Annotated in this window: 54 protein-coding genes (2 of these 54 cut by a window edge); 26 read left to right on the top strand and 28 right to left on the bottom strand. The window is 59.3% G+C overall.

The genetic code is table 11. The annotated features are described in order from the left end of the window. The 3 genes in view from AQ621_RS12150 to AQ621_RS12140 are tightly spaced (at most 23 nt apart) and all read left to right on the top strand, a layout consistent with a single transcriptional unit that may run on beyond the window. Positions 1 to 396 carry the 3' end of an ABC transporter ATP-binding protein gene (locus AQ621_RS12150; RefSeq protein ID WP_058341666.1) on the top strand. 537 nt of this gene lie to the left of the window's left edge, so 396 of the gene's 933 nt are visible here — the last part of the coding sequence; its start codon lies off the left edge, out of view; the stop codon is at positions 394 to 396. Further along, positions 393 to 1,223, top strand: a complete 831-nt coding sequence (locus AQ621_RS12145) for an ABC transporter permease (RefSeq protein ID WP_022987872.1) — start codon at positions 393 to 395, stop codon at positions 1,221 to 1,223. Before AQ621_RS12150 ends, AQ621_RS12145 begins: the two co-directional genes overlap by 4 nt. Positions 1,224 to 1,246: 23 nt before the next feature. Continuing rightward, a complete protein-coding gene (locus tag AQ621_RS12140) occupies positions 1,247 to 1,879 on the top strand; it encodes a nitrous oxide reductase accessory protein NosL (protein WP_058341665.1) in 633 nt (210 codons plus the stop codon). A gap of 210 nt (positions 1,880 to 2,089) precedes the next feature. Here AQ621_RS12140 and moaA read toward each other — a convergent pair whose 3' ends face one another. Continuing rightward, positions 2,090 to 3,082: a GTP 3',8-cyclase MoaA gene (gene moaA / locus AQ621_RS12135; protein WP_058341664.1), complete on the bottom strand. Its 993-nt coding sequence runs from the start codon at positions 3,080 to 3,082 to the stop codon at positions 2,090 to 2,092. Positions 3,083 to 3,278: 196 nt separating this feature from the next. Between moaA and AQ621_RS12130 the strand changes: the two genes are divergently transcribed. Beyond that, entirely contained in the window at positions 3,279 to 3,671 is a 393-nt protein-coding gene (locus AQ621_RS12130; RefSeq protein ID WP_145840283.1) for a YbaN family protein, read from the top strand. 25 nt (positions 3,672 to 3,696) lie between these two features. After that, complete coding sequence (locus tag AQ621_RS12125) at positions 3,697 to 4,134, top strand: RrF2 family transcriptional regulator (protein ID WP_022987876.1); 438 nt, start codon at positions 3,697 to 3,699, stop codon at positions 4,132 to 4,134. Here the strand turns inward: AQ621_RS12125 and AQ621_RS12120 are convergent. Together AQ621_RS12120 and AQ621_RS12115 are read right to left on the bottom strand one after the other, a co-directional pair. After that, a complete protein-coding gene (locus tag AQ621_RS12120) occupies positions 4,122 to 5,219 on the bottom strand; it encodes a fatty acid desaturase family protein (protein ID WP_058341663.1) in 1,098 nt (365 codons plus the stop codon). The genes AQ621_RS12125 and AQ621_RS12120 overlap by 13 nt on opposite strands. A gap of 47 nt (positions 5,220 to 5,266) precedes the next feature. After that, the gene (locus AQ621_RS12115) at positions 5,267 to 6,373 is read right to left on the bottom strand and encodes a ferredoxin reductase (RefSeq protein ID WP_058341662.1); all 1,107 of its coding nucleotides are present in this window, start codon (positions 6,371 to 6,373) and stop codon (positions 5,267 to 5,269) included. Between the two features lie 198 nt (positions 6,374 to 6,571). Here AQ621_RS12115 and AQ621_RS12110 point away from each other — a divergent pair, with 198 nt between their 5' ends. Beyond that, positions 6,572 to 7,210 carry a TetR family transcriptional regulator gene (locus AQ621_RS12110; protein ID WP_058341661.1) on the top strand — a complete coding sequence of 213 codons (639 nt, stop codon included), beginning with the start codon at positions 6,572 to 6,574 and terminating at the stop codon, positions 7,208 to 7,210. An 18-nt stretch (positions 7,211 to 7,228) separates the two neighbouring features. Here the strand turns inward: AQ621_RS12110 and AQ621_RS12105 are convergent, their stop codons facing one another. Together AQ621_RS12105 and AQ621_RS12100 are read right to left on the bottom strand one after the other, a co-directional pair. Then, a complete protein-coding gene (locus AQ621_RS12105; RefSeq protein WP_058341660.1) occupies positions 7,229 to 8,674 on the bottom strand; it encodes a WS/DGAT/MGAT family O-acyltransferase in 1,446 nt (481 codons plus the stop codon). A 164-nt stretch (positions 8,675 to 8,838) separates the two neighbouring features. Beyond that, positions 8,839 to 9,303: a PepSY domain-containing protein gene (locus AQ621_RS12100; RefSeq protein ID WP_058341659.1), complete on the bottom strand. Its 465-nt coding sequence runs from the start codon at positions 9,301 to 9,303 to the stop codon at positions 8,839 to 8,841. 143 nt (positions 9,304 to 9,446) lie between these two features. Here AQ621_RS12100 and AQ621_RS12095 point away from each other — a divergent pair, with 143 nt between their 5' ends. From AQ621_RS12095 to AQ621_RS12085, 3 genes are read left to right on the top strand one after another with little or no spacing between them, the layout of a single operon-like run. Continuing rightward, the gene (locus tag AQ621_RS12095) at positions 9,447 to 9,842 is read left to right on the top strand and encodes a PepSY domain-containing protein (protein ID WP_227508323.1); all 396 of its coding nucleotides are present in this window, start codon (positions 9,447 to 9,449) and stop codon (positions 9,840 to 9,842) included. Further along, positions 9,839 to 10,510, top strand: a complete 672-nt coding sequence (locus AQ621_RS12090; protein ID WP_058341658.1) for a winged helix-turn-helix domain-containing protein — start codon at positions 9,839 to 9,841, stop codon at positions 10,508 to 10,510. Before AQ621_RS12095 ends, AQ621_RS12090 begins: the two co-directional genes overlap by 4 nt. Beyond that, on the top strand, positions 10,510 to 11,841 hold the full coding sequence (locus AQ621_RS12085; RefSeq protein WP_058341657.1) for a sensor histidine kinase: 1,332 nt from the start codon (positions 10,510 to 10,512) through the stop codon (positions 11,839 to 11,841). The genes AQ621_RS12090 and AQ621_RS12085 overlap by 1 nt, the downstream gene beginning before the upstream one ends. Here AQ621_RS12085 and AQ621_RS12080 read toward each other — a convergent pair. From AQ621_RS12080 to tmpT, 4 genes are all read right to left on the bottom strand, one after another. Further along, the gene (locus AQ621_RS12080; protein ID WP_058341656.1) at positions 11,838 to 13,400 is read right to left on the bottom strand and encodes a SpoVR family protein; all 1,563 of its coding nucleotides are present in this window, start codon (positions 13,398 to 13,400) and stop codon (positions 11,838 to 11,840) included. The two genes, AQ621_RS12085 and AQ621_RS12080, sit on opposite strands and share 4 nt — an antisense overlap. After that, on the bottom strand, positions 13,397 to 14,686 hold the full coding sequence (locus AQ621_RS12075) for a YeaH/YhbH family protein (RefSeq protein ID WP_227508382.1): 1,290 nt from the start codon (positions 14,684 to 14,686) through the stop codon (positions 13,397 to 13,399). Before AQ621_RS12075 ends, AQ621_RS12080 begins: the two co-directional genes overlap by 4 nt. Before the next feature lie 26 nt (positions 14,687 to 14,712). After that, positions 14,713 to 16,635 (bottom strand): PrkA family serine protein kinase, encoded by a 1,923-nt coding sequence (locus tag AQ621_RS12070; RefSeq protein ID WP_058341654.1) that lies wholly within the window; start codon positions 16,633 to 16,635, stop codon positions 14,713 to 14,715. A 412-nt stretch (positions 16,636 to 17,047) separates the two neighbouring features. After that, positions 17,048 to 17,707, bottom strand: a complete 660-nt coding sequence (gene tmpT / locus AQ621_RS12065; protein ID WP_058341653.1) for a thiopurine S-methyltransferase — start codon at positions 17,705 to 17,707, stop codon at positions 17,048 to 17,050. A gap of 74 nt (positions 17,708 to 17,781) precedes the next feature. Between tmpT and AQ621_RS12060 the strand changes: the two genes are divergently transcribed. Beyond that, positions 17,782 to 18,720 (top strand): D-2-hydroxyacid dehydrogenase, encoded by a 939-nt coding sequence (locus AQ621_RS12060; RefSeq protein ID WP_058341652.1) that lies wholly within the window; start codon positions 17,782 to 17,784, stop codon positions 18,718 to 18,720. Here the strand turns inward: AQ621_RS12060 and AQ621_RS12055 are convergent. Next, on the bottom strand, positions 18,711 to 19,970 hold the full coding sequence (locus tag AQ621_RS12055) for an OmpP1/FadL family transporter (protein WP_058341651.1): 1,260 nt from the start codon (positions 19,968 to 19,970) through the stop codon (positions 18,711 to 18,713). The two genes, AQ621_RS12060 and AQ621_RS12055, sit on opposite strands and share 10 nt — an antisense overlap. A 212-nt stretch (positions 19,971 to 20,182) precedes the next feature. Between AQ621_RS12055 and AQ621_RS12050 the strand changes: the two genes are divergently transcribed. Next, complete coding sequence (locus AQ621_RS12050; protein ID WP_022987621.1) at positions 20,183 to 21,481, top strand: YihY/virulence factor BrkB family protein; 1,299 nt, start codon at positions 20,183 to 20,185, stop codon at positions 21,479 to 21,481. On the opposite strand, the gene AQ621_RS12045 is transcribed toward AQ621_RS12050, so the two are convergent. The 3 genes from AQ621_RS12045 to AQ621_RS12035 form a co-directional block, all read right to left on the bottom strand. After that, positions 21,474 to 22,703: a DUF445 domain-containing protein gene (locus AQ621_RS12045; protein WP_058342412.1), complete on the bottom strand. Its 1,230-nt coding sequence runs from the start codon at positions 22,701 to 22,703 to the stop codon at positions 21,474 to 21,476. The genes AQ621_RS12050 and AQ621_RS12045 overlap by 8 nt on opposite strands. 281 nt (positions 22,704 to 22,984) lie before the next feature. Continuing rightward, positions 22,985 to 23,719 (bottom strand): 16S rRNA (uracil(1498)-N(3))-methyltransferase, encoded by a 735-nt coding sequence (locus tag AQ621_RS12040; protein WP_022989724.1) that lies wholly within the window; start codon positions 23,717 to 23,719, stop codon positions 22,985 to 22,987. Between the two features lie 2 nt (positions 23,720 to 23,721). After that, on the bottom strand, positions 23,722 to 25,071 hold the full coding sequence (locus AQ621_RS12035) for an adenosylmethionine--8-amino-7-oxononanoate transaminase (RefSeq protein WP_058341650.1): 1,350 nt from the start codon (positions 25,069 to 25,071) through the stop codon (positions 23,722 to 23,724). Between the two features lie 194 nt (positions 25,072 to 25,265). Between AQ621_RS12035 and AQ621_RS12030 the strand changes: the two genes are divergently transcribed. Next, positions 25,266 to 25,754, top strand: coding sequence for a DUF2505 domain-containing protein (locus tag AQ621_RS12030; RefSeq protein ID WP_058341649.1), 489 nt, complete (start codon positions 25,266 to 25,268; stop codon positions 25,752 to 25,754). Between the two features lie 9 nt (positions 25,755 to 25,763). Here AQ621_RS12030 and AQ621_RS12025 read toward each other — a convergent pair whose 3' ends face one another. The 7 genes from AQ621_RS12025 to AQ621_RS11995 form a co-directional block, all read right to left on the bottom strand. Further along, positions 25,764 to 26,510, bottom strand: a complete 747-nt coding sequence (locus AQ621_RS12025; RefSeq protein ID WP_058341648.1) for an amino acid ABC transporter ATP-binding protein — start codon at positions 26,508 to 26,510, stop codon at positions 25,764 to 25,766. Positions 26,511 to 26,523: 13 nt separating this feature from the next. Continuing rightward, positions 26,524 to 27,237, bottom strand: coding sequence for an amino acid ABC transporter permease (locus AQ621_RS12020; protein WP_201785337.1), 714 nt, complete (start codon positions 27,235 to 27,237; stop codon positions 26,524 to 26,526). A gap of 29 nt (positions 27,238 to 27,266) precedes the next feature. Further along, on the bottom strand, positions 27,267 to 28,022 hold the full coding sequence (locus AQ621_RS12015; RefSeq protein ID WP_022989729.1) for a transporter substrate-binding domain-containing protein: 756 nt from the start codon (positions 28,020 to 28,022) through the stop codon (positions 27,267 to 27,269). A gap of 204 nt (positions 28,023 to 28,226) precedes the next feature. Continuing rightward, positions 28,227 to 29,096: a methylenetetrahydrofolate reductase [NAD(P)H] gene (metF, locus tag AQ621_RS12010; protein ID WP_022989730.1), complete on the bottom strand. Its 870-nt coding sequence runs from the start codon at positions 29,094 to 29,096 to the stop codon at positions 28,227 to 28,229. Positions 29,097 to 29,108: 12 nt separating this feature from the next. Beyond that, the gene (gene ahcY / locus AQ621_RS12005; RefSeq protein WP_058341646.1) at positions 29,109 to 30,491 is read right to left on the bottom strand and encodes an adenosylhomocysteinase; all 1,383 of its coding nucleotides are present in this window, start codon (positions 30,489 to 30,491) and stop codon (positions 29,109 to 29,111) included. Positions 30,492 to 30,718: 227 nt separating this feature from the next. Further along, entirely contained in the window at positions 30,719 to 31,909 is a 1,191-nt protein-coding gene (gene metK / locus AQ621_RS12000; protein WP_058341645.1) for a methionine adenosyltransferase, read from the bottom strand. Between the two features lie 96 nt (positions 31,910 to 32,005). Next, positions 32,006 to 33,007 (bottom strand): metalloregulator ArsR/SmtB family transcription factor, encoded by a 1,002-nt coding sequence (locus tag AQ621_RS11995; protein WP_058342411.1) that lies wholly within the window; start codon positions 33,005 to 33,007, stop codon positions 32,006 to 32,008. Between the two features lie 236 nt (positions 33,008 to 33,243). Between AQ621_RS11995 and tkt the strand changes: the two genes are divergently transcribed. The 4 genes from tkt to fba all read left to right on the top strand — a co-directional run bounded on the left by tkt (position 33,244) and on the right by fba (position 38,814). Then, a complete protein-coding gene (tkt, locus tag AQ621_RS11990) occupies positions 33,244 to 35,244 on the top strand; it encodes a transketolase (RefSeq protein WP_058341644.1) in 2,001 nt (666 codons plus the stop codon). Further along, positions 35,244 to 36,272 (top strand): type I glyceraldehyde-3-phosphate dehydrogenase, encoded by a 1,029-nt coding sequence (locus AQ621_RS11985; RefSeq protein ID WP_058341643.1) that lies wholly within the window; start codon positions 35,244 to 35,246, stop codon positions 36,270 to 36,272. The genes tkt and AQ621_RS11985 overlap by 1 nt, the downstream gene beginning before the upstream one ends. A gap of 93 nt (positions 36,273 to 36,365) precedes the next feature. Beyond that, on the top strand, positions 36,366 to 37,526 hold the full coding sequence (locus tag AQ621_RS11980; RefSeq protein WP_058341642.1) for a phosphoglycerate kinase: 1,161 nt from the start codon (positions 36,366 to 36,368) through the stop codon (positions 37,524 to 37,526). Positions 37,527 to 37,749: 223 nt separating this feature from the next. Further along, complete coding sequence (gene fba, locus AQ621_RS11975) at positions 37,750 to 38,814, top strand: class II fructose-bisphosphate aldolase (protein WP_058341641.1); 1,065 nt, start codon at positions 37,750 to 37,752, stop codon at positions 38,812 to 38,814. On the opposite strand, the gene AQ621_RS11970 is transcribed toward fba, so the two are convergent. The 7 genes from AQ621_RS11970 to AQ621_RS11940 all read right to left on the bottom strand — a co-directional run bounded on the left by AQ621_RS11970 (position 38,807) and on the right by AQ621_RS11940 (position 45,698). After that, complete coding sequence (locus AQ621_RS11970; RefSeq protein WP_082641065.1) at positions 38,807 to 39,742, bottom strand: alpha/beta fold hydrolase; 936 nt, start codon at positions 39,740 to 39,742, stop codon at positions 38,807 to 38,809. The genes fba and AQ621_RS11970 overlap by 8 nt on opposite strands. Before the next feature lie 113 nt (positions 39,743 to 39,855). Next, entirely contained in the window at positions 39,856 to 40,458 is a 603-nt protein-coding gene (locus AQ621_RS11965) for a DUF2894 domain-containing protein (RefSeq protein WP_058341640.1), read from the bottom strand. Then, positions 40,455 to 41,111, bottom strand: a complete 657-nt coding sequence (locus AQ621_RS11960; protein ID WP_058341639.1) for an OmpA family protein — start codon at positions 41,109 to 41,111, stop codon at positions 40,455 to 40,457. Before AQ621_RS11960 ends, AQ621_RS11965 begins: the two co-directional genes overlap by 4 nt. Beyond that, entirely contained in the window at positions 41,111 to 43,063 is a 1,953-nt protein-coding gene (locus tag AQ621_RS11955; protein WP_058341638.1) for a coiled-coil domain-containing protein, read from the bottom strand. The genes AQ621_RS11960 and AQ621_RS11955 overlap by 1 nt, the downstream gene beginning before the upstream one ends. Continuing rightward, positions 43,060 to 43,749, bottom strand: a complete 690-nt coding sequence (locus AQ621_RS11950; protein ID WP_058341637.1) for a DUF3348 family protein — start codon at positions 43,747 to 43,749, stop codon at positions 43,060 to 43,062. The genes AQ621_RS11955 and AQ621_RS11950 overlap by 4 nt, the downstream gene beginning before the upstream one ends. A gap of 92 nt (positions 43,750 to 43,841) precedes the next feature. Next, positions 43,842 to 44,867, bottom strand: coding sequence for a hypothetical protein (locus tag AQ621_RS11945; RefSeq protein ID WP_058341636.1), 1,026 nt, complete (start codon positions 44,865 to 44,867; stop codon positions 43,842 to 43,844). A gap of 57 nt (positions 44,868 to 44,924) precedes the next feature. Beyond that, complete coding sequence (locus tag AQ621_RS11940) at positions 44,925 to 45,698, bottom strand: SGNH/GDSL hydrolase family protein (protein WP_058341635.1); 774 nt, start codon at positions 45,696 to 45,698, stop codon at positions 44,925 to 44,927. A gap of 253 nt (positions 45,699 to 45,951) precedes the next feature. On the opposite strand from AQ621_RS11940, the gene AQ621_RS11935 reads away from it, so the two are divergent. From AQ621_RS11935 to AQ621_RS11890, 10 genes are all read left to right on the top strand, one after another. Further along, a complete protein-coding gene (locus AQ621_RS11935; protein ID WP_058342410.1) occupies positions 45,952 to 46,926 on the top strand; it encodes a DnaJ C-terminal domain-containing protein in 975 nt (324 codons plus the stop codon). Between the two features lie 12 nt (positions 46,927 to 46,938). Beyond that, complete coding sequence (locus AQ621_RS11930; RefSeq protein ID WP_058342409.1) at positions 46,939 to 47,283, top strand: chaperone modulator CbpM; 345 nt, start codon at positions 46,939 to 46,941, stop codon at positions 47,281 to 47,283. A 154-nt stretch (positions 47,284 to 47,437) separates the two neighbouring features. Next, positions 47,438 to 48,697, top strand: a complete 1,260-nt coding sequence (locus tag AQ621_RS11925; RefSeq protein ID WP_227508321.1) for a DUF5666 domain-containing protein — start codon at positions 47,438 to 47,440, stop codon at positions 48,695 to 48,697. 78 nt (positions 48,698 to 48,775) lie between these two features. Next, on the top strand, positions 48,776 to 49,633 hold the full coding sequence (locus AQ621_RS11920; protein WP_058341634.1) for a DUF6502 family protein: 858 nt from the start codon (positions 48,776 to 48,778) through the stop codon (positions 49,631 to 49,633). Continuing rightward, entirely contained in the window at positions 49,630 to 50,028 is a 399-nt protein-coding gene (locus AQ621_RS11915) for a hypothetical protein (RefSeq protein WP_058341633.1), read from the top strand. Before AQ621_RS11920 ends, AQ621_RS11915 begins: the two co-directional genes overlap by 4 nt. 38 nt (positions 50,029 to 50,066) lie before the next feature. Further along, positions 50,067 to 51,500 (top strand): DUF5666 domain-containing protein, encoded by a 1,434-nt coding sequence (locus tag AQ621_RS11910; protein ID WP_145840282.1) that lies wholly within the window; start codon positions 50,067 to 50,069, stop codon positions 51,498 to 51,500. 9 nt (positions 51,501 to 51,509) lie between these two features. Further along, entirely contained in the window at positions 51,510 to 52,091 is a 582-nt protein-coding gene (locus AQ621_RS11905; protein ID WP_058341631.1) for an acyl carrier protein phosphodiesterase, read from the top strand. A gap of 13 nt (positions 52,092 to 52,104) precedes the next feature. After that, a complete protein-coding gene (locus tag AQ621_RS11900; protein WP_058341630.1) occupies positions 52,105 to 52,836 on the top strand; it encodes a DsbA family protein in 732 nt (243 codons plus the stop codon). A 290-nt stretch (positions 52,837 to 53,126) separates the two neighbouring features. Further along, positions 53,127 to 54,146 (top strand): oxygen-dependent tRNA uridine(34) hydroxylase TrhO, encoded by a 1,020-nt coding sequence (locus AQ621_RS11895; protein ID WP_058341629.1) that lies wholly within the window; start codon positions 53,127 to 53,129, stop codon positions 54,144 to 54,146. Between the two features lie 25 nt (positions 54,147 to 54,171). Further along, positions 54,172 to 54,906 carry a DUF481 domain-containing protein gene (locus AQ621_RS11890; protein WP_058341628.1) on the top strand — a complete coding sequence of 245 codons (735 nt, stop codon included), beginning with the start codon at positions 54,172 to 54,174 and terminating at the stop codon, positions 54,904 to 54,906. Positions 54,907 to 54,975: 69 nt separating this feature from the next. Here the strand turns inward: AQ621_RS11890 and AQ621_RS11885 are convergent, their stop codons facing one another. Then, positions 54,976 to 55,704, bottom strand: the 3' portion of a protein-coding gene (locus AQ621_RS11885; protein WP_058341627.1) for a YbgA family protein. It continues 219 nt past the right edge of the window; the window shows 729 of its 948 coding nt (coding positions 220–948); its start codon lies off the right edge, out of view; the stop codon is at positions 54,976 to 54,978.

Raw genomic sequence — 55,704 nt, 5'->3', positions numbered from 1 at the left:
GGCATCGTACTGTGCTCCCACGTACTGCCGGGTGTTGAACCCTACATCGACCGCGCCGCCATTCTGACCGAAGGCGCCCTGAAAGCCGCCGGTGACCTGCCATCCCTGAGGCAGCAAGCCAACATGCCGGTTACCCTGAGCCTGTTGCCCAGCAACAGCCTGGCGGCGCTCGAAAAAGTGATCGAACAGGCAGGGGAGAGCACCGGCCTGATGATGAAAACCGATAACGGACGACTGCAGGTAGACGTGAGACCCCTGGAAAAAATGCCCCTGATCCAGACCCTGATGAACTCCGGCGAAGTAGCCGACCTGGGCATTCACCAGCCCAGCCTTGAAGACATCTACGTGCACTTCATCGGCTCCGGCGGCCTGGCACATCGTGGAGGCAGCCAATGAACGCAATCTGGACCATCGCCCGCAAAGAACTGAGCGATAGCCTGCGTAACCGCTGGCTGGTAGCAATCTCTGTGGTCTTCGCCACCCTGGCACTGGGTATTGCCTGGTTCGGCGCGGCCGCTTCCGGGCAGGTAGGCTACGCCTCCACCCCCGCCACCATCGCCAGCCTGGCCAGCCTGGGTATCTTCCTGATCCCCCTGATCGCCCTGCTGCTGGCCTACGATGCCATCGTCGGTGAAGAAGAAGGCGGCACCCTGTTGCTGCTGATGACCTACCCGCTGAGCAAAAGCCAGCTGCTGCTGGGCAAATTCATGGGCCATGGCCTGACCCTGGCCCTCGCCACCCTGATCGGCTTTGGCGTAGCGGGCATTGCCATTGCCGTCCTGGTAGAAGACGTCGGCATCGGCGCCCTGGCCGTGGCCATGGGGCGCTTCATCGGCTCCACTATCCTGCTGGGTTGGGGCTTTATCGCCCTGGCGTACCTGGTCAGCGTCCGGGTCAGCGAAAAGCCCGTCGCCGCCGGCATGGCCCTGGCGATCTGGTTCTTCTTTGTCCTGATCTTTGACCTGATGCTGCTGGGCGTCCTGGTGGCCAGCGAAGGCAAACTCAACCCCGAATTACTGCCCTGGCTGCTGATGCTCAACCCCACCGACATCTACCGGTTGCTCAACATCGTCGCCTTCGGCGACAGCAGCCAGCTGAGCGGCGTCCTAAGCCTGGGCTCCGACCTGCCCATCGGCGCCGGCGGCCTGTGGCTCGGCCTGCTGGTATGGTGTGCCGTTCCCCTGGGCGGCGCCCTGTTACTGTTCAAAAACCGAAGAATCTGACCCTCACCGGAGAGCACTGACCCATGACAACCCACTTCAGCAAATGGCTCCTCGCCGCCCTGGCTGCCGTCATCCTCGCCGGCTGCTCCGGCGGTGAACAGGAAGTCGTCGCCAAGCCCGACCCCGTCCACTTCGAATCCGGCGACGAATGCCACGTATGCGGCATGGTCATCACCAACTTCCCGGGCCCCAAAGGCCAGGCCTTCACCGAGCGCGAACAGCACACCCGCAAGTTCTGCTCCACCAAAGACATGTTCGCCTGGTTCCTGCAGCCGGAAAACGAAAACCGCGATCACACCCTGTACGTCCACAACATGGCCCAGACCGACTGGGAACACCCGGACGACACCCAACTGATCGACGCCCGTGAAGCCTTCTACGTCGTCGGCTCCGAACGCTCCGGCGCCATGGGCCCGACCCTGGCCTCCTTCGCCACCGAGACCGAAGCGGCTGACTTTGCCTCAGAACATGGCGGAGAAGTCTTCGCCTTTGCAGATATCACCATGGAGCACCTCAACGCCGGCATGACCATGCACGACATGGGTGGCATGGAAGGTATGCATGATGGACACGATATGGACATGGCTGAAGAAGCCGGAATGGCTGGCGACGACAACATGGAAGAAGACCACAGCGGTCACAATATGGACCACTGAAGCAGAAACAGGGAAAAACAGTTCAGGATAGAGCAGGGAGGCAGGATTAGTCTGTTCTGTGGACTATGCCACCAAAGCACGAAAGCGCGGGTGAGGGGGCGGCTTCCAAAAATGTGCGGAGCCATGGATGGCGGAGCAGAAGCGCCACATGGACGTGCCGCAAGGAGCGGTTTTTGGAAGCCGCCCCCTCACCTGCGCCCACTCCAAGGGTCAGCCGCCGGTCATATTCATAAACCGAAGAATCTGCACCTCCCCCTCCGAAGAAAAGTGATGCCGCTCCGGCTTCAAATCCATCGCCGAAATAATCGCCTGCCGAAGCTTCTCATCATCCCCGGGAAACTCCCGCAGAACCTCCCGCAAATCCATCGAATGCTCATTCCCCAGGCACAGCAAAAGCCGCCCCTCCACCGTAACCCGAACCCGGTTACAGGTGTCGCAGAAATTATGGGAATGGGGAGAAATAAAACCCACCCGAACCGGACTGTCCGGCATCCGGTAATAGCGCGCAGGCCCGCCGGAATCCTCGGTAGCGGGAATCAGCTCATGGCGCTGGCGGATAATATCCCGCACCTCGGCACTGGTACACAGGGCCAGCCCACGGTCGTGCTCGGAAATTTCCCCCAGCGGCATCTCCTCGATAAACGTGATATCCAGCTGCTTCTTCCGGGCGAACTCGATCAGTTCCGGCACTTCCACGTCGTTCCGGCCCTTCATCACCACCGTATTCAGCTTGATACCCCGAAAGCCCGCCTCCCGGGCGGCTTCAATGCCATCAAGCACCTGGCTCAATTTGCCGGTGCGGGTTATACGGTGAAACTTGTCAGCATCCAGTGAATCCAGGCTGATATTAAGGCGGTGCAGCCCACCCCGGCGCAGCTCATCCGCCATCTCCGGTAACTGGCTGCCGTTGGTGGTCATCGCGAAGTCCCGCAGGCCATAACTGCCGATTTCCCTGACCAGGTCCAGGACACCCTTGCGAACCAGGGGCTCACCCCCGGTCAGGCGGATCTTCTCGGTGCCAAGATCCACAAAGTTACGGGCCACCCGGGCAATCTCTTCCAGCGAGAGAATCTGGCTGCGGGGCAGAAACACCATCTCTTCAGCCATACAGTAAACACAACGGAAGTCACAGCGATCCGTCACCGACAGGCGAACATAGTTCACCGTGCGGCCGAAGCGGTCTGTCAGTTGGTTTGCGGGCATCTGGGGGATTCCTGTTGCAACACATGGTTATGAGTATAGATGCAGTATGGCAAAGCCTGAGACAGATTCCGAGACCTGGGTAAGGATAAACACCGCTACCACCGTACAACCATTAATGGGTATTTTTTATGCAGGTTATAGGCGCTAAACTGAAAGCAAGACCCTATTCCTTAATCACGGTAGAATGGATACAGGTATGAACGGTCACGAGGCCCGCATGATGGCCGCACAGCCAAACAAAACCGGTTTCCGGATTCTTGCGTATATCTCGGCATTGCTCGGGTTAGCTGGCGTAGTGTTGCCTCTGCTTCCGACCACGCCCTTTGTGTTGCTGGCCGCCTTTTTTGCCAGCAAAGGGTCGCCGGCGTTTGCCCTGTGGCTGGAGCAGCACCCGGCGTTTGGCCCTGCCATTGAACAGTGGCGGGAACGGCGAGCCATCCCCCTGAAAGCGAAACTGCTGGCCCTGGGAATGATGGCTCTGAGCTGGACTATGCTGCTGGCGCTCGGCTCGCCCCTGCTGGTACTGACAATTTCCGGCCTGTGTCTTTCGGCAATCGCCGCTTACTTGATAAGCCGGCCGTCCTGCTGAACCGCACGGCCCCTTGGAGTATTAAATGCATATCACCCGTTACACAGACTATTCACTCCGGGTTCTGATCTATCTGGCCGAACAGGGTGACCGGCTGGCAACTATCCAGGAAATCGCCGACAGCTACGAGATTTCCAAGAACCACCTGATGAAGGTGGTGCACCAGCTGAACAAGAAAGGCTACATAGAGACTGTACGCGGCAAGAAAGGCGGCATGCGCCTGCACATGTCCCCGGACGAAATCAATGTGGGAATCCTGGTGCGGGAAACCGAGCAGGATCTGAGTATTGTGGAATGCCTGTCCTCCAACAATGCCTGCAAGATTACCCCGGTGTGCGGCCTCAAGCACATGTTCAGTGAGGCCTTGAATGCGTTCCTGGATGTGCTCGATAAATACACTCTGGCCGATGTGATCCGCGATCAGCACCGGCCACAGTTGGTTCGCCTGCTTCAGATTGCCTGAAGCTGGCCACTTCCCCGCTGTTCCAGGCGGGTTCTGACCGCATCCGGCAGGGAGAATCGGGCTATCCGGCTCAGCACGGTGCCGTACTGTTTGGCAAAGCTGCCGGTGTTATAGGGAATGTCATACTTCTTGCACACTTCCTGTACCTTCGCGGAAATCTCCGGGTAACGGTGGGCCGGCAGGTCCGGGAATACGTGGTGTTCCACCTGGTAACTCAGATGACCGCTCAGCACATGCAGCCACTTGCCGCCGGTAAAGTTGGATGAGCCACTCAGCTGACGCAGGTACCAGTGGCCCTTGCTCTCGCCTTCGCACTCTTCCTCGGTAAAGGTTTCCGCATCCTGAGTGAAGTGCCCGCAGAAGATAACCGTGGATGCCCAGATGTTCCGGATCAGGTTGGCGCCCACGTTACCGGCCAGCACAATCGGGGCCACGGGCAGGGTCAGCAGCGGGAAGAAGACATAATCCTTGAAGGCCTGGCGGCCACCCTTGCGGGCGAAGTCCTTCAGGAACGGCAGCTTGTCGCGCCAGCGCAACTCACCCCGGCGAATTTTCTCGCTCTCCAGTTCATGCACGCCCACACCCCACTGGAACAGTACCGTCAGCAGGATGTAGTTCACGAACTGCAGCAGGTGCCCCGGGTGCCACTTCACATCATCGCCCAAGCGCAGCACGGCATAGCCGTAATCCCGGTCCTTGCCGATGATGTTGGTGTAGGTGTGGTGCTCGTAGTTGTGGGTCTGGCGCCAGGATTCGCTGGTGCACACGGTGTCCCATTCGTAGGTCTGGGAATTCAGGGCCGGATCGTTCATCCAGTCGTACTGGCCGTGCATCACGTTATGGCCGATTTCCATGTTTTCCAGGATCTTGGCGATACCCAGGCTGGCAGTGGCCGCTACAAAGACCGGCGGTATGAAGCCAAAAGGCATCATCACCCGGCCACCCACTTCCAGGGTGCGGTGCAGGCGGATGATCTTGCGGATGTAGGTGGCATCCCGCTCGCCCAGGTCAGCCAGCACTTCATCGCGGATGGCATCCAGGTCTTGCTGGAGGCCGTTCAGTTGTTCTTCGCTAAGCTTTTTCATAATGCTTTCTCCCTGCGGCGCTCCGGCCGCAACGCAAAAATTTGGGGTTATACGTCTATCTGAACCGGCCCGCGGGGCACGGAAACACAAAGCTGGACGCTTTCTTCGCCGGGGCCGGATACCTTGCCGGTCAAACGGTTAACCACGGTGCCGCTGGTCTTGCGGCAGCTGCACTGGTGGCAGATGCCCATGCGGCAGCCGTAACGGGGCTTGAGGCCTGCGGCTTCGGCAATTTCCAGCAGGTTGGCATCGCCTTCGGAGCCCACATTCACGCTGCTGCGGGTAAAGCTGACCTCACCACCCAGCTGGTCGTTATCCAGGGCGGCCGGGGCAGGGGGCGCAAAAAACGTGCTGTGCATCTGCGATTCGGCAAGGCCACGCTGCTGCAGCAATTCCGTCGCAAGGTCCATCAGGCCTTTCGGGCCGCACAGGTAGGCTTCGCGTTCCTTCAGCCCGTCAATCGCTTCCAGGTCTGCATCGCAGAGGAAGCGGGGTTCCTTGCCTTCATGGGTGGCAATGATGTTCAGGTTCAGCCCGGGATAACGGGCGGCGATGGCCTCCAGTTTTTCCCGGCCAATAATGTCGTTACCGGTGCGCACGAAATACAGCAGGGTAACCGGCGCCGGGTAGTGGCTGGCGGCCATGGTTTCCAGCTGGCTGAGAACCGGGGTAATGCCGCTGCCGCCGGCGATAAACAGCACGGGTTTGGCGGGCTGCGGAACCAGGAACTCCCCGAAGGCATCGGCCAGGCCGAGGATATCGCCTTCGCTCAGGGAGTCGTGCAGCCAGTTGGTAACCAGGCCGCCCGGCAGGCGTTTAATGGTCAGGGTAATCAGGCCCTGTTTGTGCCACAGCTCCGGTGAGCTGGACAGGCTGAAGGTGCGGGTGCGCCGAATACCGTCGATCTCGGTACAGATGTTCACATGCTGCCCGGCCTCGAAGCCGGTCCACCGGCTGGCGGGCTTGAGTACGAAGGTTTTGGTGTCGGCGGTTTCGGCCATAATGCGTTCTACCCGGGCTGGTGTGTACTCCTGTACCCACATCGGGTTGATGGCACCCGCGAGGGGGTCCAGCCACGCCGCGGGGTCGTCCCGGTTCAGTAATTGCCGGCCAAGCCAGTGCAATGCCTTGGTTTGTGTCAGTCGTGCCAGCATGTTCGTTCTCCGTGTTTGTCGGGTGCCTTGTACGGGTCTATGTGTACAAGTGTTCACTAATGTGTACGACTGTACACACAAGTTTGACTTTCAACAATTACCTGCCCGGAGTGTTGGCTCGAAATGACAAGCTGGAAGGGTTTTTCTACGGTCTAATGTGTACACTTGTGAACCTGATAAACGCGGTACGGGTAAAAGATGGCAGACAAACAACGGCGCAGGCCGGGAGAAACCCGGGAAAAACTGATGAGTGCAGCCCTGGAGCTGGTGGGTAAGGGGCGGCATTTTGCCAGTCTGGGTATCCGGGAGGTGACTCGTCAGGCGGGGGTGGTGCCTACATCATTTTATCGCCATTTCCGGAGCATGGACGACCTGGGCCTGCAGCTGGTGGACGAGCTGGGGCTGGTGTTACGCCGGATGATGCGTGAGGCCAGGGGGAATGTATTGCAGGCAGACAAGCTGATCGAGGAGTCCGTGGGTATATTTGTAGCCCATGCCCAGGCCAATCGCAGTTTTTTCATGTTTATGGCCCAGGGGCTGGCGGGTGAAAGCCGGGCGGTTCAGGAAGGGATTCGCAGTGAAATGCGGTTCTTTGCCAGTGAGCTTGCCAACGATCTACGCCGGCTTCGGCTGATGCAGCATCTGAGCGATGCCGACCTGGATATGACCTGTGACCTGGTGGTTCGTACCGTTGCCTTCAGCCTGACGGACCTGCTCAGTATCGCTGCGGATGATGATTACCAGGTTGGCCAGGTACGCAAGCGCACTTCCCGCTTCCTGCAGATGATCTTCGTGGGTGCCGGACACTGGCAGAGTGAATCCGGCACCGCACTTTAATCGGGCCTCAGGTTTTAATCAGGCCTCAGGCTTTTTCTTCTTTGCCGTTGACCGCGGCTTCTTCGGCCTGGGCGGCAGCACCAGGCTTTCCAGTTCATCCAGTGCCTCTCCGGTGTACACCGCCAGCTTCTGCATGCTCGGCAGGGTGTCCCGGCAACCGGTGTACCCGAAGTTCAGCGAGCCGGCATAGCTCAGGCAGGTGATGTTGAGGGCGCCGCCGTGGGCAATCAACGAGACCGGGAACATGGCTTCGAGCTTTGCACCCTCGTAGTACAGGGTTTTTTCCGGCCCCGGCACGTTCGAGATGGTTACGTTGAACACCGGCCGCATGCGGCCGCCCAGCCCCGACATCAGCTGCAGAATATAGGGTGACATCAGCAGCATGGTGTACTGGGTCAATGCGCTCTTGGGCAGCTTTTGCAAGTGTTCCTTGGCCCGGCGGGTAGAAGCCTTGATCTGCTGCAAGCGGTTCAGCGGGTCGGCCTCGTTGGTGGCCAGGGAGGCAATCATGAAGCTGATCTGGGTACCGGTACCTTCGTCATCCGCCGGGCGGATATTGACGGGAATGCCCGCGGTCAGGGGGATGGCGGGCACACTGTCCTGCTCCAGCAGGAACCGGCGCAGTGCGGTGCCGCACAGGTACAGCACAATATCGTTCAGGGAGCCGCCGGACGCCTGGGCCAGGGCTTTCAGGCGGTCCAGCTGGTAATGCTGGGTGGCAAAACGGCGCTGGCCGGTAACCCGGTGGTTCAGGATAGAGACCGGGCCGGTAAACGGGGCGGTCAGGCCATCTTCAGGGTGGCGAACCGAATGCACCAGGCGGTTGCCGGCCTGCCACAGGCGTGGCGCCATGTCGGCCTGCAGTTTCAGGGCATCCATGGCCTGAGAAACAGCTGCAGGCACGCTCGCCTCCGGGTCGGTTTTGCTGCCACGGCGCCGCTCCGGGCGCACGGTCCAGGGCGGCGGCATATTGACCCGGTCCGGATCGGTGGTCAGCACCCGTTGCATCAGCCGCACGCCGCTGATGCCATCAATCATGGAATGGTGCATCTTGGTGTACAGGGCAAAGCGGTTGTTCTCCAGCCCTTCAATTACGTGGCATTCCCACAGGGGGCGGGAGAAATCCAGCGGATTGGAATGCAGGCGCGACACCAGGATGCCCAGCTCCCGTTCGCCGCCCGGGCGGGGCAGGGCAGAGTGGCGTACGTGGTAGTCGAGGTCGATATCCTTGTCGACCTTCCAGGCCGGGGCAAGCAGTCGTCCGAGAAAACCAGACCAGGCCAGCTTGTAACCCCAGGGTGGTGCTACATCACCGGCATCTTTCATGCGGGCAACCATGTCCCGCAGGAAGGTTTCCGGTGCGCCTTCCGGCAATGAAAAAATCTGCAGGGTGCCCACGTGCATCGGGGTGTCTTCAGATTCCACAGCCAGCCAGGAGGCGTCCAGTGTTGCGAGCCGTTTCATTCCGTTTTGTTCTCCGCCAGTCGTTCAATTTATGGTTGTTGCCTGCAAGTATACTGGCTAAGCGGCCCGCAAACGATCAAAAACCGAGGTGGTAAGACGATTGTCCAGCCACCCTGCTATCTGGCCGGTGAGCAGGGTGGCTAGAGGCGCTTTCAAGGTTCGGTTTAGTCGTCCCGCTCGACTTTCACGGGTTCCAGGCTGCCGGTACGGAAGTCCACTTCCAGCTCCCGGCCGCTGTCATCGTTGCCTTCTACCTCGATGTCGCCGTTACGCTTGATTTTCAGCTCTTCGATGGTTTCCATGCCCTGCCCGCGGGCGGCATCCAGAAAGACCTGGACTTCCTGCGCGGTCAGGCCATACGACTCGCCTCTGGGCTTGCGGCGCTGTTCCCGCTCGATGTCACCGTTACCGTTCAGGTCCAGTTCCACAAACCAGTCCTGGCCCATCCAGCCTTCGATCTCGATGTCATCGGCCCGGTCGTCGTCAAACTCGATGCTTTGGAAGTGGGTGATGCCGTAGTCACTGCCAACCTGCAGCATGCGTTCGGCGTCTTCAAAGCTGCCCTTGGCAAAGGCTGCGGGGGCTGCGACAAGGCCGCTGATCAATGCGATGGTAAGGGTCTTTTTCATGGTGTTCTCCTTGTTTCTCTGTGTTTTGAAACCTGCCGGTTCTGCCCTGTTGGCTACCAGCCTGGGGCCAGATTAACGGGGCAGGGCTTTCAGCATCGTGATAGGCTCATTCATGATTCGTTCATCTGACTTTTGTCACCATAATGAGCATGGACAAAGACCGTTTTTCTCCGCCCTTATTGCCCGCAGACCGGTTTTCCCGCCGGGTGGTTCGAGCGCTACTGCTGGCGCTGCTTGTCGCGGGCACCGTGCCCTTTGCGCAGGTCGCCTGCGCCGACGATGACGATGACTGGCGTCGCCTGCACCATGAGGTGGAAGCCGGCCGCATCAAACCCCTGAGCGAGATTCTCGACAGCCTGGCCCGGGACTGGGTCGGGGATGTGATTGATGTGGATATCGAAAAAGACGACGGCCAGATTATTTATGAGATCGAACTGCTAGGCCCCCAGGGGCAGGTGGTGGAGTTTGAGGTGAACGCCCGGACTGGCGAGGTTCTGGAGATTGAGGGCCGGAATATCCGGGGCATGGAGCGACGATGAAGATTCTCCTGGTTGAAGACGATACCGCACTGGCACAAGGCCTGGCTGGTGCCCTGCGCGAAGCCGGGTTGCTGGTGGAAGTGGCCGTGGACGGCCGCAGCGCAGATTTCCTGGTGAGTACCGAGCGCTACGATGCGGTGGTACTCGATCTCGGCTTGCCCGATGGCAACGGTAGCCAGTGGCTGGCCGGCTGGCGGGGAAGGGGCATTGATTTGCCGGTGTTGATTCTGACCGCCCGGGAACGGTGGTCTGACAAAGCGGCCGGTTTTTCCGCCGGAGCCGATGACTATGTCACCAAACCGTTTGAAACCGCCGAAATCCTGTTCCGCCTGCGGGCCCTTGTGCGCCGGGCCCATGGCCATGCCCACCCGGTGATTACCGTGGGCGACATTGCGCTTGATACCCACGCAGGGCAGGTTACCCGTTCCGGCATGCCGGTGTCTTTGACAGCCCAGGAGTTCAGGCTGTTATCACACCTGATCCATGCGGCTCCCAGAATTGTTTCCCGCACCGAATTATCCGAGCACGTCTATGACGGCGACCAGGAGCCGGATTCCAATGTGATCGATGTGCAGGTGAGCCGGTTACGGCGCAAACTCGGTGCCGATGCCATCGAAACCGTACGCGGGCAGGGTTACCGGATGCGTGGTGGCGGGGAACCTGCCTGATGCTTACACGTCTGCGCCGCTGGCCGGTGGCGGTTCGAATGCTGGTGTCCGCGCTGGTTCTGGTGCTGGTTATCTTACCCCTGGCCGGCACCCTGCTGGCCTGGAATGTCCGGCAGGCTGTGAGCCAGTCCTTCGACGAGCGCCTGCTGTCCTTCCTGAACGTAGTGATTGCCGGCATCGAATTCGACCCGCAAACCGGTGAACTGACCCCGGGTTCGCAGCTGGGTGATCCCCGCGTTGAGCGGGCGTACTCCGGATGGTACTGGCAGGTAAACGATAACAGCGGCCAGGTTATCACCTCCCGTTCGCTGTGGGATCAGCGCTTGCCCCAGGTCAGTGGCCGCGGGCCGGACTGGGTGGACGTTCCGGGGCCGCGGGAGCAGAGGCTCCGCCTGGTGGAGCGGGATGTACAGTTACCGGCCTTTGATGGCTGGTTGTCGGTGTCTGTTGCGGCTGACCTGTCGGAAGTGGATACCCAGGTGTCGCGGTTTAACCGGTTGCTGGCGATATCGCTGACCACCCTGGGGGTCTTGCTGTTATTGATGATAGGCCTTCAGATTCGCTGGGGGCTGGCTCCATTACGGCGGCTTGAGCAGGATCTGCGCGCCATGGAAGCGGGCCGGGCCCGTTCCCTGACTACGGACCTGCCGGATGAACTGGCAAAGCTGGCGGATGCCATGAACCAGGTGCTTCAGCGCGACCAGGTGCTGATTGACCGGGGCCGCACTGCCGCCGGTAACCTGGCCCATGCGCTGAAAACGCCAGTCTCGGTGCTGACCACCCTGAGTGACAAATTGCCGGATGAGCAAAGAACCGCGTTCCGTACCGAGCTGGCTCGCATTGACGACGCCGTGCGCCATCATCTGGCACGGGCTTCTGCCGCCGGGCCGGCGGCATTGGGTGGTGTAGACCTGGCTGACGCGCTGGAGCCGGTATTGTCCGCCCTGGGTACACTCGCCGGGCGTCGGGGGCTGGTTCTTGATCTGCATATCAACGGTTCCGGCATGGTCCGCTTTGAACAGCAGGATCTTCAGGAAATTGCCGGTAACCTTCTGGAAAATGCCATCAACTGGGCGGAAAACCGGGTAAGTTTCTCTGCCCGGCTTGGTGTGGAAGGATTGGAACTGGTGATCGAGGACGATGGTCCGGGCTTGTCGGCCGACGACATTGAACAGGCCCTCACCCGGGGCGCCCGGCTGGATGAAAGCCGCTCCGGCTCTGGCCTTGGCCTGGCGATTGTGAAAGAGCTGGTGGAGCTCTACGGCGGCAACCTGGACCTTGGCCCCTCGCCGCTGGGCGGGTTGCGGGCCAAGGCCATTTTCCCGGTTTAGTCGTCGGCGGCATCGTCGTTACGGGGCGGGCAGTGGTGCGCCGCTACGATTCGGCCCTCATCTACGCTTTCCAGGTGTACATCAAACCCCCACAACCGGTGCACGTGCCGGAGTACTTCGTCGGTTTCCTGTCCCAGCGGCACCCGGTCCACCGGGATGTGATGCAGGGTCAGTGAGCGGTCGCCGCGCACATCCACATTCCACACCTGTATGTTCGGCTCCCGGTAACTGAGGTTGTACTGGCGGGCCAGCTTTTCCCGGAGAACCCGGTAGCCCGGGTCGTCGTGAATGGCGGTGACGGTGTAGTGGTCTTCCTGGTCGTCGTTTTCGATCGCGAAGAGTTTGAGATCGCGCATCACCTTGGGCGACAGGAACTGCTGGATAAAACTCTCGTCCTTGAAGTTACGCATGGCGAAATGCACGGTTTCCAGCCAGTCTTTGCCGGCGATGTCCGGAAACCATTCCCGGTCTTCATCGGTGGGGTTCTCGCAGATCCGCCGCAGGTCGGTGAAAATGGAAAAGCCCAGGGTGTAAGGATTGATGCCGGAATACCAGGGGCTGTTGAACGGTGGCTGGTACACCACCGCCGTGTGGCTTTGCAGGAATTCCAGCATGAAACCGTCGGTCACCAGGCCCTTTTCGTACAAGCGGTGTAGCAGGGTGTAGTGCCAGAAGGTAGCCCAGCCCTCGTTCATCACCTGGGTCTGGCGCTGAGGGTAAAAGTACTGGGCCAGCTTGCGCACGATGCGCACCAGCTCCCGCTGCCAGGTTTCCAGCAGTGGCGCGTTCTTCTCGATGAAGTACAGCAGGTTCTCCTGGGGCTCTGCCGGGTAGCGGGGTTTGCGTTTGACCGGGTCGTCTTCCTCCGCTCTGGGAATGGTGCGCCACAGGTCGTTCAGCCGCCGTTGCTGGTACTCTTCCCGCTCCTTCTGGCGCCTGGCTTCCTCGGCGGCGGAAATCGGGGCAGGGCGCTTGTACCGGTCGACGCCGTAGTTCATCAGGGCGTGGCAGGAATCGAGGATTTCTTCCACTGCATCCACGCCATGGCGTTCCTCACATTCCGCCACGTAATTGCGGGCGAACACCAGGTAATCGATGATGGCGCTGGCATCGGTCCAGGTGCGGAACAGGTAGTTGCCTTTGAAAAAGGAGTTGTGGCCGTAACTGGCGTGGGCGATCACCAGCGCCTGCATGGGCAGGGTGTTCTCTTCCATCAGGTAGGCGATGCAGGGGTTGGAGTTGATCACGATTTCATAGGCCAGGCCCATTTGCCCGCGCTGGTAGCCCTTGGAGGTTTGCAGGAACTGCTTGCCGAAGGACCAGTGGTGATAACCCACCGGCATGCCGACGGAGCTGTAGGCGTCCATCATCTGCTCGGCGGTAATCACCTCTACCTGGTTCGGGTAGGTGTCGAGGCCAAACTCGGCCGCGCACTTGGCGATTTCCTCGTCGTACTTCTGGATCAGCTCGAAGGTCCACTCCGAGCCGGTGGAAATGGGCATACCTGCCTTGGGTTGCTCGCTTTCCGGTGCGTTCGGGCGATCAATCAGGCTGCTCATGCCGCTTTCCTCTCGAACAACTGTCGGAATACCGGGTAAATGTCAGCAGGGTCTGCAATCTGCTGCATGGCAAAGCTTTGCGGGAACTGTTCCAGGATTTTCTCGTATTCGTACCAGAGCATCTGGTGGTCCTGGGGAGTGATCTCGATGTACGAGTAATACTGCACCAGGGGCAGGATGCGTTCTGACAACAGTTTGCCGCACACCGGCGAGTCATCGTTCCAGTTGTCGCCGTCAGAGGCCTGGGCCGCATAGATATTCCACTCCGCCGGCGAGTAGCGGGATTCGATAATCCGGTGCATCAGTTTCAGGGCGCTGGAGACAATGGTGCCGCCGGTTTCCCGGCTGTAGAAGAATTCTTCTTCATCGACCTCCTTGGCGCTGGTGTGGTGCCGGATAAACACCACATCGATTTTCTTGTAGTTCTTCTTCAGGAACAGATACAGCAGGATAAAGAAGCGCTTGGCGATGTCCTTGTGCATCTGGGTCATGGAGCCGGACACGTCCATCAGACAGAACATGACGGCGCTGGTGGCGGGCTTCGGTTGCTTCTGGTGCTGGCGGTAGCGCAGGTCGATTTCATCGATGAACGGAATGCGTTTGACGTTGGCTTTCAGCCGCGCGATTTCCTCTTCCAGCACCTTGATCTGGTCTTCGTGGCTGAAGGCAGGGTCCAGGTCATCGGGAGCGCTTTTCAGGGCTTCCAGCTGCTTTTCCAGGTCCTTGATCTTCTTCTTGCGGGCGCCGCCCAGGCCCAGCCGCCGGGCATGGGCGCCCCGCAGGGACCGCACCACGTCCAGCTTGGCGGGAACGCCCTGGCTGGTAAAGCCGGCCCTGACATAGCTGAAGGCTTCGGTGTCTTTAAGCTGCTTGCGGGCCAGGTTGGGCAGTTCCAGGTCATCAAAGAGGAATTCCAGGAATTCTTCCTGGGTAATCTGGAACGCGAACTCATCCATGCCCTCGCCATCCGGGCTGGCCTGGCCTTGACCCTGGCCCTGACCGCCACCGCCCTGGGGTTTGGCAATGGTATCGCCGGCCACCCATTCCTGGTTGCCGGGGTGCACGACTTCCTGTCGGCCGCCCTGGCCATGGTGGAAGATAGGTTCTTCAATGTCGCGGGTCGGAATGCTGACTTTCTCGCCCCGCTCGATATCGGTAATGGAGCGCTTCTGAACGGCATCCGACACCGCTTTCTTGATGTGATGGCGGTACCGGCGCAGGAACCGTTCCCGGTTCACTGCGCTCTTGTTCTTGCCGTTCAGGCGCCGGTCGACAATGTGGGTCATACCCATGGGTCTGCTCCCGCTGGCCGTTAATGGGACTTACGTACACGCAGATACCACTCGGCGAGCAAGCGGACCTGTTTCTCGGTGTACCCACGGTCAACCATGCGTTCCACAAACTGCTTGTGCTTCTTCTGGTCTTCCTGGCTGGCTTTCGGATTGAAGGAAATCACCGGCAGCAGGTCTTCGGTGTTCGAGAACATCTTCTTCTCGATCACGCTGCGCAGCTTCTCGTAGCTGAGCCAGCTCGGGTTCTGGCCCTGGTTGTTGGCCCGGGCCCGCAGGACAAAGTTGACCACTTCGTTGCGGAAATCCTTCGGGTTGGAAATGCCGGCCGGTTTCTCGATCTTCTCCAGCTCGTCGTTGATGGAGGCCCGGTCCAGGATTTCCCCGGTTTCCGGATCTCGGAATTCCTGGTCCTGAATCCACAGGTCGGCATAGGTCACGTAACGGTCGAACAGGTTCTGGCCGTATTCGCTGTAGCTTTCCAGGTAGGCGGTCTGGATTTCCTTGCCGATAAACTGCACGTAGTGGGGCGCCAGGTATTCCTTGATGAAGCGCAGGTACTTTTCCTGGATTTCCGGCGGGTATTGCTCCTGCTCGATCTGCTTTTCCAGTACGTACAGCAGGTGCACCGGGTTGGCTGCCACTTCGGTGGTGTCGAAGTTGAAGACCTTGGACAGGATCTTGAACGCGAAACGGGTAGACAAGCCGTCCATGCCTTCCATCACCCCGGCCGCATCCCGGTACTCCTGGATGGACTTGGCTTTGGGGTCGGTGTCTTTGATGCTCTGGCCGTCATACACCTTCATCTTGGAGAAGATGCTGGAGTTCTCCGGCTCCTTGATGCGGGACAGCACCGAGAACTGGGCCAGCATGTCCAGCGTGTCCGGGGCGCATGGCGCACCTGCCAGGGAGCTGTTCTTCAGTAGCTTGCGGTAGATCTCGATCTCTTCGCTTACCCGCACACAGTAGGGCACCTTGACGATGTACACCCGGTCCAGGAAGGCTTCGTTGTGCTTGTTGTTGCGGAAGGTCTGCCACTCGGATTCGTTGGAGTGGGCCAGGATAACGCCGTCAAACGGCACCGAGCCCATACCTTCGGTGGTGTTGTAGTTGCCTTCCTGGGTGGCGGTCAGCAACGGATGCAGCACCTTGATCGGTGCCTTGAACATTTCCACAAACTCCATCAGCCCCTGGTTGGCTTTGCACAGGCCACCGCTGAAGCTGTAAGCATCCGGGTCATCCTGGGAGAAGTCTTCCAGCATGCGGATGTTGACCTTGCCCACCAGGGCGGAGATGTCCTGGTTGTTGTCGTCACCGGGTTCGGTTTTGGAAACGGCAATCTGGTCGAGCACCGAGGGATAGCGTTTGACCACCCGGAACTGGCTGATGTCGCCGCCGAATTCGTGCAGGCGTTTGACTGCCCAGGGCGACATGATGTTCTTCAGGTAGCGGCCGGGGATGCCATACTCTTCTTCCAGGATCGGGCCATCCTCGGCCGGGTCAAACAGGCCCAGCGGGCTTTCGTTCACCGGTGAGCCCTTGATGGCGTAGAAGGGTACTTTCTGCATCAGGGCTTTGAGTTTCTCGGCCAGGGAGGATTTGCCGCCGCCAACGGGGCCGAGCAGGTACAGGATCTGTTTCTTTTCCTCCAGGCCCTGGGCGGCGTGGCGGAAGAAGGACACGATGTTTTCCACGGCTTCTTCCATGCCGTAAAACTCATCGAATTCCGGGTATCGTTTGATGACTTTGTTGGAGAAGATGCGTGACAGGCGAGAGTCACGGGAGGTATCGATGAGTTCGGGTTCGCCGATGGCGATCAGCATCCGCTCGGCTGCGGTGGCGTATGCTGTCGGGTCCTGTTTGCAGACCGCCAGGTATTCCTCAAGGGAATACTCTTCCTCCTGAGTCTGGGCATACCGGTCTTTGAAGTGCTGCAGAATGGTCATAGATGGCCCCTCGCTTTTCTCTTGTCTGTTATAGCGTCACGCAATGTCCCCGTTTTTGTTTCGCCGCCGTTCCGGGCGGTGTGTCTGGCGCTGAATTAAATGGGTTGGTTCTGGCAGGTATACGTTGTCCGGTGCGTTCCGGCCTGCTTGTTTTGAGCTTAGTTCACAGTTGCGGGGTTGGACAGGTGGGGGTCATGTTCGGTTCATTAAATTGTGGTATGGGGATTTGCGGCGGCTTCCGGGTTTTGGGGGCTGACGTACACCGGGGCAGGATTTTTCAGGGCAAACTGCAACTCGCTGCGCTCAGACATACAGATTTGCCCTGAAAAATCCTGCCCCGGCATACGTCGATCGGGGCCCCGGTGGGGCCGCCTTCAGGGAGCTCCCCTGTTTGATGGGGACTAGTGAAAACCTATTTCTTTGTGAGGGTGAAAACGCTTTCTGCGGCGCCGTTTCTCAGGCCTCTTCTTTTGGCGAAGGGGTTGTCGTGGGCCATGTCACGTTTTAGTACGTGGTTGATTTCGTAGTCTTCGCCGTAGAGTTTGAAGACTTCTTCGTCGCTGACGTTGAAGGGAGGGCCTTTCATTTCGTTGCTGTCGTAGTCGAGGGTGATCAGCAGGATTCTGGTGCCGTCGGGGATGATGGCGGTGAGGTGGTCTACGTAGCCTTTGCGCATTTCCGGTGGCAGGGCGATGAGGGCGGCGCGGTCGTAGACCAGGCGGATGTGTTTGAGGTCTTCCGGGACGAGTTGGAAGAAGTCGCCGCACCAGAGTTGCAGGTCGTCGTGTTTGAAGGTGGTGAAGGGTTCGCCGGGGTGGACCATGGCTTTTTCGCGGGCTTCTTCGAAGAAGTCTTTGCAGGCGATGTCGCTGAGTTCCACGCCGATGACGGGGTGGCCGCGGTCGTGGAGCCACCACATGTCGTGGGCTTTGCCGCACAGGGGCACGAAGACGGCATCGGTGCCTTCGCCGGCCAGTTCGGGCCAGTGGTCGTGGAGGTATTGGTTGACGGTGCCTTCGTGGAAGCCGATTTGGCTCTTTTCCCAGCGCTCGTGCCAGAATTCGTGTTCCATGGTGGGTCTCCCTGAATTTGCTCGTTTTACCCAGTCTACCTTAATCTGTGCTGTTCTTGAGTCGGGAGAAAAGTATGAAAGCAGTCTTTCTGGATAGCACTACCCTGGGCAGCGATGTGGACCTGGCGCCGATTGAGCAGGTGACCGGCGGTTTGACCTGTTTTGAGCGGACGTCGCCGGAGCAGGTGCTGGAGCGGATTCGGGGTTTTGATACGGTGCTGGTGAACAAGGTGGTGCTGGGCCGGGAGCATTTCGAGGCCTGTCCGGAGCTTAAAACCATTGCGGTGGTGGCTACGGGGCTGAACAACATTGACTTGCCGGCAGCAAGGGAACATGGCATTCAGGTGATGAATGTGACCAACTACGGCCGTTCCACGGTGGCCCAGCACACCATGGCGCTGATTCTGGCGCTGGCCACGCGGCTGCTGGATTACAACCGGGATGCCCGTAATGGCACCTGGGGCAAGAGCGATATGTTCTGCCTGATGGATCATCCGATTATGGAGCTGGAAGGCAAGACTCTGGGAATTGTTGGTTATGGCGATCTGGGGCAGGGTGTGGCCGAACGGGCGAAGGCCTTTGGTATGAACATTGTGCTGGGCTGCCGACCGGGGCAGGCGCCGGGGGAGGTGGATGGTTACCCGCGCATTGCGCTGGATGAGCTGCTGGCGCAGGCGGATGTGTTGTCGCTGCACTGCCTGCTGACGGATGAAACGCGGAATATGATTGGTGAGCGGGAATTGCGCCTGATGAAGCCAACGGCCTTGCTGATCAATACCAGCCGTGGCGGCCTGGTAAACGAGGAGGCGCTGGCGGACGCGTTAAGAAGCGGCGAGATTGCCGGTGCCGGCTTTGACGTGCTGACTGAAGAGCCGCCCCGCAACGGCAACCCGCTGCTGGCGGATGATATTCCCAACCTGATTGTGACGCCCCACTCCGCCTGGGCCAGCCGTGAGGCCCGTCAGCGGATTGTGGGGATTACTGCAAGGAACCTGGCGTCGGTTCAGAACTGATAGCCGACGCTGAAGGACGCACCCACCTGGCTCATGCTCAGCTCGATGTGCTGGCCGGGGCCCATGGGGTTTTCGCCACGGACGGTTTTGCGCGGTGAGTAGAACGCCATGCCCGAGACTTCCAGGGCTTCGCTGAACCGGTGGGTGAAGCCGCCGGTGAAGTGCCATTCCTGGACGCCCGGCGCCAGGATGTTGAACAACACTTCTTCGTCCGGAATAGGCTGCTCGCCGTAACTGACACCGGCACGCCAGGTTTGTTCGTTGCTTTGCTGCCACTGCCAGCCGAGTTTGACGATGGTCATGTCGTCCCAGCCGAAGCCCGCACCCTGGTCATCACCCAGACCAGCCTGCATCAGGTTCGGCATCATCGGATTACCGATGCTGTTAATCTCGCTGTAGCGGATGTGCTGAACATCCAGCAGCAGCCAGTGGTTTTCAAGTCCGGACCAGGCGATGCCGGCGTTGAACATCTGGGGAATGTCGAAGCCGCCCTGTTCGGCAAACAGGCCTTCGTATTTGTTGAACTCTTCCATTTCCAGGATGGTGCGCCAGCTCAGGCCGGCCCGGAGGGTATCCGTCAATTTACCCTGCCAGCCGATCTGCAGGCCGTAGCCCCAGGCTTCGTCGGTGCCGTTGTTGGTCAGGGCATTCGGGTTTGAGGAGAAACCAGCAAACGAACCAAGGCCCTCGGCCTCAAATCGCTGGTAGGCAATCAGGGGTGAAATGCCCAGTGCCTGGCCGTCAGAGAATTCCCAGGACCAAGTGGGGGCGATGAACAGCTGCTCCAGGTTGACGCCGGTTTTGCCTGCACCAAAGGTGCCGCCATTCGCGCCGCTGTACTCTGTGTTCATACCACCGTTGGCAAACACCGACAGGCCAAGGCTGTGGCCGTTGCCCAGGGCCCGGTTATAACCGAAATGAGGAATCAGGAACGCGTCGTTTTCGCTTTGCACGGTTCCGGGGGCGAGATAGAAAGTTCCAGCAGGTGGCGGCATAACGCCACCTTCCACGCCATAACGCCGACGCGGAGAAAATACCTCCAGCCCGCCGTCCACGCGGCTGCCCACAAACGCCATACCTGCCGGGTTGGTGGCTGCCGCAATGCTGTCCTGGGACAGCGCGGTTCCTGCGCCAGCCATACCGGCGTTCTTGGTGCCATAGCCGTGGCTGAAGTAGCCGTTGGTGGCCAGTGCGGCAGACGGTGCTGCGGCAATAAGGGCGGTGGTGGCAAGAATCCGGGACAAGCGCATTGATCAAACCCTGTGGTTATAAATGAATCAGTTCTTTAGGCGCGCCTTTTTACGTTAATCCGGTTATAAGTGGAAGTAACAAAACTTGATATGGTTATATTGTTTTTTCAGGCCAGCGGCAGCGCCGCCGTTGCATTATTGCTGAGAGAATCGGCTTGTTTACTGCCCCTTGGCTGATAAGCTGTAGAAAAGACTGACAAACAGGAACTTGCGTGGCTTCTATTCAACTGAAAGACCGGCTGCAGGCCGCTGAAGACTGGATTCTTGCCAACCCCAATCCGCCCCAGAAGTGGCCCTGGACCTGGCTGTACAAAACCGGGCGTTCGCTGTACGCGCTGATCCGGGATGTACTCAGTGGCCAGCTCACCCTGCACGCCATGAGCCTGGTGTACACCACGCTGCTGAGTATTGTGCCTTTGCTGGCCCTGAGCTTTTCCGTGCTCAAGGCGCTGGGGGTGCACCAGAAGATGGAGCCCTTCCTTTACCAGTTCTTCCAGCCCATGGGCCCTCAGGGGATCGAGATGGCGGAACGGATCCTTGGCTTTGTGGATAACATCAAGGTGGGGGTTTTGGGTTCCGTGGGCCTCGGCTTGCTGGTGTACACGGTGATCTCGCTGGTGCAGAAGGTGGAGCGCTCCTTCAACATGATCTGGCGGGTGCCGGAAATGCGCTCCATGGCCCAGCGCTTCAGCAACTACCTGAGCGTGATTATGGTGGGCCCCTTGCTGATGGTGTCGGCTATTGGCGCCACTGCCACGGTGTTTTCGTCCGACATGATGCAGACCCTGATGGCGGTTGAGCCGTTCGGTTCGCTGTTTGTGGCAATCAGCCGCTTTACCCCGTTCTTCCTGGTGGTGGCGGCGTTCACCTTTGTTTATATCTTCATCCCCAACACCCGGGTGAAATTTCGCTACGCTTTCCTGGCGGGCCTGATTGCCGGCGTGTCCTGGCAGGCGGCGGGTATGATTTTCGCGTCCTTTGTGGCGGGTTCTGCCAAGTATGCAGCCATCTACTCCGGCTTTGCGGTGGGGATTATCCTGCTGATCTGGATTTACCTGAACTGGATGATCCTGCTGCTCGGTGCCAGTTTGTCGTATTACATGCAGAACCCGGGCTCGGTGGCGAAGCGCCGTGAAGTGCAGCTGGCACCGGAGCTGCAAGAGCGGGTGGCACTGGCCTTGATGTGGATGGTGGCCCGGCCGTTCAGCCGGGGTGAGCCGGCGCCGCAACAGGAATCACTGGAATACCAGATGCATGTGCCGGGGGAAATTACCCGAAATATCAGCGACAAGCTGATTCGCGCCGGCCTGCTGAGCCTGGCCGGCCGCAATGGTGACCAGCTGGTGCCCGGGCGGGCGCTGGACCTGATCACTGTGGGTAACGTGCTGCAGGCGGTGCGCCGGGATGAAGACCGGGTTGTGGAGCGCTTGCCGGTGCAGTCGATGCCGGAGCGGTTGCTGGAGCTCTCGTCCGGCCGTGAAGATGTCAGTTTTTCGGAGCTGCTCAGATAAGCGCTTCGCCGAATACGAACACCAGCTGGCACACGCCGGCGGCAAAGCCAAGGAAGGCTCCTACCAGGATGAGCTTGATCTCGTCCTCCTGGAAACAGGGCCGCAGCAGGTCCTGAAACTCTTCTGACGACAGCGCAATCATGCGCTCTACCATGATCGACTCCACCGCCCGGGCCCGGTCCTTCTCGAACACCGGGTTGTTGAAGGAGGTCTGGGAGATTTCGATAGCCTTTTCGCCCACCTGGTTCTTCAGGGTGGCAAAGCCGGTCGGGCCGAACGCCATCTGGGTGAGGGCCTTGCCCATACCGGCAGTTTCGTCCACCAGCGGCTTGATGTGCTTCTTTACCATGTTGCGGGCGCGGTCGCCTTTCGGGCCTTCCATGATGGCGTTGATGATGTTGCCAACGGTGAGGATTTCGTGGGTCACGATATGGCAGAAGGATTCAGCCACTTCCGGCTGGCGTTTCAGGAACAGGCCCTGGATTTTCAGGGGCCCGACCTTGTGTTCCCTCAGGGGCCGGAAGATGACGTTCAGGGCAATCCAGTTGGTGGCCCAACCCACCAGCAGGCCGAACAGTGGCAGCACCCAGATAGCGGGATAGAGGTACCAGACTGCCATTTGTATAAGGCCGAACAGAAAGCCGAAGTACATGCCGGAGTTGATGATAAAGCGGAATTCTACGTCGCCACACTCCAGGAAAATGCGGTTGAGCAGCTGTTTGTCGCTGGCGAGCCGTTCGATGACCATGCCTTTGATGTCGAGCAGGTCTTCGATGTTGTCGGATACGTCTTCTACCAGGTTGTCGACCAGTTGCGGGGTGGACTTGCGTACCCGGTCGTAGACCATTTTGCGGGCGGAGGCAGGCAGGTTTTCCCAGAAGGTGGGGTACTCTTTGAGCATGAGTTCGTCGACATACTCTTCTACCCTGGGGTCGACGGTGTAGATGATGTGGGCGGCCAGTACCTTCGGGTCAATCTGTTCGAAGATTTCCTGTACGGTGCCGATTTTGGAGATGGTGGCATCGACGCTGATGGCGGCCATTTTCCGGGCCTTGGAGGGGATGATGCCTTGCCAGCCGAGCAGGGGTGGTTTGCCTATGAACTCCAGGGGGTAGAAGGTCATTTTGATGGCGAGCCAGTTGGTGCTCCAGCCGATGAGGGCTGCGATCACTGGAATACTTAGGTATTGCCAGAATTCCGGGTTGGTAAGTAGGCTGGTCATCCGGTACTCGCTGGTTTTGTTCTGATTCTGTTGGTTCTGTCCTGGGTGCAAGCGGCAGTGCGAGAGGGGGTTTCCAGAAAACGCTCCTTGCGGCACATCCATGTGGCGCTTCTGCTCCGCCATCCATGGCTCCGCAAATTTCTGGAAAACCCCTCTCGCACTGCCGCCCATCATGGGCAGAGCGTCTTGCTGCAATTGTCAGACACGGATCATGTTGGTGACAGCGGAATCTGTCAATGACTGAACCGCCACTGCATCACGTTACAGAAGGCCATTCGGGGTTAACCGCCAATATCTCCCCACAACCACTGGCACAGTGCCATGGCCGCCACCGGCGCTGTTTCGGTGCGCAGAACTCGGGGGCCGAGGGCGACGGGGAGGAAGCCGTTTTGTTCTGCCAGGGCAATCTCGTCGGCGCTCAGGCCGCCTTCGGGGCCGATCATCAGGGCGACGCTGGCGGGTTTCTCGAGTGTGTTGAGGGATTGTTCGGTGCGGTGGTGCAGCACCAGGCGCAGGTCGCAGGTTTGGCTGTATTGCAGCCATTCCGCTACGGTCATCACCGGCAGGATGTTCGGGACTTTTGCGCGGCCGCATTGTTCGGCGGCGCTGATGGCGACTTGTTGCCAGTGGCGCAGGCGTTTTTCTTCCCGGTCGCCTTTGAGCTTTACGTCGGAGCGTTCGGTGGTGAGGGGGGCGATGGTGGTTACGCCCATTTCCACGGCTTTCTGCACCGCGTAGTCCATGCGGTCGCCCTTGGACAGGGTCTGGCCCAGGACGATGGTCAGGGGCGATTCGGTGGCGTTGGCCTCGGTGCTTTCGATGGTGACGGTGACGTTCTTTTTGCCGGCTTCGGTGATGGTGGCGGTGTAGTCGTTACCGTCGCCGTTGAACAAACGGAGCTGCTGGCCGGGCTGCATGCGCAGTACCCGGCCTACGTGGTTGGCGGCGTTGTCGTCGAGTTCACACGGGCTGCCGGTGTGCAGGGGGCTGTCGGTGTAGATTCTGGGAATGCGCATGGTCAGCCCTTAACTGCGATTTCGATGCCTTCGGTGGCTACCTGGGCCAGGTGTCGGATCTGGTCTTCGGTGATCACGTAAGGCGGCATGAAGTACACCACGTTGCCCAGCGGGCGCAGCAGGGACTGGCGGGTGAGGGCATGCTGGTACACCTTGATGCCACGGCGTTCCTGCCAGGGGAACGGGGTTTTGCTGGCTTTGTCTTTGACCATTTCGATGGCCAGGGTCATGCCGTGCTGGCGGATGTCACCCACGTTGGGGTGGTCGGCCAGGTGGGCGACGGATTCGGCCATGCAGCGGGACAGCTGGCGGTTGTTTTCGATGACGTTTTCGTCCCGGAAGATGTCCAGGGTGGCCAGGGCGACGGCGCAGCCGATAGGGTTGCCGGTGTAGCTGTGGCTGTGCAGGAACGCACGCAGGGTTTCGTAGTCGTCGTAGAAGGCGTTGTAGACGGTGTCGGTGGTGAGCACTACGGACAACGGCAGGTAACCGGCGGTCAGACCCTTGGACAGGCACATGAAATCCGGGGTGATGCCGGACTGTTCGCAGGCGAACATGGTGCCGGTGCGACCAAAGCCCACGGCGATTTCGTCGGCAATCAGGTGTACGCCATAGCGGTCGCAGGCTTCGCGCAGTTTGGTGTGGTAAACCGGGTGGTGCATGCGCATGCCGCCGGCGCACTGGATCAGGGGCTCCACTACCACGGCACAGATTTCGTGGTGCCGTTCGGCCAGCAGCTTGTCCATGGCCTCGAACTGGCGCAGGGCGTAGTCTTCATCGGTTTCGCCCGGCTCCTTGTTGTAGGCATCCGGCGAGGGCGCCGTCAGTACTTCCATCAGCAGCGGCTGGTAGGTGTCTTTGTAAAGGGCAACATCACCCAGCGCCAGCGCGCCCAGGGTTTCTCCGTGGTAGCTGTTGCTGAGGTTAACGAAGTTCTTCTTGCCCGGATGGCCCTGGTTTTTCCAGTAGTGATAGCTCATCTTCAGGGCCGCTTCGATGGCAGACGAGCCGTTGTCTGCGTAGAAGCATTTGTTCAGCCCCTCCGGCGTAACCTCAATCAACCGCTCGGACAAGTTCACTACCGGTTCGTGGCTGAAGCCCGCCAGGATGACATGCTCCAGCTGGCCGATCTGTTCCTGGATAGCGGAGTTGATGCGCGGGTTGGCGTGGCCGAACAGGTTTACCCACCAGGAGCTGACCGCATCGATGTAGCGATTGCTCTCGAAATCTTCCAGCCATACGCCTTCGCCCCGCTTGATGGGAATCAGCGGCAGGGTTTCGTGGTCTTTCATCTGGGTACAGGGGTGCCACACGGATTTAAGGTCCCGTGCGACCAGGTCGGCATTGCGCATGGTTGTCTCCTGTCAGGCTGCGGAGGCGGTGAATAAATATCCGGATGCGACATGATACTTGGCTGTCAGCAGCCTTAACAGCTCCTTACTGTGAACCAGTCGGATGACCGGCTTGCCATAGCCCGGCGCCAGACCGGCCAATGTTGGTGCACCAGCCTGCGGCAACAATGGAATAAAAATAACAGGAGTCGAATATGGAGCTGAATCTGAAACACCCCTATGAGGCTGGTGTGGATCATGTGCTCGAGCGTTTTTTCAGCGAAAGCCACATTATCGAAAAGAACGAGAAAATCGGGTCCCGCAATGTACAGCTGGCCGAGCTGCGCAAAGACGATGTGTCCGGCAAGTTGGTGATCGAGCGCGAAATGATGGCTTCTGCGCCCGTGCCGGGAGTGCTCACAGGCTTTCACCGGGAGTGGAATCGCGTGCGGCAGGAGGAACACTGGTTCCGTAAAGACGACGATGAGTGGCACTGCGAGTTTCGGGTGAAAATCGACGGTGTGCCGGCGAAGATCAAGGGCGAAATGCGGCTTCAGGGTAACGGTAACCGCTGCATCAATTATGTGAATCTGTCGGTTCGTTGCGATGTGCCGTTGTTGGGCAAGAAAGTGGCGAGATTTCTGGCGGATGACTCCCACGCCAAGATTGAACGGGAGTATGAAGTCATCCGCCAGCTGCTTTGACCCGCCGGTTCAGTGCGCCAGCACCCGGGACAGGAACGCCTGGGTGCGCTCGTTCTGAGGGTTGTCGAACACATCTTCAGGCCGGCCTTCTTCGACAATCTGGCCTTCATGGATGTAGATCACCCGGTCTGCCACTTCCCGGGCGAAGCCCATTTCGTGGGTGACGACCATCATGGTCATACCCTCTTTGGCCAGCTCCCGCATCACGTCCAGTACTTCACCGATCATTTCCGGATCCAGTGCCGAGGTGGGTTCATCGAACAGCATCAGCCGGGGTTCCATGGCCAGGGCCCGGGCAATGGCGACCCGCTGCTGCTGGCCGCCGGATAGCTGGTTGGGGTATTTGTCGGCCTGGCTGCCAATGCCTACACGTTCCAACAGTCGCTCGGCGGTAGCGTTGGCGACTACCTGGGAGGTGTTTTTTACCTTCATGGGCGCCAGCATGATGTTCTTTCTTACCGTCAGGTGCGGGAACAGGTTGAACTGCTGGAACACCATGCCGACTTCCTTGCGGATTTCGGCAAGGGCCTGCTGGTTGCCGCCTTTCGGCGCCAGTTTCTGGCCATCCACTTCCAGTGTGCCGGATTCAAATTCTTCCAGGCCGTTAACGCAGCGGATCAGGGTAGATTTGCCGGAGCCACTGGCCCCGATGATCACCACGACTTCGCCCTGTTCTACGGTCAGCTCTATATCTTTCAGGACATGCAGTTTGCCGAAGTACTTGTTCATGCCCTTCATCTTTACGATCTGAGTCATTACCCGGGCTCCTTCAGACAGACGCAACGCCGCGGCGTTCAAGCAGCCGCAGAATCAGGGACAGGGACAAGGTTATGGCCAGGTACATAAGGGCCACTACGAAGTAAACCTCGAAGGCGGTAAAGGTGTTGGCGATATACACCTGGCCCTGGCGGACCAGTTCGCCCACGCCGATCACCGAGAACAGCGAGGTGTCCTTGATGCTTACGATAGCCTGGTTTCCGAGCGGCGGGATCATGCGCCGGAAGGCCTGGGGCCAGATAATCGACCAGAAGGTCTGGGTACGGGACAGCCCCAGTGACAGGCCGGCTTCGCTCTGGCCTTTGTCGATAGACTGCACGCCACCGCGCACCACTTCGGATATATAGGCGCCGGAGTTCAGGGCGATCGCGGCAATACCGGCTGTCAGCGGGTCGATGGGGCCGCCGACCAGGTCCGGCAGGCCGTAGAAGATAAACAGCACCTGCACCAGGATGGGGGTGCCGCGAAAAATTTCGATATAGGCGGTTGCCGGCCAGCGCAGGAACCATTTTTTGTTGATGCTGAGCAGGCCAAAAACGATGCCGAGTATAAAGCCGATGGCCAGGCCACCGAAGGAAATCATCAGGGTGTAGGGAATGCCCTTGGCCAGGTAGGGAATGGAATCAATGGCCGCTTGCCAGTCAAACTGAAACTGGAATTCCACGGTGTGTTTCTCCGTTGGGTTGGGAGGAGGCGCCCGGGGCATTGTGTGCCCCGGGCGGGTCAAGTGGAGGTTTACTTGTCTTCAGGCATCGGGCCGAACCATTTTTCGTAAATGGTTTTGTAGGTGCCGTCTTCCTTGATTTCTGCCAGGGCCTCGTTCACCGGGCCAACCCATTCGCTACCTTTTTTCAGGGCGATACCGTACTGCTGGCCTTCATACAGCGGGCCTACGGTTTTCACCTTGCCTGCGCCGCGGGTGCTGGCGAAGTAGCCTACGTTCGGGGCGTCGTAGAAAACCGCATCTACCGCGCCGGACATCAGCGCCATATACATGTCGGAGCTGCCGGGGTAGGGGGTTACGCCGTCGTTATCGTCCAGGTTCTTGGTGAGGAAGTCGTAGCTGGTGCTACCAATCTTGGTGCCGACTTTCTTGCCTTCCAGGTCAGACATTTCCTGGGTGCCATCGTCTTCGCGAACCAGGATACGCAGGCCGGAATCGTAGTAAGGGTCGGAGAAATCGACGATTTGCTTACGCTCATCGGTAATGGTGATGCCGGCAATAGCAATGTCGACGTTACCGGTTTGCAGGGCCGGGATGATGCCGTTGAAATCCATGGTGTTCAGGTCGTAATCAAAGCCCGCACGCTCGGCGACTTCGGCGATGATTTCCATGTCGAAACCGATCATTTCGCCGGTTTCCTGATCCATCATTTCAAACGGGACGAAGCTGGGGTCGGTGACTACGCGCAGGGTCTCTGCGCTTACCGACGTGGCGGCGACAGACAGTGCCAGGCCAGCGCCCAGGGTTTTCAGCCATGTTGTACTCATGCTTGCTCCTTTCTCTTATTGTGGTTCCGTCTGCCCGGTAAGGCAGGCTGCGCTATGACCGGTTTGTTCGGTATTGCACAGGGAACATTGATGGGGATGCATCAGATACAGGTTAGCCCATCTTGAAAGGATTTGCAGGAAATCAGGTGGTTAGAAAACGAAAGAGGGGCCGAAGCCCCTCTTTGTACTGCTTTGAAGAATGCCTTAGAAAGCAATCTTTTCGCGGTCGCTGATTCCCAGGTTCTTCCAGATGGAAATGCTGGGTTCGGCCTGGTTCAGGGTGTAGAAGTGCAGCCCCGGAGCCCCGGCTTTCAGCAGCTTTTCACACATCTCGGTGACCACGTCTTCACCGAACTTGCGGATGCTGTCGGTGTCGTCGCCGTAGGCTTCCAGCTGCTTGCGGATCCAGCGGGGGATTTCCGCACCGCACATATCCGAGAAACGCACCAGGCTGGAGAAGTTGACGATGGGCATGATGCCCGGCACCACCGGAATGGTGACGCCCATCTTCTCCAGGCGGTCGATGAAGTAGAAGTAGCTGTCGGCATTGAAGAAGTACTGGGTGATGGCGCTGTTGGCACCGGCCTGTACTTTTCGTGCGAAGTTTTTCAGGTCTTCCTCGGCATTGCGGGCCTGGGGGTGAAATTCCGGGTAGGCGGCCACTTCCAGGTTGAAGTGATCCCCGCTGTGTTCCCGGATGAATTCCACCAGTTCGTTGGCGTAACGCAGCTCACCGGAGGCGCCCATGCCCGAGGGCAGGTCGCCGCGCAGGGCGACGATCCGGTTGATGCCGTTCTCTTTATACACGTCCAGCAGCTCGCCGATCTCTGCGCGGGTACCACCCACGCAGGACAGGTGCGGTGCTGTGGAAATACCCTGCTTGTGCAGGTTCAGCACCGTTTCGATAGTGCGATCCCGGGTGGAACCGCCGGCTCCGAAGGTGACCGAGAAAAAGTCCGGGTTTACCTCGGCCAGCTGGTTGCGTACCGCCTGCAGCTTCTCCTTGCCCTGATCGGTCTTGGGCGGGAAAAACTCGAAGCTGAAGCGGCGTTTGAATTGCTTCTGGGATTCCATGATCGTTTCCGCTTAGTACCTGTAGCTTTCCGGCTTGTACGGGCCTTCGACCGGTACGCCGATGTATTTCGCCTGGTCCGGAGTCATCTTGGTGATCACGCCACCAAAGCCTTCCACCATGGCGCGGGCCACTTCTTCGTCCAGCTGCTTGGGCAGAACCTGGACGTAAACGCCCTTGGCCTTGGACTCTTCAGGCAGGTCCGCAAACTTGCGCTCGAACAGGTACATCTGCGCCAGCACCTGGTTGGCGAAGGAGCCGTCCATGATCCGCGACGGGTGACCGGTGGCGTTGCCCAGGTTCACCAGGCGGCCTTCGGACAACAGGATCAGGTGGTCGTTGCTGGCCTTGTCGCGGTAAATCACGTGTACCTGCGGCTTGACCTCGTCCCACTCCCAGTTCTTGCGCATGTAGGCGGTATCGATTTCATTATCGAAGTGGCCGATGTTGCACACCACGGCGCCGTTCTTCAGGGCTTTCAGCATGTTCGCGTCACACACGTTGACGTTACCAGTGGTAGTTACCAGCAGGTCAGTGGTGCCCAGCAGGTCGGTGTTGATGCCTTGCTCGGTACCGGTGTTGATGCCATCGATGTATGGAGACACCACTTCAAAACCGTCCATGCAAGCCTGCATGGCGCAGATCGGGTCGGCTTCGGTGACTTTGACGATCATGCCTTCCTGGCGCAGGGACAGGGCAGAACCCTTGCCCACGTCGCCGTAACCAATCACCAGCGCTTTCTTGCCGGACAGCAGGTGGTCAGTGGCGCGCTTGATGGCATCGTTCAGGCTGTGACGACAACCGTACTTGTTGTCGTTCTTTGACTTGGTCACCGAGTCGTTGACGTTGATGGCCGGGATCTTCAGAGTGCCGTCGCGCAGCATTTCCTGCAGACGGTGCACGCCGGTGGTGGTCTCTTCGGTCACGCCGTGGCACTTGGCGATTACCTGTGGGTATTCCTTGTGCAGCAGCTCGGTCAGGTCGCCGCCGTCGTCCAGGATCATGTTCGGCTCCCAGCCGTCTACGTCTGCGCCCACGGTTTTGTGCAGGCACCATTCGTATTCTTCGTCGGTCTCACCTTTCCACGCGAATACGGGAATGCCCTGAGCTGCGATGGCAGCGGCGGCCTGGTCCTGGGTGGAGAAGATGTTGCACGATGACCAGCGCACATCAGCGCCCAGCTCGACCAGTGTTTCAATCAACACGGCGGTCTGGATGGTCATGTGGATGCAGCCCATGATGTTGGCGCCTTTCAGTGGCTGCTCGGCTTTGTACTTCTCGCGCAGTTTCATCAGCGCGGGCATCTCGCCTTCGGCGATCTTGATTTCCTTACGGCCCCAGTCGGCGAGTTCGATATCTCGGACTTTGTAATCTTCGAAGTTGTTCGGAGTGCTCATGTGGTGCTCCTGTCATGTTTGAAATGGTTAGCCACGGAATCCACGGAAAAACACGGAAGGAAAAGATTTTTTTTGCCACTAAATCCACTAAAGGACACGAAAGTAAAAACAACTGCTTTTTTAGTGATCAGTCTTTTTTTCGTGTTCTTTCGTGGATTTCGTGGCAAATCATTTCTTCTTTATCTTTTTTCCGTGTCCTTCCGTGGATTCCGTGGCCAAAAAGTCTTTTAGATGCCCGCAGCGTCTTTCAGAGCTGCCGCCCGGTCAGTCTTCTCCCACGGGAACGCGGTGAAGGTCTTGCCGCCAACGGTCATCTCGTACGGATCACGGCCGAAGTGGCCGTAGGCTGCGGTGGCCCGGTACATCGGGTGCAGCAGGTCCAGCATGTTGGTGATGGCATACGGGCGCAGGTCGAAGTGCGCGCGTACCAGGTCGATGATCTTGTCGTCGCTGATCTTGCCGGTGCCGAAGGTGTTCAGGGAAATGGAGGTCGGCTGGGCCACACCAATGGCGTAGGACACCTGAATCTCGCACTTCTCAGCCAGGCCTGCGGCTACGATATTCTTGGCGACGTAACGGCCAGCGTAGGCGGCAGAGCGGTCAACCTTCGAGGGGTCTTTGCCGGAGAACGCGCCGCCACCGTGGCGGGCCATGCCGCCGTAGGTATCAACAATGATCTTGCGGCCGGTCAGACCACAGTCGCCCACCGGGCCGCCGATCACGAACTTGCCGGTTGGGTTGATGTGGAACTGGGTGTCTTTGTGCAGTAGTTCCGCCGGCAGCGTGTGTTTGACGATCAGCTCCATGACCGCTTCTTTCAGGTCTTCCTGGGTCACGTCCGGGTCGTGCTGGGTAGACAGAACCACGGCGTCGATGCCCACGACCTTGCCGTTTTCGTAGCGACAGGTGACCTGGCTCTTGGCGTCCGGGCGCAGCCACGGCAGCAGGCCGCTCTTGCGGGCTTCGGCCTGGCGTTGTACCAGACGGTGGGAGAAGGTGATCGGCGCCGGCATCAGTACGTCGGTTTCGTTGCTGGCATAGCCGAACATCAGGCCCTGGTCGCCCGCGCCCTGGTCTTCCGGCTTCTGGCGGTCAACGCCCTGGGCGATGTCGACAGACTGCTTGCCGATGATGTTGATTACGCCACAGGTGTCGCCGTCATAGCCCACATCCGAGGAGGTGTAGCCGATGTCTTTGATCACGCCACGCACCAGGTCTTCCAGGTCGACCCAGGCACTGGTGGTGATTTCACCGCCAACGATGGCCACACCGGTTTTCACCATGGTTTCGCAAGCTACGCGAGCGTGCGGGTCGTCGGTCAGGATGGCGTCCAGTACCGCGTCGGAGATCTGGTCGGCCAGTTTGTCCGGATGGCCTTCAGAGACCGACTCGGAGGTGAAGATGTTGTAGTCAGACATAGTGGTGCTCCTCTGTGAGCGTTTTCAAAATCGGTGTACGTAATTCTACGTACGTCAATATCAAAGTTTTTTGATGTTCCAGTGTCTGCGCGGGCTTCAGGCCGTTCCAGACGTTTTCCAGAATTCCCGTACCTGCACCTGGAAGCCGTTGCGCAGGCCGATAAACAGTTGCTCACCCGCAGTCAGGCCGGCATCGGCCGCCCAGGCGGTGAGTTCTTCCGGCTCGAAGCCCAGCCACAGGTCGCCGCAGTTCTCCTTGGCCCAGTCCTGGTCGTGGCTGCACAGATCACTGACGATCAAACAGCCACCGCTGTTCATCAGGGCCGCAGCGTCCAGGAAGATGTCCGCCGGGCTGGGTACGTGGTGCAGCACCATGTTGGCGACAATCAGGTCAAAGGCATCGCCCCGGGCCAGTACCGTATCGGTGACACCCTCAATAAGGTCGACGTTGTTCAGCCGTTCCTCAATGCAGGTGCGGGTGGCCTTGGCCAGCATGTCCTTGCTGTTATCCAGCCCCACCACATGATCGAACAGTTGTGACAGCACCGGCAGGAAGCCGCCTTCACCGGGGCCGATTTCCAGCACGCTGCGCCAGTCCTGCCGTGCTGCCCGCTTGCGGATCAGTTCGGCGGTGGGCTCCGCATACAGGTCAAAGGCGGCAATCAGCTCCTGCTGTTCCCGGAACTGTTCCGAGTGGCGAGAGAAAAACGCCTGGGATTGTTCAGCTCTTTGCTCCCGGATGGCCTCGATCTTTTCCTCGAGCTGCGGGGGCAGGGGCACCCGGTCGACGGTCTCAAAAATCTGCCGGATGGCCTGGTCAGCCAGCTTGTCGCTGTCCAGATGGAGCGGACGGCGGTAGAAGATGGCATTGCCTTCCCGCTGGGGCTCAAGCAACCCGGCTTTGTGCATCACCTTCAGGTGGTGGCTCATGCCGGACTGGCGCATATCAAACATCTGGCTCAGCTCCAGCACACCGAAGGTGTCCCGGCGCAGCACCCGCAGGATCTCCAGGCGCAAGGGATCGCCGCTCGCCTTGAAGATCGGTACCAGAGTGTCCACCGAGGACAATTCGTTCGCATGTGCATTGAGTGAGGTCATGGTTGGCAAGTGTAGGGGTGATTGGTTGGTCGATCAATAGCCATATCAAAATTTTTTGATATAGATTTATAGCGTTTGTGAAATCAGTCGCTTTGGTGATTTTGTACCGGCGCCATCGGAAAACCACTACATATGGATTTGCCCCGGCACACAGTAATCGGCGAAAATACGCGCCTTCTTTTTGAGCAGTTTTTGCAGCTTGAAGTCTTTTCCTGAAAAACACTGGAGAATTGTCAATGCCGTCCCGTAAAGATCTCGCCAACGCCATTCGCGCGCTGAGCATGGATGCGGTTCAGAAAGCCAAGTCCGGCCACCCGGGTGCGCCCATGGGTATGGCGGATATCGCCGAGGTACTGTGGAACGATTACCTGAGCCACAACCCGGCCAACCCGCAATGGGCCAACCGTGACCGTTTCGTGCTGTCTAACGGCCATGGCTCCATGCTGCAGTACTCCCTGCTGCACCTGAGCGGGTACGACGTTAGCATTGACGACATCAAGAACTTCCGGCAGCTGCACTCCAAGACTCCGGGGCACCCGGAATACGGTTACACACCGGGTATTGAAACCACGACCGGCCCGCTGGGGCAGGGCATTGCCAACGCCGTTGGTTTCGCGCTGGCCGAGAAATCCCTGGCGGCGCAGTTCAACCGCCCGGGCCACGACATTGTGGACCACTACACCTATGCGTTCCTGGGCGACGGCTGCCTGATGGAAGGCATCTCCCACGAAGTGGCGTCCCTGGCCGGTACTCTGGGCCTTGGCAAGCTGGTGTTCTTCTATGACGACAACGGCATTTCCATCGACGGCGAAGTGGAAGGCTGGTTTACCGACAATACTCCGCAACGTTTTGAGTCCTACGGCTGGCAGGTAATTCCGGACGTTGACGGCCACGATGCCGACGCCATCCGCGCGGCTGTTGAACAGGCCCGGGCCAACACCGAGCAGCCGACACTGATCTGCTGCAAGACTATCATCGGCTTTGGTTCCCCCAACAAGCAGGGCAAGGAAGATTGCCACGGTGCCCCGCTGGGTGACGATGAAATCGCTCTGACCCGCGAAGCCCTGGGCTGGCAGCATGGCCCGTTCGAGGTTCCGTCTGACATCTACGCCGCCTGGGACGCCAGGGAAAAAGGCGCCGCCGCCGAGAAAGCGTGGGAAGAGAAATTCGCCGCCTACGAAAAGGCCGAGCCGGAACTGGCGGCCGAGTTCAAACGCCGCATGGCGGGTGAGCTGCCGGCAGACTTCTCCGAAAAGGCCCAGGCCTACATCCAGGAGTGCCAGGACAAGGGCGACACTATCGCCTCCCGTAAGGCATCCCAGAACACCCTGAACGCCTACGGCCCGCTGCTGCCGGAACTGATGGGTGGCTCTGCCGACCTGGCCGGTTCCAACCTGACCATCTGGTCTGGCTGCAAAGGCGTGAGCAAAGAAGACGCCTCCGGTAACTATATTTACTACGGCGTTCGTGAGTTCGGTATGGCTGCGATCATGAACGGCATCGCCCTGCACGGCGGTTTTGTTCCTTACGGCGCAACCTTCCTGATCTTCATGGAATACGCCCGTAACGCGGTGCGCATGGCCGCGCTGATGAAGCAGCGTTCCATCTATGTATTCACCCACGACTCCATCGGCCTGGGCGAAGACGGCCCCACCCACCAGCCCATCGAGCAGATGGCCAGCCTGCGCACCACGCCCAACATGAGCATGTGGCGCCCGGCTGATGCCGTGGAATCTGCGGTAGCCTGGAAAGCCGCCCTGGAGCGCAACGACGGCCCAACCGCCATGGTGTTCTCCCGTCAGAACCTGCCGCATCAGCAGCGTGATGCAGAACAACTGGCCAACGTCGCCAGGGGTGGCTACGTGCTGTCTGACAGCGAAGGCACCCCGGAACTGATCCTGATCGCCACCGGCTCTGAAGTGGGCCTGGCCCAGGACACTGCCGCCAAGTTGCGCGAGCAGGGCAAGGCCGTGCGTGTGGTTTCCATGCCGTCCACCGACGTGTTCGACGCCCAGAGCGCCGAGTACAAGCAACAGGTACTGCCGCTGGAAGTCACCAACCGTATCGCCATCGAAGCCGGCATCGCCGACTACTGGTACAAGTATGTTGGCCTGGACGGCCGCGTTGTGGGCATGACCACCTTCGGTGAATCTGCCCCCGCTGGCGAGCTGTTCAAGGAATTCGGCTTCACCGTCGACAATATCCTGGAAGTGGCTGACGAACTGCTGGACGCCTGATGACCAACTCGACGCCGTTTCGCATCGCCATCAACGGGTACGGCCGCATCGGCCAGTGCGTGTTGCGGGCTCTTTATGAAAACGGCTATCGCGACCATCTTCAGGTGGTCGCGATCAACGAGTTGTCGGATATCGACACCATCGCCCACCTGACCAAGTACGACTCCACCCACGGGCGGTTTCACGGTGAGGTGGCGGTGGATGGCGACAACCTGGTGGTGAACGGCGACCGCATTCGAGTACTGCGTCACCCGGACCCGGCGGAACTGCCCTGGCGTTTGCTGGACGTGGATCTGGTGCTGGAATGTTCCGGCGCCTACTCGGACCGGACAACTGCGGAAAAACACATCGCAGCCGGTGCCCAGCGCCTGCTGTTCTCCCAGCCGGGAGAGCCGAGTGTTGACCGCACCGTGGTCTATGGCATCAACGATGGCGACCTTAACCCGCAGGATGTGATTGTGGCTGCAGGTTCCTGCACCACCAACTGCCTGGTACCGGTGATCAAGGTGCTGGACGACGCCTTCGGCGTAGAACAGGGCAGCACCACCACCATCCATGCCGCCATGAACGACCAGCCGGTGATCGACGCCTACCACCACCAGGACCTGCGCCGCACCCGCAGCGCGCTCCATAACATCGTACCGGTAGACACCGGCCTGGCCCGCGGCATCGAACGCTTGCTGCCCCATATGGAAGGCCGCTTCAGCTCCGTGGCCATGCGCGTGCCAACGCTGAATGTGTCTGCTATAGACATGGTGGTGAACGTACGTGAAGCGACCGATGTTGCGGCAGTAAACCTGCTGCTGAAAAACGCCGCTAACGGATCGCTAAAAGGCATTCTCGGCTACACCGACGAACTCCTGGCCAGCTCAGACTTTAACCACGACGCCCATTCCGGCGTGGTCGACGGCGGCCAGACCCGGGTGACCGGCGGCACCATGGTGAAAGTGCTGTGCTGGTTCGATAACGAATGGGGCTTTGCTAACCGGATGCTGGATGTCAGTAAGGTCTGGCTAACCAGAACCTGACGGATACAAAGGGGTCTGACCCCGAACGGGGTCAGACCCCGCCCAAAAGCTTAAACATTTGCACCTGTGAACCCATAACTACGGAACCTGATTATGGCCATCAAAAAAATGACTGACCTGAACCTCGCCGGCAAGCGGGTTCTGATTCGTGAAGACCTGAACGTACCGGTCAAAGACGGCAAAGTATCCAGCGACGCCCGCATCCGCGCCTCGCTGCCGACCATCAAGGCCGCCAAAGACGCCGGCGCCAAAGTCATGCTGATGTCCCACCTGGGCCGTCCGGAAGAAGGCGTGTACGACGAAGCCTCCTCCATGAAGCCCGTAGCCGAGCACCTGAGCACCCTGCTGGGCCAGGAAGTGCGCCTGATCAAAGACTACCTCGACGGCGTTGAAGTGGCCGACGGCGAAGTCGTACTGTTCGAAAACGTTCGCTTCAATAAGGGCGAAAAGAAAGACAACGAAGACCTCGCCAAGCAATACGCTGCCCTGTGCGATGTCTACGTGATGGACGCCTTCGGCACCGCCCACCGCGCCCAGGCCTCCACCCACGGAGTGGCTAAATTCGCCCCCGAAGCTTGCGCCGGCCCCCTGCTGGCAGCCGAACTCGACGCCCTCGGCAAAGCCCTCGACCACCCGGCCAAGCCCGTGGTTGCTATCGTTGGCGGCTCCAAAGTCTCCACCAAACTGGACGTCCTCAACGCCCTGGAAAAAGTGTGTGACCAGATCATCGTCGGCGGCGGCATCGCCAACACCTTCCTGGCCGCAGCCGGCCACCCGGTAGGCAAGTCCCTGTGCGAACACGACCTGGTCGACACCGCCAAAGACATCGCCAGCCGCGTTGAAATCCCGCTGCCGGTCGACGTAGTGGTTGCCAGCGAATTCGCCGAAACCGCCACCGCCACCGTGAAAAACATCTCCGACGTCAGCGCCGACGACATGATCCTCGACGTAGGCCCGGAAACCGCCGGCCAGTTCGCGAGCCTGCTCAAGAACGCCAAAACCATCCTGTGGAACGGCCCCGTCGGCGTGTTCGAATTCGACCAGTTCGGCAACGGCACCAAAGCCTTGGCCGAAGCCATCGCCGAAAGCGACGCGTTCTCCCTCGCCGGCGGCGGCGACACCGTTGCCGCCGTTGACAAATACGGCATAGCTGACAAGATCTCCTACATCTCCACCGGTGGCGGTGCGTTCCTCGAATTCGTGGAAGGCAAAACCCTGCCGGCAGTAGCCGTACTGGAAGAGCGCGGAGCGTAATCAACAAAGCGATTCTGAGAGAAGCCCGCACAGGGCCAGAATCGCAAGGAGGGTGGGGTAAGTCTTTCGCGGAATTTCGAAGGCCAAGGATGGCCTGAGAGAAGCGCACATGGATGTGCTCGTAGCGGTTCCGCGAAAGACTTACCCCACCCTCCGCAGCAGACTCCCAAGTCTGAAAACGAACAGAAATCAAACCTCAAAAAGTCAACGAAGGAGACAACCCATGGCCCTGATTTCGCTGCGGCAACTTCTGGACCACGCCGCCGAGCATGGTTACGGTGTGCCAGCCTTTAACGTAAACAACCTCGAACAAATGCGCGCCATCATGGAAGCCGCCGACAAAACCGACTCCCCGGTCATTGTCCAGGCCTCCGCCGGTGCCCGCAAATACGCCGGCGCCCCCTTCCTGCGCCACCTCATCCTGGCCGCCATCGAAGAATGGCCGCACATCCCGGTGGTTATGCACCAGGATCACGGCACCAGCCCCGCCGTGTGCCAGCGCTCCATCCAGCTCGGCTTCAGCTCCGTGATGATGGACGGCTCCCTGGGTGAAGATGGCAAAACCCCGACCAGCTACGAATACAACGTAGACGTTACCCGTCGCACCGTTGAAATGGCCCACGCCTGTGGTGTCTCCGTAGAAGGTGAACTGGGCTGCCTGGGCTCCCTCGAAACCGGCCAGGCCGGTGAAGAAGACGGCATCGGCGCCGAAGGCACCCTGGACCATGACCAGATGCTGACCGACCCGGAAGAAGCGGCAGACTTCGTCAAGAAAACCCACGTAGACGCACTGGCCATCGCCATCGGCACCAGCCACGGCGCCTACAAGTTCACCCGTCCGCCGACAGGTGACATCCTGGCCATCGAGCAAATCAAAGCCATCCACAAACGCATTCCAGACACCCACCTGGTGATGCACGGCTCGAGCTCCGTACCCCAGGAATGGCTGAAGGTGATCAACGAATTCGGTGGCGAGATTCCGGAAACCTACGGTGTCCCGGTGGAAGAAATCGTGGAAGGCATTAAGCACGGCGTGCGCAAGGTCAACATCGACACCGACCTGCGCCTGGCCTCAACCGGTGCGGTTCGTCGCTTCATGGCCCAGAACCCGGCCGAATTCGACCCGCGCAAATTCCTCAAGGCCACCATGGTTGCCATGACCGACATCTGCGTAGCTCGCTACGAAGCCTTCGGTTGTGCCGGCCAGGCCAGCAAGATCAAGCCGGTGAACCTCGAGCAGATGTTCGAGCGTTACGCCGCTGGCGAGCTGGACCCGAAGGTTAAATAAGGCTTTCCGCCTCGTTTACCTGAAAGCCCTGGCCCTGGTGGTCGGGGCTTTTTTGTTTTAGCCCTCTTTGAGCAAAGTCTGCAATCAGCTGAGCCACTTTTTCCGGGTGGCTGAGAATCACCCAGTGCCCGGCATCAATGTTATGGCGGGTCAGGTCCGGCACCCACTTGCCCAGATCGTCAAACAACTGCTCGCCCACGTAGGCATCCTGGAGCGGAACCAGTAGTTGCACCGGACAGCAGGCATACCGTGGTTCCGGAAACAGCAGTTTGCTGCGGAAGTTTGCCCGGTACAGGTTGACCCCGAATTGTCCGTCTTGCTTCTGGAAAGGGTTGGGCGCCTCCAGCGGAACCCCCTGCTTGCGAAGATAATCCGGCCAAACGGAATCCAGCCCGAAACGCCAGGCGGCCGGTGCCAGAAGGGGCAGGTGGAACATGCCGATGTACCAGGAGCTTGCCAGCTGGCGAAATGCTTTCACCTTGTCGGCGAGTGATCGGCTGGTCAGCTTGCTGCGCGCCCAGTATGCCGCGTGATCCAGCGAGGGGCCGGAGATACTGGTGAAGGTTTTGATGTGAGCTTGCAGGCGGCCCTGGGTGACAGATTCCCAGCTCTGGATAGAGCCCCAATCATGTCCAACAAGATGGAATGGCCTGTCCGGGATCACCTGATCTGCCACGCAGGCCAGGTCCGAGGCGAGTGCCGCCATGCGGTAATCCGAGGTATCTCCCGGAATGTCCGATTCGCCGGCCCCGCGCACATCGTAGGTGATCACATAGAATGACCTGGCGAGCCGTTCGGCCACGGGGTCCCATACCCGGTGGTTGTCCGGGTAGCCATGAACCAGGATGACCGGCTCATTCTCTTCCCGGCCCCGGGTAACAACATTGAGGCCAACGGCCCCGTTCCGGATTCGAAGGACATTCTGCATGCTGGATTTCCTGATAAAGAATCCAGCGTAGCAACCCGATGCCGGGTTTCAGACAGCGAAAGAGGCCATCCCCGGGGCGAATCGGGCCAGAATGTATCCGATTGTGTGGGATGTCAGCTTTTCCGGGAGGACTTTTCCAGTGCCAGCAAGGTGTCGATATAACGGGCAAAGCGGAGAGTGTACTCGGGCGAGAGTTTCTGCATCTCGGCCAGCGCCCGGCTGACCAGCCGGTGTGCGTTCATGGGGCCGGCCTCTGCGGGTGTGCTTTCGATAGCCTGGCGGATGCGCTGTTGGAGTTGCTGCGTGTCCTGGCCGGTTTTGACCCGGGCCAGGGCTTTCAGCGGCCTGGGTGAGTTGTTGCTGGGGCCTGCATCGGGAACCTCCTCTTCGCCTCCGAAGATCCGCTGCTCAAGTGCCGAGCGAGGGGCCTGTGCCGGCACTTCCGTCGATTGGTTTAGTGCATCCAGCAGGCGGCTAAGTTGCGACGGGCTCTGATCGCCCGCAGGTGTTGTGACCGGCTCTGCCACATCGGCCATACCCTGCCTTGCCTGGTAATCAGAAACGGCCTGCTGCAGCTTCAGCCAGTGTTCACCGTGTTGAAGGCCCTTTGCGCGCAATCGATGTTCGAAGGATTCCAGATAGCGAAAGCGCACCGGGTCTTGCCTGTCTGCACCGGATTGCCTGAGCGGGTCGAGCAGCGATGTTACCGTGGTCATTGGTCGCCCGACTCCCTTTCGGCTTCTGTGACCGCCGAAGGCGCCCGGGGCACGGTACTGATCTCCACCCGCCGGTTCTGGGCCCGGGATTCTGCATCTACATTGGGTACCGCCGGATGGTGCGGGCCGAAGGCGGCGGCGAACACCCGGTCGTTGGGCAGGCCCAGTTCTGTCAGCGAGCGGGTAACGGTAAGTGCCCGCTGGGCTGAAAGGCCCCAGTTATCCTGGTAACGATTGCCCGGGTGCATTGGCAGGTCATCGGTAAAGCCGCTCACCATCAGCAGCTCATCGTGCTGGGCCAGATAGGTTTGCAGAGGTGAAATCAATGATTCCAGAACCTCCTCGCCTTCGGCCTGAAGTTGGTCCGAGTTCAGTTCGAACAGCACGTTGCCGCTGATGCCGATGCGGCCATCCCGGAAAGTCACCAGCCCCTTGGTGAGCGGGTCTTCCAGGGCCTGTTCCAGGGCGATCCGGCGTTGTTCTTCCGCCTCCCGCTTCTCGATTTCCTGGGCTAGGGACTGGCTCAGCTCCAGCTGAATGCCGATCACCCACACCAGAATCAGCGCCAGGATTCCCACCAGCGCCGCCATCAGGTCCGAGAAAATGGCCCAGACCGGTGCGGATTGCTGTTCGCCGCCTTCCAGCTGTTCCATCAGCCGGCCTCGCTGGGTTCTGCCCGGTGCAGTGCCGCGGCGGCATCGATGACGTCCTTCTGGGCGCTGACGCTGAGGTCGATTACCTCGCGGGCCTGGGCCACGTAGTAGGCCAGCTGTTCATCGTGCCGGTTACCGGCCTTGTCCAGCGCTTTCTGGATATCCGCCAGGCTGCCGATGACCTGCTCGTTGGACTGGCTGAACAGCTCAATGGCCTGGGCAAAGGCATCGCTCAATGCGCCCACTTCCTGGCTGCTGCCGGTAATACTGTCGCCCAGCTTGCCCAGTTGCTGGCTCTGTTCCTGGATCAGGGTGTTGAAGCGCTCGCTGATGCCGGTCAGGGTTTCGCCGGCGCCGGTGATCAGGGTATCCACCGCCTCCCGCTGACTGTCAGCGGTGCTGCGCTGGCTTTCCAGCAGGCTGTCCAGTTCTTGCACCAGCCGCTGGCGTTCTTCCAGCAACTCGTTTTCCCGCTCGCTGTTGCGGGCGATTTCCGACTGCAGCTGGCGGATCACCTCGGCGGCGGCCTTCGGTGTTTCTGAGGCGGTTTCTATCAGGCGGGTCATGGGGGCTTCCAGCGCGGTGCCCAGTTCTGCCAGGTGCTTTGTCACTGTCGCTTCAAGGCTCTCCATGCGTGCCGCAGAGGCGTCAGTGCGCCCGGCTTCCTGCTCTCGCAGTTCGGAAAGCTGTTTGCCAATGATCGCTACCAGTTGTTCGATACCCGCCCTCTGGGACTCAACCAACTCTGCGCTGCTGGACTTCAGGTGTTCGGCGCTTTCCGCCAGTTGCTGTTGCTGCTCTGTCAGCCCGATCTGTTGTTGCTTGGTGATGTCTGAGGCCCAGGTTTTTAGCTGTTCCAGCAGCTGATGCTGGCTTTGCTGGCTGCGCTGTTCAAGGGTCTCCAGTATTCTGGCATTCAGTTGCTGCTGTTCGTTCAGATTCTGCTGCCAGCGCTCGCCAGCCTCACTGGTGGTTTTCTGAAAGCCGGCGGTCAGCTCGGCCAGTTGCCGGAGGGCATCGTCTGACCAACTCTGCTGTAGGGTGTGGGCATCCTTCTGAAGATGCTCCATGGCCTGGGTGACAATCGACTCCACCCTTTCTGCCGCCAGCTTTGAGCTGACATCGAGCGCCGTTTTCAGGGACTGGGCCACGGAATCGGCCAGAGTCTGGTAGTGGCTGCCGACCGTGCTGTGGAATTCCTGCTGGTTCCGGGTGAGGGATCTTTCCAGTTGCTCGCCGAGTTGTTCCATGCGCGCCGTCATGCGTTCCATGGCCGAGGCCATCTGCGGCAAGGCTTGTGCCTGGCTTTCCAGGGCCTGGAAGGCCTGCTGGCGTTGGTGATCGGCTGACAGGTGATGCAGCTTTTCCCGAAGGGCGGTATCCAGCGCTCGGGAGGCCTGTAATCGATCCCTCCTGCTCAGAGTGGAAGCCAGCCCCAGCATGGCCGAGGCCGCCACGCCGGCAATGGAAGTGCCAAACGCCAGGCTCAATCCGGCAATCGGTGCGGCCAGGGCGCTGCGAATGGCGCTGAGTTCGGTGCTGTTGTCCAGTGCCGAGGCGGCGCCGCCCAGGGTCACGATCATGCCGGCAAAGGTACCCAGCAGGCCCAGCATCACCAGCAGGCCGGTCAGGTAGGGGGTTAGCTGCGGGCCAGGCAGGCCTGCGGCATGGCCTTCAATGCGTCTTTGCGCTGGAAATTGCAGGGGCTGGGGCAGGGCGTTCAGCCAGCCAGAGACCTGTTCGTGGTTTTCGGGTAATTGGCCCACATTTTCGGCCAGCTGCCGGGTTTGCCTTCGGAAGTTCACCAGCTCGCCGAAGCCCAGGCAATACACCACGCCAATCAGGCCGGTAAACGCTAAGGCCAGCAGGTCGGAATCGACAAAGCCCGCACCAATCCAGCACACCACGGCGAGGCCGATGGCAAAGGCCAGGGTGAAAAACAGTTTGCTCATGGGGTGTTGTTAACCTCGTTGTGGCAGGCCTCGAGCAAGCCCAGTGCCGGTTCCAGCCGAACATCCAGTTCAGCGAGTAACAATGCCTGCGCATCCTCGCAGTAACGGTGGAACCAGTTGTCGGGTGCCTGGCCTTGTGTTTGATGTTGTTCGGAGGATGTCTGTAACTGTTGAAACCGCTGCTCCAGCACCTGTGACAGGTTGGAAAAAACCTGGCTGGTGTAGCTTGCCATGGTGTGGTCGAACACGGCGTCCAGTTCGGCCAGCCTGGCCAGGTTCTGGCCCTGGTCTTTCATGGATTTTCGGACCTTATCCCGCAGCTGGCGGCTGTTGGCGGCCACTTTGCGTTGCAGCGCCAGCCAGGCATTCAACGCGGGCTCCAGTTCCGGCTCGTCGTCAAACTCCAGTTCGTCTGCCCAGCCTTGAATACGTCGGATCAGTGCCCGGCGGGTGGTGGCCAGCTCGTCCGTCAGTTTGTCGACCATAGCGCTTTGTACCGAGCCTGGTTGCCGGGCGCGGTAGGAGGTGGCGGCGTCCAGGGTCATGGTGTCGCCGAGGCCAAACAGCCGGCTCAGGCGTTCTGCGAAACAGGGCAGGGTGTCAGAAGTTGCAGGCGCACCCAGCCGGGCCAGTTGGGCCAGCAGTTTTGAGGATTGGGCAGTATGTGCCTGCGACTGGTTTGGCATCCGTTCGGTGTCTCACTCCGTGGTCAGGTAGAGCGGTCGTCAAAACACGCTATTCTACTGGCTTAGGGGAGTGAATGATAATGACCGAAACGTCAGTTCATCCCATACTTGCGCGGCCTCTCAAACCGGTAGAAGCCTTGTTCTTCCTCCCGCTCAATGGTTGGAGCGGCAATGCCGAAGTGTTCTTCCCTCAGCTGGCTGAGGGCGGCCTCCAGTTGCTCACCGGTCAGGCGTTGTTCCAGCGCTTCGCGCTTGGCCGTGTAGCTTTCGCCATTCTGCCATTTCTCTTCCCGGGCCTGGTCCTGTTGCGCCATACGTTCGATGGCGGTATCGGAGTAGCCCAGTTGTCGACGTAAATCGTTGATGGCCTGCTGGCGTTGTTCCGGGGGGAGTGCGGCCAGTTGCGACTGCACGCTGTTCAGGCTGAGCAGGGCATGGCCGAGGGCGCCGGAGCCGGCAAACTGGCGGTTCAGGTCGCTGCCGTAGACTTCCTCGGCGCTGGTTTTCAATTGGTGAGCCAGTTCGCTCAACGGCAGGTTGTTGCTCTGATCCAGCTGGGCAAGCTGTTGCTGGAAGGTTTCGGAGCGCTCTTCCAGGTAGGACTCCTCGTCAGCCCAGATCTGCCGGGCCAGGGCACCGAATATCTCGTCCCGTTGTTGCCAGATCTGGAGTTCCCGCTGCATCGGTTGCAAGGCCTGCAGGCGCAGCTCGTTGAGGTCGAGCCAGTCGTGGTAGCGGTCCAGGTTCGCCATCAGGGTAAGGATCTGTTGCGTAGCCTCCGGGAAGGCGGTTTCAACCGCGCTGCGGAACAGGTGGATGCCATGCTGCGGGCGGGCTTGTATCAGCGCCTGCCGTTCGGGATAGAGCCGGGCCTGGGTGGCCGGTTCGTGGATGGTTTCGCCATAACGCTCGAGCCAGATCACCGCCAGTTCCAGTGCCGGGTCGGCGGATTGCTCCGGCAGGTTGTTATCCACGGGCGCCGGGCTGCTTATCACCGTTTGCGCAGCGGGAGCCTTGTGAACAGTGCCGGGTTCAGGTTGCCCCAGGGTCAGATAGAGGCCACCCGCTAACACCAGGCCAAGGGCGGTCACGACCATAAGTGGGGTTTTTGCTTTCATGGCAATTGCTCCGGAAGCCGGGTGCCGCGCTTAAGGCGGCACCCGGTAGTGCGTTGTTTAAAGCAGTGGTTGGAGGTTCGGCCAGATCAGGTCCGCGATCTTTTTCGAGCCGCTGTCGGCCGGATGAATGCCATCAAAGATGATGTCCCGGTCGTTGATCACCCAGCGCGGGTCCACAAAGGTGCAGTTCAGCACGGAGTTCTCACAGGCCCGGGCCAGGGTGGCGTTGCCGTAGTCCACAGCTTCTTTCATATCATCCAGACGGAACAGACCGTTCTTGGTGTAGTAGTAGCCGGTCAGAATGCCATTCTGGACGCCGGCTTCGGCCACCTCGTTCAGGAAGTTCACGCCTTCCACGTAGATGTCATCGATGAAATCCCGGCACTGTTTGCTCAGCCGGCCGAAGCGCCACCAGGGTGTTTTGCAGTTATTGGAGTTCAGGGCGATAGCCGGAATCAGGATGTCATTGCCGCCAGCATCGCCCACAACGGTTTCGATGTCCGGGTTGTCAGCAACCGCATCCCGGAACTGCTGGGGGATGGACGGGGCAATCAGCTCGCCTGACAGCTCCGCGCCAGAGACGGTATAGCGACGGAAGGTTTCACCGGCCTTGGCTTCCAGCTGGTTCTGGATCTCGCCAGAAAGGGCAAAAATGGAATCGCCCACAAAGACTACCTTGTCGTTGTCGGCATCGGTCACTTTGTCGTTGCTCAGCAGGTAGCCCAGTTCGCTGCAACCGGAAAACAGTAAGGCTGCACTGAGTGCCAGTGCGGGTTTCAGGGCGTTGCTGGCAAGCGCCGAGAGCGACCAGCGGTGTGCTTTATTTATCATTGTTAGAGCTCCATGTGTAAGGGGTAGACCATTCGTCTAAGGATACTGCCCTTCAACTATTGTCCAAGCTCCGGCGTTTCTCGACCGCAAACAGAGGTGAAAGGTTGTCAGATCCGGCCACGGGAGAAAGGGTGTGAACCCGGTCTCAGTGTTTGACCTGCAGCAAGGCTGCAAGGAAGCGGCTTGTAATTTCCACAGCAGCGACAAATATAAAGAGTCAGAGATCACGTTTTGGTCAGATGCGAGTGGTTACATGGACTTCAAAGACTATTACGCCGTTCTGGGGGTTAGCGAGTCGGCTACGCCCGAGGACATCAAGAAGGCCTACCGCAAGCTGGCGCGCAAATATCATCCGGATGTGAGCAAGGAAGAGAACGCCAGCGACAAGTTCAAGGACGTGGGCGAGGCCTACGAAGTACTCAAAGACCCGGAAAAGCGGGCCGAGTACGACCAGCTGCGCAAATACGGCGCCCGGGCCGATGGCTCCTTCCAGCCGCCACCGGGCTGGCAGAGTGCGTCCGGCTTTGGTGGCGGCGGATATACCGAAGCCGATGCCCGGCAGTTCAGTGAGTTTTTCGAGGAGATTTTTGGCGGCGGCCGGCATGGCGGGTTTTCGGGCGCAGACTTCGGTGGCGGTGGTTTCCGCCAGAGCGCGAAAATGCGCGGGGAAGACGTTCACGCCCGCCTGGCCCTGTTTTTGGAAGAGGCCTTTAACGGCTGTGAAAAACAGGTGTCGTTTACCGTGCACGAGATCGACAGCCACGGCCGGATGGTGCCCCGTCAGAAAACCCTGAAGGTGAAAATTCCCTCGGGTATGCGGGAGGGCCAGCACATTCGCCTGAAAGGTCAGGGCGCACCCGGCGTGGGTGGTGCCGAGCCAGGTGACCTGTTCATTGAAGTGGAAATGGCGCCCCATCCGCATTTCACCATCGAGGGCCACGACGTGCTGGTAACAGTGCCGGTTACGCCCTGGGAAGCGGCGCTGGGTGCCACGGTGACCGTGCCAACCGTGGGTGGCAAGGTGAATGTGAAAGTGCCCAAAGGTTCCTCCAGCGGCCGCAAGCTCCGACTGAAAGGCAAGGGCTTCCCCGGCAAGCATCCGGGCGACCAGATAGTGGTGCTGCAGGTGGCCATGCCAGAACAACACACGCCGGAGGCGGAAAAGCTCTACGAGACGCTGGCGGAGCTGGAAAAAGACTTCAATCCGCGCAGCAAGCTGCACGTGTGAGTGGGGGTGAACATGACAAATAAAGACCAGATAGTGACCGTAGAAGTGACCGACACCAACGGCAGCACCTTCACCCTGCGCGAAATCTGCGAGCGTGGTGCCTGCCACGCGGAGTTTGTGATCAAACTGGTGAATTACGGAGTGATCACCCCGCTGCAGGAACTGCCGGAAGTGCGCCAGTGGCAGTTTGATGTGGCCGCACTCCAGCGTCTTCAGAAAGCCCTGCGCCTGCAGCGGGATCTGAAACTCAACCTGCCGGGGCTTGCAATGTCCCTGGAGCTACTGGACGAAGTGCAGGACATGCGCCGGGAAGTGAACCGGCTTAATCAACGGATTCGTCAGTTGATGGGCGAGTAAAACCCCCCGATTCACAAAAGTTTCATATCCAAAAACTGGACAATCTCAAAAATTGGGATTATTTTCCCATTTAGCGGTTTGGGAAAAATATCCCAAACTGGCGGCGCGCAGTGAGCATGCGCCGGATTGAGTGAAATCAGCCTGGAGATGGAACATGAAACGTAACGGACTTTCGAAAGCGATCAAGTTGGTGATGGCCGGAGCTTTGGTGGGTGGCCTGGCGGCCTGTGGCGATGGTGGCTCCGGCTCTTCCGGTTCCGCTGACACCAGCGCCAGCAGCCAGGGCACCAGTGTGGGTGCGGTTACCGGCTTTGGCAGTGTGTATGTGAACGGCACTCGCTTTACCACCGATGGCAGGGTGGACAGCGATGACGGGCTCGAGCGGGAAGACCAGCTGGACAAGGGCATGATCCTGAAAGTGAAAGGCAGCTGGGACGACCGGGGTGAAGGCCGGGCCGATGACATTTCCTACGACGACACCCTGCGTGGCCCGCTGACAGCGGCAAGCTGGGACGCCTCGGCCAATACCGGCCAGCTTAAAATGCTGGGCCAGGTGATTGGCCTGACCAATGAAACGGTCTTCCGTGGCGCGACCCCGGAGCAACTGGCGGCCAGCCCGGAGAGCTACCGGGTGCGGGTGAGCGGCTGGCGGCTGGACGATGGCAGCTTCCGGGCCAGTTACGTGGGCGCCAGGGTTAGCGGACCGGATTTCGACGACGACAATGAGGTTGAGCTTGAAGGCGTGGTACAAAACCTGGATGCCATAGCCCGAACCTTCACCATTAACGATTTCCGCATTGATTACCAACTGGCGAGTGGCGATGACGACTTCGACCTGGATGACCTGAGCGACGGCATGGCGGTAGAAGTGGAAGGCTATCTGCAGGATGGCATCCTGATGGCTAAAGAAATTGACGATGAAGACGACCTGTTTGATGACGACGATGACGTCGAAATCTCCGGTGATCTCTACGACTACGACAGCAGTACCCGAACCTTCCGCATCAATGGTGTGCCGGTGCAGATCGACAGCGACACTGATTTCGATGACATCAGCGCCAGCAGCCTGCAGGACGGTGTATTTGTGAAGGTAGAGGGCGACTTCCGCAACGGTGTCTTGCTGGCCGAGGAAATTGAAGGCCGGGAAGGCGATGACGAAGTGGAAGGCCGGATCGAGCAGATCGACCTGGCCGGTGAAGTGCTGATTGTCAGTGGCGTTCGGGTTCAACTCACGGCCAGCACCCTGATTGATGATGACGACGATGACGATGGCCGCCGTAGCCGGGTAGACGACATCAACGCTTTCATGGTCGGCGACTATGTAGAAGTGGAAGGTCGCCGCCGGGATGGATACCTGGAAGCCTTCACCATCGAGCGTGAAGACGAGGACGACGATGACGATGATGACGACTGACCGGTAACCCCGAAACGGGCCGCAGCGCTGGCGGCCCGTTCTGGCTTTTATAATCGCTATGGGAATACAATCCCAAACATGACTGATGCCAATGCCAACCCCCTCCACAAAGCACTGTTCCGCATTTTGCGGCCCCTGGCCCGTTTGCTGTTGCGCAATGGTGTGCCTTTCGGCGAATTCTCCGAACTGGTCAAACGCGCCTATGTGGAAGCGGCACTGGAAGATTTCAGTGATGGCCGGCGTAAACCTACGGATTCCCGGGCAGCGGTTATGACCGGCCTTACCCGCAAGGAAGTCAAACGCCAGCGGGAAATCCTGGCGGGCCAGAACCCTGCGCGGGAATCCCGGTCTAACGCCAACCGGGCATCCCGTGTGGTGTCTGGCTGGGTGCACGATCCGGCTTATCAGGCTGACGACAAGCAGCCCGCCATGCTGGATTTTGAAGGTGCCGGCAGCTTCACCGAACTGGTACGCAAGTACAGTGGCGACATGACGCCGCGGGCTGTGCTGGATGAGCTGATGCGGGTGGGCGTGGCTGTGGTAGAGCCGGACTCCGGCAGGCTCCAGCTAAAACAAAGAGCCTACGTACCGGCCGGTGACAGTGAGGATATGCTCCAAATCTTCGGTGAAGACGTATCTGATCTTGTAGCCACCATCGATCACAACCTGATCAGCCGTTCGGCCGGGAAGCCGCCGCTGTTCCAGCGGACCCTGACCTACGACAACATCCCGGCAGATGTGATTGAACGGTGGCGGAAGCTTTCGGCGGAACGGTCCCAGGCGCTGTTGGAACAACTGGATGACTGGCTGGGGCCCCATGACCGCCAAGGATCTGGAAGCCAGGGTGAAGGCGCCAACAAAGTGCGTACCGGCGTTGGCATTTTCTATTTCGAAGAACCGATACAACCGGACACCAGCGGAGATAAACGCTCATGAGCCCGAAGATCACAACGGTGGAGCCTGCCCGATGGCAGCCGACCGGGCTGGTGACCACCTTGCTGTCACCCGGAGCCCGGCAGGTGATCCGTTGCTGGTTGGGAACCGGCGACTTCCTGGATGAGCAGCACCAGCCCAGAATACTGCTGGCCCTGGCCGAAGGGGATGACGCCTTTACCGACCTGGTGCGTTGCGCCAACCCCGACCTGGTGTCTGCTGTTGTGCTGAACGAACTCCTGCGCAAGGGCATTGTCGAGGCCCTGGAGAGCGGTCATGTTCTGTTAAGACGCAGCGCCTATGCTCCTGCGGGGCAGCCTGAACCGGAATCGGTACTGGCTGAGCCTGAAGACCTGTTCAGCAACGGCATTCCCCGCCGTCGCTTTAACGATACCTGATAACCATGGCCGGCCCGGATGGCTGGCGGGAGAGCACAATGACGTCTGACCAACTCCGTAAACGCCTTTCCCTGGCAATCGCACCTGTGGCTTTCGGCATTTTCAGTGCCTGTGGCGGCGGTGGAGGCGGCGGTATCGGTATAGCCGACGGCGGCATTCGCGGCACCGGCTCCAGCGTCGGGCCGGTTTCCGGGTTTGGTAGTGTGTTTGTGAATGGGGTGAAGTTTGAGACCAGCAACATTCTGAATCGGCGTGTTGAAAATAACGACGGCCTGTCCAGCGAAGATGATCTTGAAAAAGGCATGATTCTTCGTGTTGCGGGGGAATGGAGCCCGGACGGCACGGGTACAGCCGAATCCCTCGAATACGATGACACTTTCCGTGGTACCGCGGCTAATGTCTCGGTAACGACAGTCGACTCCTCCGGATCGCCGGAGGCAGGTACCTTCTCCGTTCTGGGCCAGACTATTTCGTTCGACCGACGCACCGTTATCCGGCTGGATAACGAGTTTGCAGATGCAAGCGCTCTCGAAGGCAAGCGGGTTCGAATCAGTGCATGGCCATCCGGGAATAGTTATCGGGCGAGCTATATCGGTGAGCTGGACACTTTGCCCGAGAACCTGGTCGAGCTGGAGGGCCTTGGGCGTTACGATTCTGGCGACCTGCTGATCGGGACACAAAGAATCATCGTTCCTGGCGACAGCGTTTTCGCTGATGGTTTGACTGCTGATGCGATAGGGCAGGCTGGCCAGCGTATTGAAGTTGAAGGTGAGTATGACGGTGCAATCATAACCGCAAGGACCATTCGCCCGGCCGATGATCGCCGTTACGAGGGGCAAGAGGGCGAGGATATTGAAATTACCGGTACGGTTTCTGGTTACACGCCTCGTGCAGCAAGCTTCTTCGTTAACGGCGTTGCCGTCTCGATCACGTCAGACACAGAATTTGACGATCTTGATCGAGACCAGCTGACGGACAATATGCTCGTCAGAGTGGAGGGTGACTTCCGTGATGGCACTATAGTGGCGGAAGAGGTTGAGCTGTTTGAAGGGAATGCGGAGGTTGAGGCTTCTGTTATAAAAGCGGGCCGTCTGCCTGACAGTTGGGATATCGGCGGTGTTATCGTTGTTTTGACAAATTCCACCGTGATTGAGTTCGATGATGGCTTATCCTCCATTTCTCCGGGTGTTTCGGCTGAAGTGGAGGGTATAGAGCGCACCGGCAATGATGGAAAGGTCTTCCTTGAAGCGCTCACCGTGGAGGTAGAAAGCGATATCAGCACAGAGTATGAGCTTACCGGCAGGATTGATAGAGCTTACACTGGCTCAGGCTCTATAAAGGTGTTGGGCTTGGTGCTGGATAACACGCAGCCCGTCCCGGACTGCGATATTGTCGAGGTAGAATATTTGGCAGGCGGCAGCACCGGCTACGTTGTTGATGAGCTGGAATGCGCAGAAGACGATGATGATTAAGGCCCAAAAATGAACCACCTCGCCCACACATTCCTCGCCCCTGACTCCCCCGAGGCACGTGTGGGCAGCATCCTCGGGGATTTCTCCCGGGGTGTGGACTGGTCGGCCTTGCCTCCCCCGGTACTGGAGGGCGTTCGCCACCACCTGGCAGTCGATAGCTTCACCGACCAGCACCCGCAAGTGCTGGCCAGCAAGCGACTGTTCTCCAACCAGCGCCGGCGCTTTGCCGGCGTGGCTCTGGACATTCTCTACGACCACTTCCTGTTGCGGCACTGGTGCCGGTTTGCCGACTGCGAGAGTGGGCAGTTTGTGCAGACGGTCTATCAGGAGCTGCAGTGCCACGAACAGGTCATGCCACCTGCCATGGTCAAAGTCACCCGCCGTATGGTGGAACACGACTGGTTTGGCGCCTACCAGGACCTCGACAACATAGGCTTCGCCCTGGACCGGGTTGCCGGCCGCATCCGCTTCCCCAACCAATTCACTGGAATAATTGACGAAATTCGGGACAATGAGCCGGAACTCGAGGCGAATTTCCTGACGTTCTTCCCGGAACTCCAAACCTTCGCCCGCCAGTTTCCGAACGTATAACAAGGAGCCCCAGATGGGTGAAGCCAAACGACGCAAACAAACCGGCGCGCCCGCGCCAGCCAGGAAAAACAACAAAAAGCCCCTGCTGATTGCAGGTGCATTGGTGGTTTTTGCGGCTGTGGCCGCCGCCCTGTACTTCCTCACAACCCCACCGGCCCCGACCTCCGACGAACTGCCGGTGGCCGCCGCGAACGCCGAACCCTTCCCGGCCTTCCTTGACCAGTACGGCACCTCCGTTGGCTCCGAAAACGCCAGAGTCGTCGTGCGTGAATTTGCCGACTACCAGTGCCCCGCCTGCGCCCGCTTCGCCGAAGCCAGCCAGCGTTTGAAGCAGGAATACGTCGAAACAGGTAAAGTCCGCTTCGTCTACTTCGACCTCCCCCTGCGCCAACACCAGAACGCCATGCCCGCCGCCCAGGCCGCCCGCTGCGCCGGTGACCAGGATCAATACTGGGCCATGCACGACCAGCTCTACGACAGCCAGCGCGAGTGGAGCGGCTCCAACGACCCGGTAGCCACCTTCACCCGCTACGCCAACGGCATGGACCTCGAAGAACGCCGCTTCCGCCGCTGCCTGGAAACCGAACTGCACAAAGAAGCGGTAGAACAGAGCCTGCAGGTTGCCGTTCAAATGCGTGTTTCCAGCACTCCGACAGTGATGGTGGACAACATCCAGCTGACCCGCCCGGGTTGGGGGCAGTTGTCTGCGGTCGTAGAGCGTGAATTGAATAAAACGGCAGACTAAAGCTCTCGCCTGGTAACGCAGCATGTGTTGCGGCGGCTAGGCGAAGAGTTAGCCCTGGGTGGGGGATGTCTTTCCAAAATCGTGCGGAGCCATGGATGGCGGAGCCGAGCGTACAAGGACGTATTCACAGCGTATTTTGGAAAGACATCCCCCAGTCAGGGCGGCATCCACGGCACCTTCCACGGCTAGCACCTACTTGCGTCCAAACTCAGGTTGGTTAAACTCTGCCCCCTTCCGTGAACACCACAAACCATGCTCCGGATTTACGATCCGGCCCGCAGGAGAAAACCATGAGCAACAACATCGTTGTCTGCGCACTGTACAAGTTCGCAGTATTGAATGATTACAAAGACCTACGCCAGCCCCTGCTGAACCTCATGCTGGAAAAAGACGTCCACGGCACCTTGCTGCTGGCCCGTGAAGGCATCAACGGCACCATCGCCGGCAGCCGTGAAGGCATCGACGCCGTCAAAGCCTGGATCGCCAGCGACGACCGCTTTGATGGCGTGGATTACAAAGAATCCTTCGTGGAATTCCAGCCGTTCAAACGCACCAAGGTCAAACTCAAGAAAGAAATCGTCACCATGGGCGTGCAAGGTATCGACCCGAAACGCGTCGTGGGTACCTACGTAGACCCCAAAGAATGGAACGACCTGATTTCAGACCCGGAAGTGCTGCTGGTCGACACCCGTAACCAGTATGAAGTGGAGATTGGTACCTTCAAGAATGCCGTCAACCCGGCCACCGACACCTTCCGTGAATTTCCGGAGTACGTAAAACAGAACCTGAACCCGGCCAAACACAAAAAGGTCGCCATGTTCTGTACCGGCGGCATCCGCTGCGAAAAATCCACCGCCTACCTGAAAGAACAGGGCTTCGACGAGGTGTATCACCTCAAGGGCGGCATTCTGAAGTACCTGGAAGACGTGCCCCAGGAGCAAAGCCTGTGGCAGGGCGAGTGTTTTGTGTTTGATGACCGCGTTACCGTCAACCACAACCTCGAGCGTGGTGATTACGACCAGTGCCACGCCTGCCGCCGGCCCATTACCGAAGAGGACAAACAGCGCCCGGAATACGAGCAGGGTGTGAGCTGCCACCAGTGCATCGACTCCCTGACCGAGGAACAGAAAGCCCGGTTCAAGGAGCGTGAGCGCCAGATGCGCCTTGCCGAAGAGCGTGGTGAATCCCACGTAGGTGGCGAAGCCGCCCGCATCATTGCCGAGCGCAAGGCCCGCAAGAAGGCCGAGCGGGAGCAACAGGCCCGCAGAAGTCTGGAGGGGGAAAGCGCACGTAAGTCTGCGTCGAATTGAAGAAAAACCCAACCAAGGAGAAACTATGTTGATCAGGAAACCGCTGGTAGTCGCCTGTATGGCACTGGCCCCGATGGTTCATGCCCAGGAAAGCGGAAACTGGAAAGGCGAAGCCGAACTGGGTGTGTTGGTGACCTCCGGTAACAGTGAGGAAACCAAGGTGAACGGCCGGCTGGGACTGATTCACGAAACCGACACCTGGCGTAACAGCGGCGATTTCAGCTCCAAGTACACCGAGGCTGAAGACCAAACCACCGCCGAGGAATACAAGGCGGCACTGGAAGCTGACTACAAGTTCGACGACCAGCAGTACTGGTTTGTGCGCGGGTCCTGGGAAGATGACCGTTTCTCCGGGTACGACTTCGAATCCACCCTGACCACCGGTTATGGCAACCGAGTGTGGCAAGCGGGTGACCGTTCCTTCCTGGACCTGTCTGCCGGCGCCGGTTATCGCTACAACAAGCTCAAGCAGGTGGATGTGGACACCGGTCGTGACGTGGAAGAAGAAGCCATCGCGCGGCTGGCAGGCCAGTTCGATTACGGTTTGTCTGAAACCTCCCTGTTCCGGCAGAAACTGAGCACGGAAATCGGCCTGGATGACAACAACACCATCACCCAGTCTGAGACCTCCTTGCAGAGCACCATCGTGAACAGGCTGTCCATGAAAGTGGCATTCCGGGTGAAGCATGTGTCGGATGCGCCGGAAGGCTCAGACAAGACTGATACCGAAACGTCGCTGTCTCTGCTCTACGGTTTCTGAGCAGCGTCGGTTAAAAAAAACGGGGCAGGTGGTTCAACCATCTGCCCCGTTTTTGTTTGCGGAAACCGGTTATACGTTGTTTCGCAGCCCCAGCTCGTCCGGGTAGGGGGTCAGGTATTTCTGGGTGTGCAGGTAGTCTACCGGCTCCTTGCGCTGGGCCAGGCGCAGCAGTGTCATCGGCACCACCAGCGGGATCTCCCCGCGCCGGTAGGCTTCAATCTGCTCCAGCAGCACCGTTTTCTCTTCAGCGGACATACCGTCTTTCAGGTAGCCCAGCAAATGCTGCATGGCATTCACGTGGGAGCCCCGGCTCACTTTCTGGGTCATGGCTTCCATAAAGCCGTGAATATAGCGCTCGGCAACCTGCGCCAGCGGCTCGGATTTCAAATCGGCCAGCATCGGCCCCAACTGGCGGTAGATCTTTTCAGAATGGGCCAGCAGGGTGAACTTGTGGCGCTGGTGGAACTCCAGCAGTGACTGCTTGGTGAGCTGGTCGCCGGCCACGTTCTGCATCCAGTCGTCGTAGGCGAACACACGCTCGATAAAGTTTTCCCGCAGCATGTCGTCGTGCAGGCGGCCCTCTTCTTCCACCGGCATCAGCGGGTAGGCTTTCATCAGGGCATCGGCAAACATGCCCCGGCCATCGCGATGCATGAAGGCACCCTCGGCGTTATGGATCTTGATGCGTTCCATGCCGCAGCTGGGGGATTTCGCCATCAGGATATAGCCGCGCAGATTCTCCAGGGAGGGCAAAATCTGCTGGATGAAGTCCTGCATGGGTTGTGTGTGGTCTTTGGT

Origin of the sequence: Marinobacter sp. P4B1 (genome assembly GCF_001447135.1) — a bacterium.
Lineage (GTDB): Bacteria > Pseudomonadota > Gammaproteobacteria > Pseudomonadales > Oleiphilaceae > Marinobacter > Marinobacter vinifirmus.
The sequence above is the reverse complement of the archived record's forward strand: the minus strand, read 5'-3'. Positions and strand labels throughout refer to the sequence as shown.

Coding starts and splice junctions, on each gene's coding strand:
- AQ621_RS11945 (WP_058341636.1), bottom strand. CDS start 44,867: ATGAAAGCAAAAACCCCACTTATGGTCGTGACCGCCCTTGGCCTGGTG.
- AQ621_RS11935 (WP_058342410.1), top strand. CDS start 45,952: ATGGACTTCAAAGACTATTACGCCGTTCTGGGGGTTAGCGAGTCGGCT.
- AQ621_RS11955 (WP_058341638.1), bottom strand. CDS start 43,063: ATGAGCAAACTGTTTTTCACCCTGGCCTTTGCCATCGGCCTCGCCGTG.
- AQ621_RS11965 (WP_058341640.1), bottom strand. CDS start 40,458: ATGACCACGGTAACATCGCTGCTCGACCCGCTCAGGCAATCCGGTGCA.
- AQ621_RS12120 (WP_058341663.1), bottom strand. CDS start 5,219: ATGAAAAAGCTTAGCGAAGAACAACTGAACGGCCTCCAGCAAGACCTG.
- AQ621_RS12015 (WP_022989729.1), bottom strand. CDS start 28,022: ATGAGTACAACATGGCTGAAAACCCTGGGCGCTGGCCTGGCACTGTCT.
- AQ621_RS11950 (WP_058341637.1), bottom strand. CDS start 43,749: ATGCCAAACCAGTCGCAGGCACATACTGCCCAATCCTCAAAACTGCTG.
- AQ621_RS11940 (WP_058341635.1), bottom strand. CDS start 45,698: ATGATAAATAAAGCACACCGCTGGTCGCTCTCGGCGCTTGCCAGCAAC.
- AQ621_RS11925 (WP_227508321.1), top strand. CDS start 47,438: ATGAAACGTAACGGACTTTCGAAAGCGATCAAGTTGGTGATGGCCGGA.
- AQ621_RS11985 (WP_058341643.1), top strand. CDS start 35,244: ATGACCAACTCGACGCCGTTTCGCATCGCCATCAACGGGTACGGCCGC.
- AQ621_RS12125 (WP_022987876.1), top strand. CDS start 3,697: ATGCATATCACCCGTTACACAGACTATTCACTCCGGGTTCTGATCTAT.
- AQ621_RS12145 (WP_022987872.1), top strand. CDS start 393: ATGAACGCAATCTGGACCATCGCCCGCAAAGAACTGAGCGATAGCCTG.
- AQ621_RS12105 (WP_058341660.1), bottom strand. CDS start 8,674: ATGAAACGGCTCGCAACACTGGACGCCTCCTGGCTGGCTGTGGAATCT.
- metK (WP_058341645.1), bottom strand. CDS start 31,909: ATGTCTGACTACAACATCTTCACCTCCGAGTCGGTCTCTGAAGGCCAT.
- AQ621_RS12110 (WP_058341661.1), top strand. CDS start 6,572: ATGGCAGACAAACAACGGCGCAGGCCGGGAGAAACCCGGGAAAAACTG.
- AQ621_RS12060 (WP_058341652.1), top strand. CDS start 17,782: ATGAAAGCAGTCTTTCTGGATAGCACTACCCTGGGCAGCGATGTGGAC.
- AQ621_RS12115 (WP_058341662.1), bottom strand. CDS start 6,373: ATGCTGGCACGACTGACACAAACCAAGGCATTGCACTGGCTTGGCCGG.
- tkt (WP_058341644.1), top strand. CDS start 33,244: ATGCCGTCCCGTAAAGATCTCGCCAACGCCATTCGCGCGCTGAGCATG.
- AQ621_RS12020 (WP_201785337.1), bottom strand. CDS start 27,237: ATGCCCCGGGCGCCTCCTCCCAACCCAACGGAGAAACACACCGTGGAA.
- AQ621_RS11900 (WP_058341630.1), top strand. CDS start 52,105: ATGGGTGAAGCCAAACGACGCAAACAAACCGGCGCGCCCGCGCCAGCC.
- AQ621_RS11920 (WP_058341634.1), top strand. CDS start 48,776: ATGACTGATGCCAATGCCAACCCCCTCCACAAAGCACTGTTCCGCATT.
- AQ621_RS12100 (WP_058341659.1), bottom strand. CDS start 9,303: ATGAAAAAGACCCTTACCATCGCATTGATCAGCGGCCTTGTCGCAGCC.
- AQ621_RS11890 (WP_058341628.1), top strand. CDS start 54,172: ATGTTGATCAGGAAACCGCTGGTAGTCGCCTGTATGGCACTGGCCCCG.
- AQ621_RS11970 (WP_082641065.1), bottom strand. CDS start 39,742: ATGCAGAATGTCCTTCGAATCCGGAACGGGGCCGTTGGCCTCAATGTT.
- AQ621_RS12140 (WP_058341665.1), top strand. CDS start 1,247: ATGACAACCCACTTCAGCAAATGGCTCCTCGCCGCCCTGGCTGCCGTC.
- AQ621_RS12095 (WP_227508323.1), top strand. CDS start 9,447: ATGAGCATGGACAAAGACCGTTTTTCTCCGCCCTTATTGCCCGCAGAC.
- AQ621_RS12075 (WP_227508382.1), bottom strand. CDS start 14,686: ATGACCCACATTGTCGACCGGCGCCTGAACGGCAAGAACAAGAGCGCA.
- AQ621_RS11895 (WP_058341629.1), top strand. CDS start 53,127: ATGAGCAACAACATCGTTGTCTGCGCACTGTACAAGTTCGCAGTATTG.
- AQ621_RS12080 (WP_058341656.1), bottom strand. CDS start 13,400: ATGAGCAGCCTGATTGATCGCCCGAACGCACCGGAAAGCGAGCAACCC.
- AQ621_RS12025 (WP_058341648.1), bottom strand. CDS start 26,510: ATGACTCAGATCGTAAAGATGAAGGGCATGAACAAGTACTTCGGCAAA.
- tmpT (WP_058341653.1), bottom strand. CDS start 17,707: ATGGAACACGAATTCTGGCACGAGCGCTGGGAAAAGAGCCAAATCGGC.
- AQ621_RS11915 (WP_058341633.1), top strand. CDS start 49,630: ATGAGCCCGAAGATCACAACGGTGGAGCCTGCCCGATGGCAGCCGACC.
- AQ621_RS12085 (WP_058341657.1), top strand. CDS start 10,510: ATGCTTACACGTCTGCGCCGCTGGCCGGTGGCGGTTCGAATGCTGGTG.
- AQ621_RS11995 (WP_058342411.1), bottom strand. CDS start 33,007: ATGACCTCACTCAATGCACATGCGAACGAATTGTCCTCGGTGGACACT.
- AQ621_RS11905 (WP_058341631.1), top strand. CDS start 51,510: ATGAACCACCTCGCCCACACATTCCTCGCCCCTGACTCCCCCGAGGCA.
- AQ621_RS12040 (WP_022989724.1), bottom strand. CDS start 23,719: ATGCGCATTCCCAGAATCTACACCGACAGCCCCCTGCACACCGGCAGC.
- AQ621_RS12030 (WP_058341649.1), top strand. CDS start 25,266: ATGGAGCTGAATCTGAAACACCCCTATGAGGCTGGTGTGGATCATGTG.
- metF (WP_022989730.1), bottom strand. CDS start 29,096: ATGGAATCCCAGAAGCAATTCAAACGCCGCTTCAGCTTCGAGTTTTTC.
- AQ621_RS12130 (WP_145840283.1), top strand. CDS start 3,279: ATGAACGGTCACGAGGCCCGCATGATGGCCGCACAGCCAAACAAAACC.
- AQ621_RS12055 (WP_058341651.1), bottom strand. CDS start 19,970: ATGCGCTTGTCCCGGATTCTTGCCACCACCGCCCTTATTGCCGCAGCA.
- AQ621_RS12070 (WP_058341654.1), bottom strand. CDS start 16,635: ATGACCATTCTGCAGCACTTCAAAGACCGGTATGCCCAGACTCAGGAG.
- AQ621_RS11910 (WP_145840282.1), top strand. CDS start 50,067: ATGACGTCTGACCAACTCCGTAAACGCCTTTCCCTGGCAATCGCACCT.
- AQ621_RS12045 (WP_058342412.1), bottom strand. CDS start 22,703: ATGACCAGCCTACTTACCAACCCGGAATTCTGGCAATACCTAAGTATT.
- ahcY (WP_058341646.1), bottom strand. CDS start 30,491: ATGAGCACTCCGAACAACTTCGAAGATTACAAAGTCCGAGATATCGAA.
- AQ621_RS12090 (WP_058341658.1), top strand. CDS start 9,839: ATGAAGATTCTCCTGGTTGAAGACGATACCGCACTGGCACAAGGCCTG.
- fba (WP_058341641.1), top strand. CDS start 37,750: ATGGCCCTGATTTCGCTGCGGCAACTTCTGGACCACGCCGCCGAGCAT.
- moaA (WP_058341664.1), bottom strand. CDS start 3,082: ATGCCCGCAAACCAACTGACAGACCGCTTCGGCCGCACGGTGAACTAT.
- AQ621_RS11960 (WP_058341639.1), bottom strand. CDS start 41,111: ATGGAACAGCTGGAAGGCGGCGAACAGCAATCCGCACCGGTCTGGGCC.
- AQ621_RS12035 (WP_058341650.1), bottom strand. CDS start 25,071: ATGCGCAATGCCGACCTGGTCGCACGGGACCTTAAATCCGTGTGGCAC.
- AQ621_RS11980 (WP_058341642.1), top strand. CDS start 36,366: ATGGCCATCAAAAAAATGACTGACCTGAACCTCGCCGGCAAGCGGGTT.
- AQ621_RS11930 (WP_058342409.1), top strand. CDS start 46,939: ATGACAAATAAAGACCAGATAGTGACCGTAGAAGTGACCGACACCAAC.